This is a genomic window from Pseudomonas retamae (assembly GCF_043496865.1).
Taxonomy (GTDB): domain Bacteria; phylum Pseudomonadota; class Gammaproteobacteria; order Pseudomonadales; family Pseudomonadaceae; genus Aquipseudomonas; species Aquipseudomonas retamae.
The window spans coordinates 57,672-106,470 of sequence record NZ_JBIEIL010000017.1 but is presented as its reverse complement, the minus strand read 5'-3'; the positions used below and the strand labels follow the sequence as shown (position 1 = coordinate 106,470).

General features: G+C 61.2%; 45 protein-coding genes (1 of these 45 running past the window's edge). 23 read left to right on the top strand and 22 right to left on the bottom strand.

Translation table 11 applies throughout. The annotated features are described in order from the left end of the window. Positions 1 to 5,719, top strand: a 5,719-nt coding sequence (locus tag ACGSLL_RS26160; protein ID WP_394508445.1) for an Ig-like domain-containing protein, incomplete at its 5' end; no start/stop codon positions are given. A gap of 497 nt (positions 5,720 to 6,216) precedes the next feature. On the opposite strand, the gene ACGSLL_RS26155 is transcribed toward ACGSLL_RS26160, so the two are convergent. After that, on the bottom strand, positions 6,217 to 6,612 hold the full coding sequence (locus tag ACGSLL_RS26155) for a YbaN family protein (protein WP_394508444.1): 396 nt from the start codon (positions 6,610 to 6,612) through the stop codon (positions 6,217 to 6,219). A gap of 10 nt (positions 6,613 to 6,622) precedes the next feature. After that, entirely contained in the window at positions 6,623 to 7,210 is a 588-nt protein-coding gene (locus ACGSLL_RS26150; RefSeq protein ID WP_039761053.1) for a UPF0149 family protein, read from the bottom strand. A 396-nt stretch (positions 7,211 to 7,606) separates the two neighbouring features. On the opposite strand from ACGSLL_RS26150, the gene recQ reads away from it, so the two are divergent. The 3 genes from recQ to ACGSLL_RS26135 all read left to right on the top strand — a co-directional run bounded on the left by recQ (position 7,607) and on the right by ACGSLL_RS26135 (position 12,182). Next, positions 7,607 to 9,736, top strand: coding sequence for a DNA helicase RecQ (gene recQ / locus ACGSLL_RS26145; RefSeq protein WP_394508443.1), 2,130 nt, complete (start codon positions 7,607 to 7,609; stop codon positions 9,734 to 9,736). A 144-nt stretch (positions 9,737 to 9,880) separates the two neighbouring features. Continuing rightward, on the top strand, positions 9,881 to 10,315 hold the full coding sequence (locus ACGSLL_RS26140; protein WP_208938288.1) for a MarR family transcriptional regulator: 435 nt from the start codon (positions 9,881 to 9,883) through the stop codon (positions 10,313 to 10,315). A 127-nt stretch (positions 10,316 to 10,442) separates the two neighbouring features. Next, complete coding sequence (locus ACGSLL_RS26135; RefSeq protein WP_394508442.1) at positions 10,443 to 12,182, top strand: FimV/HubP family polar landmark protein; 1,740 nt, start codon at positions 10,443 to 10,445, stop codon at positions 12,180 to 12,182. A 121-nt stretch (positions 12,183 to 12,303) separates the two neighbouring features. Here the strand turns inward: ACGSLL_RS26135 and ACGSLL_RS26130 are convergent, their stop codons facing one another. Beyond that, entirely contained in the window at positions 12,304 to 14,493 is a 2,190-nt protein-coding gene (locus ACGSLL_RS26130) for a patatin-like phospholipase family protein (RefSeq protein WP_394508441.1), read from the bottom strand. Positions 14,494 to 14,564: 71 nt separating this feature from the next. On the opposite strand from ACGSLL_RS26130, the gene ACGSLL_RS26125 reads away from it, so the two are divergent. After that, entirely contained in the window at positions 14,565 to 14,852 is a 288-nt protein-coding gene (locus tag ACGSLL_RS26125; protein ID WP_208938285.1) for an Rdx family protein, read from the top strand. Here the strand turns inward: ACGSLL_RS26125 and ACGSLL_RS26120 are convergent. Then, positions 14,846 to 15,739 (bottom strand): DMT family transporter, encoded by an 894-nt coding sequence (locus ACGSLL_RS26120; protein WP_394508440.1) that lies wholly within the window; start codon positions 15,737 to 15,739, stop codon positions 14,846 to 14,848. The genes ACGSLL_RS26125 and ACGSLL_RS26120 overlap by 7 nt on opposite strands. Before the next feature lie 195 nt (positions 15,740 to 15,934). Next, the gene (locus tag ACGSLL_RS26115; protein ID WP_394508439.1) at positions 15,935 to 16,699 is read right to left on the bottom strand and encodes an AraC family transcriptional regulator; all 765 of its coding nucleotides are present in this window, start codon (positions 16,697 to 16,699) and stop codon (positions 15,935 to 15,937) included. A 135-nt stretch (positions 16,700 to 16,834) separates the two neighbouring features. On the opposite strand from ACGSLL_RS26115, the gene ACGSLL_RS26110 reads away from it, so the two are divergent. Continuing rightward, complete coding sequence (locus ACGSLL_RS26110) at positions 16,835 to 17,650, top strand: UDP-2,3-diacylglucosamine diphosphatase (protein ID WP_093103584.1); 816 nt, start codon at positions 16,835 to 16,837, stop codon at positions 17,648 to 17,650. A gap of 122 nt (positions 17,651 to 17,772) precedes the next feature. Here the strand turns inward: ACGSLL_RS26110 and ACGSLL_RS26105 are convergent, their stop codons facing one another. After that, positions 17,773 to 18,363 carry an HD domain-containing protein gene (locus tag ACGSLL_RS26105; RefSeq protein ID WP_394508438.1) on the bottom strand — a complete coding sequence of 197 codons (591 nt, stop codon included), beginning with the start codon at positions 18,361 to 18,363 and terminating at the stop codon, positions 17,773 to 17,775. Between the two features lie 14 nt (positions 18,364 to 18,377). Beyond that, positions 18,378 to 18,689, bottom strand: a complete 312-nt coding sequence (locus ACGSLL_RS26100; RefSeq protein ID WP_208938280.1) for an Mpo1-like protein — start codon at positions 18,687 to 18,689, stop codon at positions 18,378 to 18,380. Positions 18,690 to 18,853: 164 nt separating this feature from the next. Between ACGSLL_RS26100 and ACGSLL_RS26095 the strand changes: the two genes are divergently transcribed. Next, complete coding sequence (locus ACGSLL_RS26095) at positions 18,854 to 19,915, top strand: AraC family transcriptional regulator (protein ID WP_394508437.1); 1,062 nt, start codon at positions 18,854 to 18,856, stop codon at positions 19,913 to 19,915. Here ACGSLL_RS26095 and ACGSLL_RS26090 read toward each other — a convergent pair. Then, positions 19,872 to 21,326 carry a TrkH family potassium uptake protein gene (locus ACGSLL_RS26090; protein ID WP_394508436.1) on the bottom strand — a complete coding sequence of 485 codons (1,455 nt, stop codon included), beginning with the start codon at positions 21,324 to 21,326 and terminating at the stop codon, positions 19,872 to 19,874. The two genes, ACGSLL_RS26095 and ACGSLL_RS26090, sit on opposite strands and share 44 nt — an antisense overlap. A gap of 121 nt (positions 21,327 to 21,447) precedes the next feature. On the opposite strand from ACGSLL_RS26090, the gene ACGSLL_RS26085 reads away from it, so the two are divergent. Then, positions 21,448 to 22,014: a nitroreductase family protein gene (locus ACGSLL_RS26085; RefSeq protein WP_394508435.1), complete on the top strand. Its 567-nt coding sequence runs from the start codon at positions 21,448 to 21,450 to the stop codon at positions 22,012 to 22,014. 235 nt (positions 22,015 to 22,249) lie between these two features. Here ACGSLL_RS26085 and ACGSLL_RS26080 read toward each other — a convergent pair whose 3' ends face one another. From ACGSLL_RS26080 to ACGSLL_RS26055, 6 genes are all read right to left on the bottom strand, one after another. Then, positions 22,250 to 23,590, bottom strand: a complete 1,341-nt coding sequence (locus ACGSLL_RS26080; protein ID WP_394508434.1) for a sensor histidine kinase — start codon at positions 23,588 to 23,590, stop codon at positions 22,250 to 22,252. Positions 23,591 to 23,768: 178 nt separating this feature from the next. Further along, complete coding sequence (locus ACGSLL_RS26075) at positions 23,769 to 24,221, bottom strand: Spy/CpxP family protein refolding chaperone (protein ID WP_394508433.1); 453 nt, start codon at positions 24,219 to 24,221, stop codon at positions 23,769 to 23,771. A gap of 594 nt (positions 24,222 to 24,815) precedes the next feature. Further along, entirely contained in the window at positions 24,816 to 25,493 is a 678-nt protein-coding gene (locus tag ACGSLL_RS26070; protein WP_208938276.1) for a response regulator transcription factor, read from the bottom strand. A gap of 7 nt (positions 25,494 to 25,500) precedes the next feature. Then, positions 25,501 to 25,911, bottom strand: a complete 411-nt coding sequence (locus tag ACGSLL_RS26065) for a translation initiation factor 2 (RefSeq protein ID WP_394508432.1) — start codon at positions 25,909 to 25,911, stop codon at positions 25,501 to 25,503. A 109-nt stretch (positions 25,912 to 26,020) separates the two neighbouring features. After that, positions 26,021 to 26,320 carry a YciI family protein gene (locus tag ACGSLL_RS26060; RefSeq protein ID WP_258450105.1) on the bottom strand — a complete coding sequence of 100 codons (300 nt, stop codon included), beginning with the start codon at positions 26,318 to 26,320 and terminating at the stop codon, positions 26,021 to 26,023. Position 26,321: 1 nt separating this feature from the next. Beyond that, on the bottom strand, positions 26,322 to 26,918 hold the full coding sequence (locus tag ACGSLL_RS26055; protein WP_208938274.1) for a septation protein A: 597 nt from the start codon (positions 26,916 to 26,918) through the stop codon (positions 26,322 to 26,324). An 87-nt stretch (positions 26,919 to 27,005) separates the two neighbouring features. On the opposite strand from ACGSLL_RS26055, the gene ACGSLL_RS26050 reads away from it, so the two are divergent. From ACGSLL_RS26050 to rluB, 6 genes are all read left to right on the top strand, one after another. Then, positions 27,006 to 27,869, top strand: a complete 864-nt coding sequence (locus ACGSLL_RS26050) for a PHP domain-containing protein (RefSeq protein ID WP_394508431.1) — start codon at positions 27,006 to 27,008, stop codon at positions 27,867 to 27,869. 13 nt (positions 27,870 to 27,882) lie between these two features. Beyond that, entirely contained in the window at positions 27,883 to 28,512 is a 630-nt protein-coding gene (locus tag ACGSLL_RS26045; protein WP_016771124.1) for an L-threonylcarbamoyladenylate synthase, read from the top strand. 123 nt (positions 28,513 to 28,635) lie between these two features. Further along, positions 28,636 to 29,334, top strand: coding sequence for a segregation and condensation protein A (locus tag ACGSLL_RS26040; protein WP_172828192.1), 699 nt, complete (start codon positions 28,636 to 28,638; stop codon positions 29,332 to 29,334). An 11-nt stretch (positions 29,335 to 29,345) separates the two neighbouring features. Beyond that, entirely contained in the window at positions 29,346 to 30,296 is a 951-nt protein-coding gene (scpB, locus tag ACGSLL_RS26035) for an SMC-Scp complex subunit ScpB (RefSeq protein WP_394508430.1), read from the top strand. A 143-nt stretch (positions 30,297 to 30,439) separates the two neighbouring features. Continuing rightward, positions 30,440 to 30,631, top strand: coding sequence for a DUF1289 domain-containing protein (locus tag ACGSLL_RS26030; protein WP_394508429.1), 192 nt, complete (start codon positions 30,440 to 30,442; stop codon positions 30,629 to 30,631). A 142-nt stretch (positions 30,632 to 30,773) separates the two neighbouring features. Beyond that, positions 30,774 to 31,985, top strand: coding sequence for a 23S rRNA pseudouridine(2605) synthase RluB (rluB, locus tag ACGSLL_RS26025; RefSeq protein WP_394508428.1), 1,212 nt, complete (start codon positions 30,774 to 30,776; stop codon positions 31,983 to 31,985). A 177-nt stretch (positions 31,986 to 32,162) separates the two neighbouring features. Here the strand turns inward: rluB and ACGSLL_RS26020 are convergent, their stop codons facing one another. Further along, complete coding sequence (locus ACGSLL_RS26020) at positions 32,163 to 33,128, bottom strand: M29 family metallopeptidase (RefSeq protein WP_394508427.1); 966 nt, start codon at positions 33,126 to 33,128, stop codon at positions 32,163 to 32,165. A 72-nt stretch (positions 33,129 to 33,200) separates the two neighbouring features. Beyond that, positions 33,201 to 33,338 carry a hypothetical protein gene (locus tag ACGSLL_RS26015; RefSeq protein WP_003222780.1) on the bottom strand — a complete coding sequence of 46 codons (138 nt, stop codon included), beginning with the start codon at positions 33,336 to 33,338 and terminating at the stop codon, positions 33,201 to 33,203. 894 nt (positions 33,339 to 34,232) lie between these two features. Between ACGSLL_RS26015 and ACGSLL_RS26010 the strand changes: the two genes are divergently transcribed. Next, a complete protein-coding gene (locus tag ACGSLL_RS26010; protein ID WP_394508426.1) occupies positions 34,233 to 35,645 on the top strand; it encodes an amino acid permease in 1,413 nt (470 codons plus the stop codon). Between the two features lie 293 nt (positions 35,646 to 35,938). After that, positions 35,939 to 36,352, top strand: a complete 414-nt coding sequence (gene arfB, locus ACGSLL_RS26005) for an alternative ribosome rescue aminoacyl-tRNA hydrolase ArfB (RefSeq protein WP_093103556.1) — start codon at positions 35,939 to 35,941, stop codon at positions 36,350 to 36,352. Here arfB and ACGSLL_RS26000 read toward each other — a convergent pair. From ACGSLL_RS26000 to phhA, 6 genes are all read right to left on the bottom strand, one after another. After that, on the bottom strand, positions 36,349 to 37,548 hold the full coding sequence (locus tag ACGSLL_RS26000) for an MFS transporter (protein WP_394508425.1): 1,200 nt from the start codon (positions 37,546 to 37,548) through the stop codon (positions 36,349 to 36,351). The two genes, arfB and ACGSLL_RS26000, sit on opposite strands and share 4 nt — an antisense overlap. A 103-nt stretch (positions 37,549 to 37,651) precedes the next feature. Further along, positions 37,652 to 37,834 (bottom strand): hypothetical protein, encoded by a 183-nt coding sequence (locus ACGSLL_RS25995; protein WP_038364048.1) that lies wholly within the window; start codon positions 37,832 to 37,834, stop codon positions 37,652 to 37,654. Positions 37,835 to 37,904: 70 nt separating this feature from the next. Continuing rightward, positions 37,905 to 38,036: a hypothetical protein gene (locus ACGSLL_RS25990; protein WP_258450101.1), complete on the bottom strand. Its 132-nt coding sequence runs from the start codon at positions 38,034 to 38,036 to the stop codon at positions 37,905 to 37,907. A gap of 370 nt (positions 38,037 to 38,406) precedes the next feature. Continuing rightward, positions 38,407 to 39,600 carry an amino acid aminotransferase gene (locus ACGSLL_RS25985; protein ID WP_394508424.1) on the bottom strand — a complete coding sequence of 398 codons (1,194 nt, stop codon included), beginning with the start codon at positions 39,598 to 39,600 and terminating at the stop codon, positions 38,407 to 38,409. Beyond that, a complete protein-coding gene (locus tag ACGSLL_RS25980; protein ID WP_016771115.1) occupies positions 39,600 to 39,956 on the bottom strand; it encodes a 4a-hydroxytetrahydrobiopterin dehydratase in 357 nt (118 codons plus the stop codon). Before ACGSLL_RS25980 ends, ACGSLL_RS25985 begins: the two co-directional genes overlap by 1 nt. Before the next feature lie 115 nt (positions 39,957 to 40,071). Then, positions 40,072 to 40,863, bottom strand: a complete 792-nt coding sequence (gene phhA, locus ACGSLL_RS25975) for a phenylalanine 4-monooxygenase (RefSeq protein ID WP_208938267.1) — start codon at positions 40,861 to 40,863, stop codon at positions 40,072 to 40,074. A gap of 391 nt (positions 40,864 to 41,254) precedes the next feature. On the opposite strand from phhA, the gene ACGSLL_RS25970 reads away from it, so the two are divergent. The 7 genes from ACGSLL_RS25970 to flgK form a co-directional block, all read left to right on the top strand. Next, positions 41,255 to 42,820, top strand: coding sequence for a sigma-54-dependent transcriptional regulator (locus ACGSLL_RS25970; protein ID WP_394508423.1), 1,566 nt, complete (start codon positions 41,255 to 41,257; stop codon positions 42,818 to 42,820). 426 nt (positions 42,821 to 43,246) lie between these two features. After that, entirely contained in the window at positions 43,247 to 43,987 is a 741-nt protein-coding gene (locus tag ACGSLL_RS25965; protein WP_203421190.1) for a flagellar basal body rod protein FlgF, read from the top strand. Between the two features lie 45 nt (positions 43,988 to 44,032). After that, on the top strand, positions 44,033 to 44,818 hold the full coding sequence (gene flgG, locus ACGSLL_RS25960; RefSeq protein WP_090282324.1) for a flagellar basal-body rod protein FlgG: 786 nt from the start codon (positions 44,033 to 44,035) through the stop codon (positions 44,816 to 44,818). A gap of 51 nt (positions 44,819 to 44,869) precedes the next feature. Next, positions 44,870 to 45,565, top strand: a complete 696-nt coding sequence (gene flgH, locus ACGSLL_RS25955; RefSeq protein ID WP_394508422.1) for a flagellar basal body L-ring protein FlgH — start codon at positions 44,870 to 44,872, stop codon at positions 45,563 to 45,565. Positions 45,566 to 45,592: 27 nt separating this feature from the next. Further along, the gene (locus ACGSLL_RS25950; RefSeq protein WP_011333019.1) at positions 45,593 to 46,681 is read left to right on the top strand and encodes a flagellar basal body P-ring protein FlgI; all 1,089 of its coding nucleotides are present in this window, start codon (positions 45,593 to 45,595) and stop codon (positions 46,679 to 46,681) included. A gap of 11 nt (positions 46,682 to 46,692) precedes the next feature. Continuing rightward, a complete protein-coding gene (gene flgJ, locus ACGSLL_RS25945) occupies positions 46,693 to 48,012 on the top strand; it encodes a flagellar assembly peptidoglycan hydrolase FlgJ (RefSeq protein WP_394508421.1) in 1,320 nt (439 codons plus the stop codon). 25 nt (positions 48,013 to 48,037) lie between these two features. After that, positions 48,038 to 48,799: the start of a flagellar hook-associated protein FlgK gene (gene flgK / locus ACGSLL_RS25940; protein WP_394508420.1), read on the top strand. The gene runs 1,284 nt beyond the window's last position; 762 of the gene's 2,046 nt are visible here — the first part of the coding sequence; the start codon lies at positions 48,038 to 48,040; its stop codon lies off the right edge, out of view.

Genomic DNA, 48,799 nt, shown 5'->3' with positions numbered 1-48,799 from the left:
CACCTTTACCATCACCGCACTCGACGGCGTCAGCACCCTGACCGTCGGCGGTATCGCCGTGGTCACCAACGGCGTGGCCGCAGGCTTCCCGCAATCGATCACCACACCGCTGGGCAGCACGCTGACCGTTACCGGTTTCAACCCGGCCACCGGCGTGGTCAGCTACAGCTACACCCCGGTCGATAACGAAGCGCACCCGAACGGCAACGGCACGAATAATCTGCCAGAGCAGTTCGCTGTCACCGTGGTCGATGACAACGGCACCACCGCCACCGGTACCCTCGACGTCAACATCACCGACGACGTGCCCAAGGCGTTCGACGACAACAATGGCACCGCGTCCGAGACTCAACTGACCCTGACCGGCAACGTGCTGACCAACGACGTGCAAGGTGCCGACCGCGTGCCGACCGGCCCGGTTACGCCAGGCACTTTCACCGGCACTTACGGCACTCTTGTGCTCAATGCCGACGGCACCTACACCTACACGCTGAACACCAGCGACGCGGATTTCAAAGCGCTGACCGGTGGCGGCAATGGCACCGAAACCTTTGCCTACACCATCACTGATGCCGACGGCGATACCAGCACCGCCAACCTGGTTCTGCAAATCCACAACAATGACGATCCGGTGATCATCGACGGCCTCGATGTGAATGGCGGCGAGCTGACGGTCAACGAAAGCAATCTCAGCGACGGCAGCGCCCCGAATGCCGGCGCGCTGACCCAAAGCGGCACCTTCACCATCACCGCGCTCGACGGCGTCACCACCTTGACCGTCGGCGGCATCGCCGTGGTCACCAACGGCGTGGCCGCAGGCTTTCCACAGTCGATCGTCACGCCGCTCGGCAGTACGCTGACCATCACCGGTTACAACCCGGCCACCGGCGTGGTCAGCTACAGCTACACCCTGGTCGACAACGAAGCCCATCCGAACGCCAACGGCGCAAACAGCATTACCGAGAACTTCAATGTTGTGGCCACGGACACCGACGGCAGCACGGCCAGCGGCCAGATCAACGTCAACATCGTCGACGACTTGCCGAGTGCGTACGCCGACGCTGCGTCAGTGAAGGAGGGCGGCACGGTCAGCGGCAATGTGTTGGATAACGACGTCGGCGGCGCGGATGGCCCGGCCATCACCGGCGCGGTCGTCGGCGTGCGCGCCGGTGCCGACACGTCCACATCAGCCATCGGCGGCCTCAATTCGCAGATCAACGGCACCTACGGTTACCTGACCCTTGATGCCAACGGTAACGCGGTCTACCACAGCAATCCCAACACGGTGAACGGCCCGGGCGCGGTAGACGTGTTCACCTACACCGTGCGTGATGCCGACGGTGATGAGAGCACCACCACCATCACCATTGATGTCTATAACAGCTGCCTGAAAGCGGTCAGTGACAGCGATGTCACTGTCTATGAAAAAGCCCTCGATCTGAACAAGGACGGCCAGGATCTGGCGGCGGGCAGCGTGGTCGGCAGTGATCCGGGCAACAGCGGCGAAACCGCATCCGGCACGCTGGTCGGTTCGGTCACCGGCGCGGTCGGCGCGATCAGCTATGCGCTGGTCGGCAGCGCCAGCGGCAACTATGGGCAGATTCAGCTCAACCCTAACGGCACCTACACCTACACCCTGACTTCGCCGGCGACCACCACGCCGCAGGCCGACGACGGTGCCAACACCCTGACGGAAACCTTCACTTATCAGGCCACTGATTCACTGGGTAACATCGTCACCAGTACGATTGTGATCAGCGTCGTCGACGACGTGCCGAAAGCACTGAATGACAGCAACGCCAACTCCGCGTCGGAAAACCAACTGACCCTCACCGGCAATGTATTGACCAATGACGTGCAAGGCGCCGACGTGGTGGCCACCGGACCGAATGCCGGACCGATCACCCCCGGCACCTTCACCGGTACTTACGGCACGCTGGTGCTCAACGCCAACGGCACCTACACCTATACGCTCAACACCAACGATGCGGACTTCAAAAACCTCGGCGGCGGTGGCAACGGCAGTGAGACCTTCACCTACACATTGACCGATGCCGACGGCGATACCAGCACGGCCAATCTGGTGCTGAACATCCATAACAACGACGACCCGATCTGCCTTGACGGCCTCGATGTGAAAGGCGGTGAACTCACCGTCTACGAAAAAAATCTCAGTGACGGCACCAGCCCCGATACACCGGCACTGACCCAGAGCGGCACCTTCACGGTAACGGCCCTCGATGGCCTGCAAACCCTGACCGTCGGTGGCATCGCCGTGGTGACTAACGGTGTCGCCTCCGGCTTCCCGCAATCGGTGGTTTCGCCGCTGGGCAGCACGTTTACTGTCACCGGTTACAACCCGGCCAGCGGCGTCGTAAGTTACAGCTACACCTTGGTCGATAACGAAACGCATCCGAATGCCAACGGCGCCAACAGCCTCACCGAGAACTTCGCCGTCGTCGCGACTGACACCGACGGCAGCAGCGCCAGTGGCCAGATCAACGTCAACATCGTCGACGATCTGCCGACCGCCACGCCCGACGCCGGCGCGGTGGCGGAGGGCAGCACGCTCAACCTCAGCGTGCTCGGCAATGACATCAGTGGTGCCGACGGCGCGGCGACGGTGGTCGGCGTGCGCGCCGGCAGCAATACCGGCAGCTCGGCCATCGGCGGGCTCAACAGCAATATCAACGGCGCGTACGGCTACCTGACCCTCGATGCCGCTGGTAACGCCGTTTATCACAGCAACCCGAACTCGGTGAGCCCACCGGGCGCCACCGACACGTTTACCTATACCGTGCGCGACAGCGACGGCGATGAAAGCACCACGACCATCACCATCAACGTCGCCGACAGCAAACTGGTGGCGTCGGTCGATCAGGACGTCACGGTTTATGAAAAAGCCCTCGACCTGACCAAGGATGGCCAGGATTTGGCGCCCGGCATGGTGACCGGTAGCGATCCTGCCAACAGCGGCGAAACCGCGACCGGCACGCTGGTGGGGGCAGTTTCCGGCGGAACAGGCGCGATCACGTATACCCTGGTCGGCAGTGCAACCGGCAGCTACGGGCAGCTGCTGCTCAACGCCGACGGCACCTACACCTACACGCTGACCTCGGCGCCGAAAACCACGCCGAACGCCAACGACGGGCCGAACACCCTGAGCGAAAGCTTTACCTACAAAGCCACCGATGCGCTGGGCAACAGCACCACCAGCACACTGGTGGTGAACATCGTCGACGACGTGCCGAAAGCCGTCGCGTCGGATCGCTCGGTGACGGCAGTGGAAATCGATTCCAACATCCTCATCGTCCTCGACATTTCCGGGAGCATGGCCGACGCTTCTGGCGTTCCAGGCCTGTCACGGCTGGACCTGGCCAAGCAGGCCATCAGCGCCTTGCTCGAAAAATACGATGACCTTGGCGATGTGAAAGTGCAGCTCGTCACCTTCAGCAGCGGCGCCACCGATCGCACCTCGGTGTGGGTCGATGTCGCCACGGCGAAAACCCTGCTCGCCGGGCTCAGCGCCGGCGGCGGCACCAATTACGACGCCGCGGTGGCGGTGATGCAGAGCGCGTTCAACACTTCGGGCAAACTCACCGGGGCGCAGAACGTCGGTTACTTCTTTTCCGATGGCAAACCCAACGAGGGCGACATCGGCACGGCCGACGAAGCCGCGCTGAAAAACTTCCTTGATGCCAACAACATCAAGAATTACGCCATTGGCCTGGGCAGCGGCGTGAGCAACGCCAACCTCGACCCGCTGGCGTATGACGGCATCAGCCACACCAACACCAACGCGGTGGTGGTCACCGACCTCAATCAGCTCAACTCGGTATTGTCCGGCACAGTGCAGGGGGCGCCGGTCACCGGCTCGCTGCTCGGTGAGGGCGGTTCGTTCGGTGCCGATGGCGGCTTCATCAAGTCCATCGTGATCGATGGCACCACCTACAGCTACGATCCGAAAGCCCTCAGCGGCCAGGGCTCGTTGACCGCGAGCGGCGGGGCCAATCACGGCACCTTCAACACCGCCAACAACACGCTGAGCATCGCCACCAACAATAGTGGCACCTTGCTGATCAACCTCGACACCGGCGAGTATACCTACACCTCGCAGAAAACCACCGCCGTGGTCATCACCGAGAACATCGGCTTCACCGTCAGCGACAACGACGGCGACCTCGCCAGCTCGACGCTGACCGTCAAAGTGATCCCCAACGCGCCACCGGTGGCGATGGACGATCACGTCATCACCAATGTGCTCTCAAGCAACATTGTGGTGCCAGGCGAACTGTTGCTGGCCAATGACACCGACCCCAACGGCGATACCCTCAACGCCACACCGACCAGTTTCAACACCGGCTGGATTTCAAAAGCGGCGGACTTCACCGGCACGGGGGCGATCACCTTCAACAACCAGAGCAACAACACGGCCAACCAGAACCTCGCCAACGTGCGCAACGCGTTTAATGCCACTGCCGCGACCATGACTGCCGTGCTCGTTGTCACGGGTTATCTCGGCACGGTGAGCAACAGCAACGCCAACGACGAGGACCGCATCACCGTCAACCTGCGCCAAGGCGAAACCCTCAACCTGGATCACAACCTCGATCCCGGTCGGATCAGCATGGAGTACTCGATCAACGGCGGCGCCTATGTAACCCTGGCGGACGGGCAAACCTTGACTGCATCGGCCGATGGCGTCTATCAGATCCACATCACCAACATCGCCAACGCCACGGGCAACGGCAACCCGAACGTGGCGGAAAACTATCAGCTGACCATGACGTTGAACTACGCCGGTGCCCACGACGTGACCGCGGATTATCACGGGGCCTACACCGCCAACGACAACCACGGCGGCAGCGACACGGCCAACGTCAGCATCAGCTATCAGGACGGCCACATCCTCACCGGCACCTCAGGCGATGACGTACTGGTGGCTGGCAACGGCGACAACATCATCAATGCCGGCGACGGCAACGATGTACTCACCGCCGGCAGCGGCAACAACGAGCTGCACGGCGGCGCCGGCAATGATTTGCTCTACAGCGGCGCGGGCAACGATCTGCTCGACGGCGGCACTGGCATCGATACCGCCAGCTACGCTCACGCCACCGCCGGCGTCACCGTCAACCTCGGCCTGCTCGGGGCGCAAAACACCCTGGGCGCCGGCAGCGATACCCTGACCGGCATCGAAAACCTGCTCGGCTCGAACTTCAACGACAGCCTCACCGGCGACAACAACAGCAACGTGATCAACGGCGGCCTCGGCAACGACACCCTCAACGGTGGCGGTGGCGACGACCTGCTGATCGGCGGCCTGGGCAACAACACCCTGACCGGCGGCGCCGGCGCAGACACCTTCCAGTGGCTCAAGGGCAACAGCGGCCACGACCTGATCACCGACTTCACCCCCGGCACCGACAAGCTCGACCTGTCGCAACTGCTGCAAGGCGAAAACGGCAGCACCGCCTCGCTGGACGATTACCTGCACTTCACCGTCAGCGGCAGCGGCGCGTCGGTGATGACCAGCATCGACGTCAGCGCCATGGCCGGCGCCACGCCGAACCAGACGATTGATCTGGCCGGCGTCAACCTTGCCAGTCACTACGGCGTCACGCCGGGGGCGGGCGGCATGGTGGCTGGCGGGCATGACACGGCGACGATCATCAGCGGAATGCTGAATGATCATTCGTTGAAGGTGGATACGGTGTAAGCGCCGTCTGAAACGAAAAAACCGCCGTCCGTGTTATCGGGACGGCGGTTTTTTTCTGCCAGAGGGTGCTGCATTGCTCACACGTCAGTCTTCGCGAGCAGGCTCGCTCCCACAGTAGACCGCATTTCAATGTGGGAGCCTGCTCGCGAAGGGGCCAGAATTGGCACCGATCATTCGGCAAGTGTGGCAATTGATCGTTCCCATGCTCTGCGTGGGAATGCAGCCCGGGACGCTCCGCGTCCCCTCCACAGCTGGAACGCGGAGCGTCACTTGAGGCATTCCTTTGCTGCGCGTGGGAACGATCATGGGGGGCGCCAGTTCAGCACACTTGTCGGTGTCGGAATGAATATTCATGGCCTGTTCCTGACCCTCATAGACCGGCAGATAAATGTCCGCCAATCACATGCCGGCCAACGCCTCTTGCCTACGGTCACTTCTTACTAGTGCGAGCGGTAATCCGACGAGCGGTCAATTGCCTGCAATGCAGGAGTGGGGCTTCACGGCCTGCGCAACGTCTTCTGCCGCAAAATATAAACCGTCACCAGCACCGCACAGGTCAACATGAACCCGCGTGCCCACACCAGCGGCACCAGATAACACGAGAACAGAATGCTCACCCACATCAGCCCGATCGCGTAGACCTTGGCCTTGAGCGGAATACCGTTGCCGTCAAGGTAATCGCGAATCCATGGCCCGAGCCGTGGGTGCTCGACCAGCCATTGATAGAAACGCGGGGAGCTGCGCGCGAAGCAGGCTGCTGCGAGCAGGAGGAAAGGGGTGGTGGGCAGGACCGGCAGGAAGATGCCGATCACCCCCAATGTCACGCTGAGCCAGCCGACGGCCAACAGGATGTAGCGCAACATCAGGGAGCGGTTGCCTATGGGGTTGTCCATAGGCCGGGTCTTAGTGGTGACGTGGCTTGAGGATCGCCGGTTTTTCGTCAGGCGCCTGGCACAGCAGGTACAGCGCGGTCAGGGCTTCCGGGATCTGCACGATCATGTCGTCCATCAGGTTGGCGTCCTTGGCGATGTCTTCGAACTCGGGCTGCTCGTCGAACAGGCCGGAACCGACCATGATCGGCAGGAGCATTTCGCTGACTTCTTCCTCGGCGGTTTCGAACCAGGCGGCTTCACGCAGGAACACGCCTTCCATGAAGCCGATGCACCAGCCGCGCAGTTCGGAATCGTCCGGCTCTTCGCCCAGATCCAGTTCGCAAGGCAATTCGAATTCTTCATCCGAGGCCAGTTGGCGAGCAATGTGCGCCTTGAGGCCGATCAATGTGGCTTCGATTTCGGCACGCTGGGCTTCGTCGCTGTAATGCGGCTCTTCAGCGAACAGCGCGTCGATCCACTCACGCTCCGGCACGTCTTCGGAGCAGATCGACAGCGCGGTCAGGTAACCGTGGGCGGCGACGTAATCCAGCGCCTCGTCGTGCAGCTCGTCGGCGTCGAGAAAGACTTGCAGGCGGGTCAGTTGCTCAGCGAAGGACATTACGGGGCTACCTTGGGGAATAAACAATGCGGGAATTCTAGGCCTTCTTGCGCGCTCAAGCCAGCCGCCTGGCAGATTTGCCGCAATTGCTGGACGGTATACAAGTCCATGTGGGAGCGAGCCTGCTCGCGAAGGCGTCGGTCCAGTCAATGCAATCGAACCTGACACACCGCCTTCGCGAGCAGGCTCGCTCCCACACGGTTTATGTGTGGCAGGTTTCTCGGTGTCTTATCAGCGGCACCCTGCGCACGAGAGGCCTCGGGTATACTGCCGCGTTTTGCGCTCCCTGCCCGCATCGCGCTGGTCATGCAACGGCTTCTTACCTTTTGTTTAAGCGGTCGCGGCTGTTCTGAACCAGCCTGAGCAGGGATGTACCGGTAGATTTTTGGAGTTTTTATGCTCGAACAGGCTCAACGCGTCCTCAAGGACATCTTCGGCTACGACAGTTTCCGTGGCCGTCAGGGTGCAATCATTGAGCGTGTGGCCAGCGGCGGTGATGCGCTGGTGCTGATGCCTACCGGTGGCGGCAAGTCGCTGTGCTTCCAGGTGCCGGCGCTGTTGCGCGAGGGGCTGGCGGTAGTGGTGTCGCCGCTGATCGCGCTGATGGACGATCAGGTCGCCACCCTCGAAGAGCTGGGTGTCGCTGCCGCTGCGTTGAACTCCACGTTGAGCGCCGAACAGCAGCGCGATCTCGCCACGCGGATCAAGCGCGGTGAAGTGAAGATGCTCTATCTGGCGCCCGAGCGCCTGGTCCAGCCGCGCATGCTGGCGTTCCTGCAAAGTCTGGAAATTGCCCTTTTCGCCATCGACGAAGCGCATTGCGTGTCGCAATGGGGCCACGATTTCCGCCGCGAATACCTGCAACTCGGCCAGTTGGCGGAGCTGTTCCCCAATGTTCCGCGCATCGCCCTCACCGCAACCGCCGACAAGCGCACCCGCGAAGAAATCGTTGATCGCCTGCACCTGCAGAATGCCGAGCGCTTCCTGTCGAGCTTCGACCGGCCGAACATCTTCTACCGCATCGTGCCCAAGGAGCAGCCGCGCAAGCAATTGCTGGCGTTCCTTGCCGAGCGACGCAGCGATGCCGGCATCGTCTATTGCCTGTCGCGCAAAAAGGTCGAAGAGGTTGCAGCGTTCCTCAGCGAACAGGGCTTCCCGGCGCTGCCGTATCACGCCGGTCTGCCCAATGATCTGCGCGCCTATCACCAGAAGCGCTTCCTCAACGAGGAGGGCCTGATAATGGTCGCTACGGTGGCGTTCGGCATGGGCATCGACAAGCCCAACGTGCGTTTCGTTGCGCACCTCGACCTGCCGAAATCCCTTGAGGCCTATTACCAGGAAACCGGTCGCGGCGGCCGGGACGGTTTGCCGGCGGATGCTTGGATGGCCTACGGTCTGCAAGACGTGGTGATGCTCAAGCAACTGCTGCAGAACTCTGAAGGCGACGAGCGCCACAAGCGTCTGGAGCAACACAAGCTCGACGCCATGCTCTCGCTGTGCGAAGAAACCCGCTGCCGACGTCAGACCCTGCTCGCGTATTTCGACGAAGACATGCCCGAGCCGTGCGGCCATTGCGACAACTGCGTCGATGGTGTGCAGACCTGGGACGCCACCGAGCCTGCGCGTCAGGCATTGTCGGCAATTTTTCGCACCGGTCAGCGTTATGGCGTCGGGCATCTGGTCGATGTGCTGTTGGGCAAGGACAACGAGAAAGTCCGCAGCTTCGGGCATCAGCATCTGTCGGTGTACGGCGTCGGCAAGGCCCTCAGCGAGAGCGAGTGGCGCTCGCTGTACCGCCAGTTGGTGGCGCGCGGTCTGGCGGATGTTGATCATGAAGGGTATGGCGGTCTGCGCTTGAACGACAGTTGCCGGCCGTTGCTCAAGGGCGAAGTGACTCTGGAGCTGCGTCGCGATCTCAAACCGCAAGCCACCGCCAAAACTGCCAGCAAGAGCCCGGCCAGCCAACTGGTGCGTGGCGAAGAGCGCGAACAGTGGGAAGCACTGCGCGCACTGCGGCGCAAACTGGCCGAAGAACACGGCGTGCCGCCGTACGTCATCTTCCCCGATTCGACCCTGCTGGAAATGCTCCGCAGCCAGCCGACCTCGCTGGCGGAAATGGCCCGGGTCAGCGGTGTCGGCGCGCGCAAGCTGGAACGCTACGGCGATGCCTTCCTTGAAGTGCTCGGCGGCGAGGCCGAGGCGCCGAAACCGGTCGCCGATGTGCGCCACGAACTGATCACTCTGGCCCGCGCCGGCATGACGCCGCTGCAGATTGCCGGGCAGTTGCAGTGCTCGGAAAAGAACGTCTACACGATGCTGGCCGAAGCGATCGGCAAGCAGCAGCTGTCACTCGAGCAGGCGCTGGATCTGCCGGAAGAGCTGATGGGCGAAGTGCAGGACGCGTTCCTTGACGGGGAGGGCGAGTTGCCGTCGGTCGCCGAAGTGGCTGAGCTGTTTGCCGGGCGGGTCCCGGAAGGTGTGTTGTATTGCGTGCGGGCGGCGTTGCAGTCTGAATTTGAGATGTGATCGGGCCGTTCCGATGAGGGTGCTTTTGATCTATGAGCAGTTGTAACGATTCAGTACAGACCGCCACTTGCCTATAACTGCCACCCATGCTTAGCTGACTAATAATTAGATTTTCCGTATTTTCAGTCTATCCGTGAGTGTTTTATGCCGTTAACCGATCAACACCGCTTTGGCATGCAACTGGCCCAGATGTCCCGTGGCTGGCGTGCCGAACTTGACCGTCGACTGGCCGGGCTGGGGCTTTCCCAGGCGCGCTGGCTGGTGCTGCTGCACCTGGCACGGTTCGAAGACGCGCCGACCCAGCGTGAGCTGGCGCAAAGCGTTGGCGTCGAAGGGCCGACCCTGGCCCGCTTGCTCGATAGTCTGGAAACCCAAGGCCTGGTGCAACGGCAATCGGTGATGGAAGACCGCCGGGCGAAAAAAATTGTCCTGTGCGCACCGGCTCTGCCGTTGATCGAACAAATCGAAACCATTGCCACGCAACTGCGTCTCGAGCTGTTCGATGGCGTCGACGAGGCGGATCTGAAGGTGTGCATGCGTGTTCACGGGCACATTCTCGGCAACCTGGAAAAATCCTGAGGCATATCCACGTGCCGATTCTTGGAGAGATCGCGCAGAGCCGACTATAAGAACTACTGGGCAATATCGTGTTCGTACCGGATGTGCGAACGCATAGAAGTCGGTTTTGCTTATTTAAGGGATGCTCATGCTCGCAAGTCGGCACGTGGTACTGCGCAGTGGCGCCAAATGGCTGCTGGCCGCTGGCGTAATCAGTTATTCGGCTTGGTCGATGGCCTTGGGGCTGGGTGACATCACCGTTCATTCAGCCCTCAATCAGCCGCTCAAGGCCGACATTGCCCTGGTGGACGTCGGCGGGCTGACGCAAAACGATCTGGCGGTGAGCCTGGCCACGGCAGACGAATTCGCTCAGGCCGGGGTCGAGCGGGTGTTTTTTCTCAATGACCTCAAGTTCATTCCGATCCTGCGTGGCCAGCGCCAGATGATCCGGGTGACGTCAAGCAAACCGGTCAACGAACCCTTTCTGAATTTCCTCGTACAGCTCAATCAGCCCAATGGGCGTTTGCTGCGTGAATACACGGTGTTGATCGATCCTCCGGGTACACCGGGTATCGTGCCGGCGACCGATGAGCCTGATCCACGCGCACAATCTTCGGCGTTTCCCACCGTGGAGCCCGTCACCCCGGCGCAGGCCGCTCAGGGCAAACGCGAGACGGCGCCTGCGGCAACGCCTGCAGCGGTCGATGACAGCAGAGAGCAATTGGCCGCCAGCGAGTTGCTGAACCAGCAGTTGCAGAAAACCGTCGACGAATTGAACGCGAAGGTGCAGGCGCAGGATGTACAGATTGCTGACGGCAAGAAGCAGATCACTGACCTGCAGACGCGCTTGGCCGAGCTGCAGAAAGCCCCGCCACCCACCGTTGTCGCGCCCACGCCCACGCCCGCACCAGCGGTCGCGCCGGTCGAGCCTGCCGAAGACGGTTTGAACTGGCCTTTGCTTGGCGCGCTGATGCTCCTGCTCGGTGCTTTGGCGGCGCTGTTCGTGCGCAAGCATCGTCAACGGAACCAACAGCCTCTGGCGCAGATGGCACCCCTTGCCGAGCCGCCAACCGACGCGATGGACACTGCCGAGCCTGGCGCCACTCAAGTCAGTGCCGACCATCGCGAAGAGCCGACAGCCGGGGATGTGCTGGAGGCGGTGGGAATCTATCTCGCTTATGGCCGGCTGAACGAAGCGGCGGGGCTCTTGCGTGACGCGTTGCACAAGGAGCCTGAGCGCCTTGACCTCGGCCTGCAATTGCTTGAGGTGCTCGGGCGTCAGGGCGACAGCGCCGCGTATGAGCAGGAGGAAAATCACCTGCGCGAACTTGGCGTCGACGAACAGCCGTTACGGGAAACGCGCGCGCGCCATCCGAAACTGGCCGGCAGCGCGGCGCTGGCGTCTGCAGTGCCGATTGTCGCGGCCGCGCCTGCGGTAGTTGCTCAACCACCGGCCGAGGACGACTTCGAACTGAAGCTGGGCGAATTGTCGATGGAGTCCAGCTGGGACCTCGAAGATACCCGTCAAGCCCCTTCAGCCGAAAACTCCGTCCTCGGCGCAGGGCTGGAAGTACTGCCTCAGGATTTCGAGCTGCCCGAACCGACGACCGGGGAAGAAGCGGAGCTTGAGTGGATTCCCGAACCGGATGCACAGCCGCTGGACGATGACTTTCTCAATGAGTTCGCTGATCCCAAGCCTTCGATAGTGCTTGAGCCGTTGGACCTGCAGGCACCTGAATCTGGCGGCTCACAGAAGCTTGAACAGGCGCAAACCTGCATCGACGACGGCAACATCGACAGTGCAATCGCACTGCTCAATGAATTGCTCCAAGAGGGCGATGAACCGCTGAAGCAAACGGCGCGCACGTTGTTGGCGGGGATTCGCTGATTTCGGCAGTTTTGTAGCGCATCCGATAACGCTTTCGCGAGCAGGCTCGCTCCCACAGGGAAACGCAATTCAATGTGGGAGCGAGCCTGCTCGCGAAGACTGACTGCCGGGCAACACCGGCCTAGAACGTCTGCCCCAGATTCAGATACACCGCCTGCTCATCCGCATCATTCAAGCCATAACTGAAATTCAGCGGCCCCAGCGGTGTGTCGAAACCGATGAACACGCTGGCGGCGTTGATGTAGCCGCTGTCGAATTCATTGTCGTTGTTCCATGCCCGGCCGCGTTCCAGCGAGGCGCCGGCATACAGCGGGAAGTCCAGCGGCAGATAGGCGCGTGGCGTCAGGCGGCGGTAGTACACCGCGCGCATCAGGCTGATGTTCTGCCCGGAAATCGCGTCTTCACGGAAGCCCGATAACTGCCGCGCACCGCCGAGAAGGAAGCTCGACGTCACCACATTCGCGTCGTTGAGCGTGCGCCCATAGCGCCCGCCGAGGATCAGCGTGTCCGGGCCATGACTCATGGCTTTGTCGATCTTGAAATCCCACTGCCGATAACGCGTATCCGAACCGAGCCCCGGCTCGTACTGCACCAGGGTCAGGCTGATGTCCTTGCCCTCGTGCGGGAAGTAAACGTTATCCAGCGAATCGTAGGAATACTTCAGTGCATAGAACCCTTCGTTGAAGTTTTCACTCGGCAGATCCTGATCGCCAATGCGCACGTCAGCCTTGCCCCAGGCTTCGCCGACGCCAAACCGCACTTCGCCGTTGTTGCCGATCTGGCGACCGAAGTTAAGGCCGAAACCGTAGCGCTCGACGCGATATTGCGCGATCGGGTCGTTATCCAGCACCGAATCGACGTTCTGCGCTTCGAACGACGCGTACGGCGCGACGAAGTAGCGCGAGCCAACGTCCAGCGGTTGATAGAACTCGCTGTACAGCTCCTGTTTATCGCCGATCTGCGCGCGGGTCAGCCATTCCGCGCCGAGGCGATTGATGCCATTGACGCGGTAGCTGGCGCCGAGGTTGAAGGCGCTGTCACCGCGCATGTCGTCCGACAGGTTGAGGCCGACGCGCAAGTAATCGGTGCCGCTGCGTTTGCCGCGAGCACTGATGACCAAGGTGTGATCGTTGCCCTTGTGCACCACGCGGTATTGCACCTGTTCAAAATAATCGAGGCCGTACAGCGTGCCCATGTCCGAGTGCAGACGGGCCAGATCGAGCGGCTCGCCGACGGGTTGGCGGATGTAATAGCGGATCACATCGTCGTCGACTTTCGAGTCGTTCTCGACACGGATCGCCGTGATGATTGGCGTGCGCTGCCCGGGTGAGCGCGCGGCGTTGAGTTCGGCGTCGTGGGATTGCGTGGGTTTGAGCACGGCGAGGCGCTTATCTAGGATGCGCGTCGCGCGATAACCGGCGTCGATCATCTCCTGGGTCTTGCCGAAATCGGTCACGCCGTACGCGGCCAGTGCCGGCTGGATCAGCACGTCGGTGGATTTCAGCGCAGCCAGTTGTTCTTCGGAGTTGCTGCGGGTCATCAGGGTGATCGACTGATTCAACACGTCGACCACCGTGGCCAGTTGCTTGCGATTGCGCAACGGCGTACCGATGTCGACCACGATGGCTACATCGACACCCATTTGCCGCGCCACATCGAGCGGAATGTTGTCGGTCATGCCACCATCCACCAGCAGCCGGCCGTCGAGTTCGACCGGGGCGAACACCGCCGGGATCGACATGCTGGCACGGATCACCTGGGGCAAGTGACCTTTGCGAAACACCACTTTTTCACCGTTGGCAATGTCGGTGGCGACGGCGCGGAAGGGGATTGGCAGCTTGTCGAAGTCGCGGGTATCGCTGGTATGCGCCAACAGGCTTTCCAGCAGCAGCGCCAGGTTCTGGCCCTGGATCACCCCCAGCGGCAAGCCGAGGCTGCCGTCGTCACGGAAGCTGAGTTTCTGTTTCACCAGAAAGTCGCGGTCGTCCTGTTTGCGCCGGAACGGCACGTCTTCGCGTGGTGGCGCGTCGGACAACGCCGCTTGCCAATCGATGCTCAGGGCGAGTTTTTCCAGCTCATCGACCTTGTAGCCTGACGCGTACAACCCGCCCACAACGGCGCCCATGCTGGTGCCGGCAATCGCGTCGATCTTGATGCCTTGTTCCTCCAACGCCTTGAGCACGCCGATGTGCGCCAGCCCGCGCGCTGCGCCGCCGGACAGCACCAGACCGATTTTCGGTCGCGGCGCTTCGCTGGCATCAACGAAAAATGGCAGGAAACCAAGCAGCAGGCAGAACAGCAGACGGCGCATTGTGAGTCTCGGGGCAAGCGATAAAGCCGGCTATTATAGCGGCGCCCTCTGTCTCAGGAGTTTCAGCGAACATGACTGTCGCAAAAGCAGAAGTTGTCATCACTTATTGCACGCAGTGCCAATGGCTGCTGCGCGCCGCGTGGCTGGCGCAGGAGCTGCTCAGCACCTTCGGCGACGACCTCGGCAAAGTGTCACTGGTGCCGGGCACCGGCGGAGTCTTCCACATCAGTTGCGATGGCGTGCAGATCTGGGAGCGCAAGGCTGACGGCGGTTTTCCCGAGGCCAAGGTGCTGAAACAAAGGGTTCGTGACCGAATCGACCCGGAGCGCGACCTCGGCCACAACGACCGCACTCAGTGAGACGCGGCCTCGGCGGCGACGGCTTTCTTCTCGGCATGCCCGGACATCCGCGCTGAGACGACGATGGCGACGATGATCAGCGCACCGCCCAGCAACATTCTCGGCGTCGGGTTTTCATCGAACAGCAGCCAGGCGATGGTGATGCCGTAGACCGGCTCCATGGCGAACACCACCGCCGCCGTGCGCGCCTTGATCACCGCCAGACTGGCGACGAACAGACTGTGCGCAACCCCGGTGCACAACACCCCGAGCAGGGCGATCCACAACCAGTCCAGCGCGCGCACTGCGCTCAGTTGCGGTGCCGCGACCGGCAGCAGACACAGGGCCACCACGACGTTTTGGCACAACGCCGCCTGCACCGCCGGAATTCGCCCGGAGCTGGCGCGGTTGGTCAGTGACAACAGCGAAAAGAGCAGACCCGACAGTACCGACCAGAGCAAGCCAATGGTCGCGCCACTGCCCAGATCGAACGCCGGAGTCACCAGAATCAGACCAACACTGACCAGCAGCACCAGCAGCATCTCGTTGGCGCGGATGCGTTCGCGAAAGATCAGCCCTTCGAGAATCACCGTGAAAGCCGGGAAACTGGCAAAACCCAAAGTCGCAATGGCCACGCCGGCGACTTTCACCGAGAGGAAAAAACTCACCCAGTGCCCGGCCAGCAATACGCCGCTGAGTGCAAGGCGACGCCAGTCCACGGCCTGGATTTTTTGCCAGCCGTGCTGACTGGCGAAGCGGGCAAAGAAGGTCAGGGCGAGCACGGCGAACGCGGCGCGCCCGAAGACGATCACCGCAGGCGAGGCGGCAGCGAGTTTGCCGAACACACCGGTCAGGCCAAACATCAGAGCGCCGATGTGCAGGGCGCCAAGGGCGGTACGCGGAGTCATTGCGATCCTTTTATTTCAAATAGATGGGGCTTTGATCGTTCCCACGCTCCGCGTGGGAATGCCTCCAGGGACGCTCTGCGTCCAGTGACGCGGAGCGTCACGGGCTGCGTTCCCACGCAGGAGCGTGGGAACGATCAATCATCTGCGGCAGCTACTGCATTGAACCGCGGATCGCCCGGCAAGTCTGTCGCCAGGCTAGCGACTTTTGTCGCAGGAATCGCGGCGCAACTGACGCGGAGACGCGCCGAACTCACGCAGCACCGCAGCAGAAAAGGCACTTTGCGAGGCATAGCCGACCCGGCTGGCAACTTCGCCAATCGGCAACGCCGTGTCGCGCAACAGTTGCACTGCCAGATGCAGGCGCCGACTGCGCATGTAGTCCATCGGCGTCTGCCCGCACTCAGCCATGAAGCGTGCATGCAGTCGTGCGCTGGACAAGCCCGCAACCCGGGCCAGATCGGCGACCTGCAGCGGATAAGCGGCGTATTGCTCGATGTGCGCATCCAGCGCGGCATAGGGCAGGCGGCGGGCAGCGAGTTCGGCAGGCCGCGCGTGGTTCAGGCTGGCCAGCAGCAACACCGCGCCTTGTTGCGCAATCAACGGATCGGCGACCGGGCTGTTTGCCAGCCAACTGACCAACTGGCTTTGCCCCGCATCCAGCGACAACCGCCCTGGCTGATCAAGCAAACGGCGACTGGCGTCGGCATGCTCACCGAGCGAATCCGTCAGCCACCCTCCGTCGGGGACGTCGAGCACCAGACAGCGGCTGCCGCCGGGGCTGCCACAGGCATGATGGGCGCCGGTCGGGATCACCACAAAACTTTGCTGGCGCACCTGGCTGCCGCAACCTTCAACCTCGAAATCCAGCGCACCGGACAGCCCGAATACCAATTGCGCATGGTCGTGGCTGTGCACGATCAGGTCGTGGGTGTAGTGACGCAGGGTGAGGATCGGTCGCATGGCAGGCAGTCTCCGCAGTGGTCGCCAGTCTACACCGGCGCCGCAAGGATGCGTTGTCACACGACTGACTTGCGCTTGTCATGGTCGGTTCACCGGGCCGGTGCACGATGGCGAAAACATCGCAGAGGGTTGTCCATGACCAGCGCCGAGCTCGCCAGACCCAGCCGCAAGCAACGGGTGCGAACCCTGTGGATTTCCGACGTGCATCTGGGCACGCGCGATTGCCAGGCGGAACACTTGTCGAAGTTCCTTAAGGGTTATCACGCCGACAAGATCTATCTGGTCGGCGACATCATCGACGGCTGGAAACTGCGCGGCGGCATGTACTGGCCGCAGGCGCATACCAACGTAATCCGCCGCTTGCTGACGATGAGCAAGCGCGGCACTGAAGTCATCTACGTCACGGGCAACCACGACGAATTCCTGCGCCGCTATTCGAAACTGATTCTGGGCAATATCCAGTTGGTCGACGAGGCGGTGCACGTCACCGCCGACGGTCGTCATCTGCTGGTGATTCATGGCGATCAGTTCGACGTGATCACCCGTTACCACCGCTGGCTGGCGTTCCTCGGCGACTCGGCCTACGAATTCACCCTGACCCTCAATCGCTGGCTCAACCACTGGCGGGCGCGTTATGGCTACGGTTACTGGTCGCTGTCGGCGTACCTGAAACACAAGGTCAAGACCGCGGTAAGTTTCATCAGCGACTTCGAAGAAGCGATCGCCCACGAATGCGTGAAGCGCGAGTTGCATGGCGTGGTCTGCGGGCACATCCACCATGCCGAGATTCGGAAGGTGGGCGAGGTGGATTACCTCAACTGCGGCGACTGGGTGGAATCGTGCACCGCGTTGATCGAGCATTGGGATGGCACGATCGAGTTGTACCGGCTGGCGGATGCGCAGGCGCGCGAGGCGCAGCTCAAGGCGGCAAAGGTCACCGAACTCGCCTGAGCAACAGAGAACCCTTGTGGGAGCGAGCCTGCTCGCGAACGCGCAGTGTCAGACGAAACTGATATATCTGATACACCGAATTCGCGAGCAGGCTCGCTCCCACATTTTGATCGGCGGTATGTTCAGGCTGGGCTGTGTTGCTCCATTGCGGCTTTGTAGATCGAGTTCTTCGGCTGCGCAAACAGCCGCTCCATCATCGGCTCGAAGAAGCTCAACGGCAGCGTGTCATACGCCGGATCAAATGCCGCCGCATCGTATTTGGCGCAAAACTCGGCGGTCGCCTGGAACTGCGGGTGCTCTCTGAACTGCTCACGCAGATGCCGATCCATGCCCAAGTGGTGAAAGAAGTAATACCCCTGAAACACCCCATGCTTCTCGACCATCCACAGATTTTCGGCGCTGACGAACGGCTTGAGAATCGCTGCAGCAATGTCCGGGTGATTGTACGAGCCGAGGGTGTCGCCGATGTCGTGCAGCAGCGCGCAAACCACATACTCCTCGTCGCGGCCATCACGAAACGCACGGGTCGCGGTTTGCAGCGAGTGGGTCAGACGATCTACCGGAAAACCGCCGAAATCGCCTTCAAGCAGCTTCAAGTGAGTGATGATCCGCGCCGGCAGTTGTTTGGCGTAAGCACTGAAATCAGCGGCGATGATCGCCCAGTCTTCCTCGGTGCCGTCCTTCATGTGGGTAAAGCGGGCATTGGCATTCATGGGCAGACCCTCCTTCAAAACGCTACGCGACCCAGAATCATGTCGCGGTACATGACGAAGTCACCGAGCAGGCTGTACAGCGGATGCTGGAAAGTCGCCGGTCGGTTCTTTTCAAAGAAGAAATGCCCGACCCAGGCGAAGCTGTAACCGGCCAGCGGCAGGGCCAGCAACAGCAGCCATGCGCCTTTGGCGATGCTCAGGGCGAGAATGAAGATCACCAGCGAAGTGCCGATGAAATGCAGGCGCCGGCAAGTGCTGTTGCTGTGTTCGGCGAGGTAATACGGGTAGAACTCGGCGAAACTGTTGAATTGCTTTACGTTTTCCACGACTGCGGTCTCTGTGGTTATTGTTCTGGCGACGAGTTGTGCGGCGGGTAGCGTATTTAAGTCTAGAGTGATCATGGGGGTGGGCCAGTGACAATCGGCGCCACTTTAGTATCCTTCGCAAATCGGGCCGTAACATGCGGCCCATCATGTATAAGAAAAACGCCATGAGCGAACGAACGACTTCTGCAAGCTGGGCGATGGGGATTGTCAAAGCGCTGGAGATGGACGGCCTGGATTGCCGGGTTCTGTTCAAGCAACTGGGGCTCGATTACGCAGCGCTGGATGACCCGGATGCGCGTTTTACGCAAGACTCCATGACCCGGCTCTGGCAACGCGCGGTCGATTTGTCCGGCAACCCGGCGATCGGCCTGAACATGGGCAAGGTGGTGCGACCGGCCTCGTTTCATGTTGCCGGTTATGCGCTGATGTCGAGCAATACCCTGGCCGAAGGTTTTCAACGGCTGGTGCGTTATCAGCGCATCATCGCCGAAAGTGCCGACCTGAGTTTTCGTCTGCTCGATGAAGGTTACGGACTGATTCTGACCGTGCACGGCGATCATCTGCCGCCGACCCGGCAAAGCGCCGAAGCTTCGCTGGCCTGTGCACTGGCCCTGTGCGGCTGGCTGAGCGGGCGCCCGCTGCATCCGGTCAAAGTGTTGGTGCAGGGCGACCAGCCCGCCGATCTTGAACCGTATAAACAAGCCTTCCACGCGCCGCTGGTGTTCAACGCGCCGTACGACGCGCTGATCTTCAAGCGCGCCGACATGGAGGCGCCGCTGCCCACCGCCAACGAAGCGATGGCGCTGTTGCATGATCGTTTTGCCGGAGAATATCTGGCGCGGTTTTCCGAGAGCCGCGTGACGCACAAGGCGCGTCAGGTGCTGTGCCGCTTGCTGCCGCAGGGCGAGCCCAAGCGCGACGCCGTGGCGCAGACCCTGCACTTGTCGCAACGCACCTTGCAGCGCCGCTTGCAGGAGGAGGGCACCAGTTTTCAGCAGTTGCTTGATGACACTCGCCGCGAACTCGCCGAACAGTATCTGGCGCAACCAAGCATGACCTTGCTGGAAATCGCCTACCTGTTGGGCTTCGCTGACCCGAGCAACTTTTTCCGCGCCTTTCGCCGCTGGTTCGACACCACGCCCGGCGACTACCGGGCGCGGTTGCTGCAGGCGCCGAACGCGGTCAGTGACGCCAGAACGCCGGAATACACAGTACAAACACCGTAATGATCTCCAGTCGGCCGAGCAGCATGCCGAACGACAGAATCCACTTGGCCGCATCCGGCAGGGTGGCGAAGTTGCCGGCCGGGCCGATGGTTTCGCCCAGGCCCGGGCCGACCCCGGACACGGTACTGGCGGCGCCGGTCAGCGCGGTCATCCAGTCGACGCCGAGCAGCGACAGCAACAGGGCGATCACGCAAATGGTGATGGCGAAGAAGAACGAAAAAGTCAGAATCGAGCGCACGATTTCTTCGTCGAGGCGGTGGCCGTTGTACTTCTGCTTGATCACCGCTCGTGGGTGGATCAGCTGATTGAGGTTGGCCTTGAGCAGGATATAGGCGACCTGAAAGCGGAAAATCTTGATCCCGCCCGCCGTCGAGCCGGAACAGCCGCCGATAAAACCCAGATAGAAAAACAGCATCAGCGAAAAGTTGCCCCACAGGCTGTAGTCGCCCAGGGCGAAACCAGTGGTCGTGACCACCGAGGTCACGTTCAGCGCCACATGCCGCAGGGCTTCGAGCCAGTGCAGTTTGGTCGTCCACCAGTACCAGGTGCCGAGCACCAGCCAGGTTATCAGCAACATCGCCAGCAATCCCTGCACCTGCTGATCGCGGATCAGCGCTTTGCGATTGCCGCGCAACGTCGCCACGTACAGAGTGAACGGCAGGCTGCCAAGAATCATCACGACGACCGCTACCCAATGCACCGCCGGTTGCGTCCATTTCGCCAGCGACTGGTCGGAGGTGGAAAATCCGCCAGTGGAAATCGCCGACATTGCGTGGTTGATCGCATCGAACGGGCTCATTCCCGCCCACCAGAACGCCAGGCTGCCGAGAATGGTGATGCCGACGTAAGCCGCCACGATCAGCCGTGCCACCATGTGCGAGCGCGGCATGACTTTCTCTGAGCGGTCCGAGGACTCGGTCTGGAACAGGCGCATGCCGCCGATACGCAGTAGCGGCAGAATCGCCACCGCCATGCCAATAAAGCCGATGCCGCCGATCCAGTGCAACAGCGAGCGCCACATCAGAATGCCCGGCGACATGGTGTCCAGGCCGTTGAGCACAGTAGAACCGGTGGCGGTGATGCCCGACATGCTCTCGAAAAACGAGTCGGTATAGCTGATGTGCTGGGTCAGCAGAAACGGCAGTGCAGCAAAAATACACACCACCAGCCAACTGCTGACGGTCAGCAGATACATGTCGCGTGGGCGCAAGTGGATGTGTTCCGGCCTTCCGGGAATCACCAGCGCGAGGCCGGCGACGAAGGTGATCATGCTCGCCCAGAGGAACGACGGCAGGTCGCTGGTGCGTTCGAAAATCACCAGTGTGGCCATCGGCACGACCATGGCGACAGCCAGGGTGATCAGAAAGATGCCGATGATGAAACCAATGATCCGTAAGGTCGGCAGCGCCATGAAGTCCGCTCGGGCTGATGGGGGAAGGGCGCCATTCTACCCGCGGGGCAGGGCATGTAAACCGGCAGGCGCTGCACAGTTAAAGCTAGAATAGCCGCACATTTTTCAAAGGAGGTGGCCGATGCAGGCTCTCGACGCGTTGCTCAACCGTGTTTCCGTTCCCCGACTGGTCGAACCGGCCCCCACTGCCGAGCAGCGCGAAGCCCTGTTTGGCGCCGCCTTGCGCGCGCCGGATCACGGACATCTGCAGCCGTATCGCTTTTTGACCGTCGAAGGCGCGGCGCGTGAGCAGATGGGCGAGTTGCTGGCCGAAGCTGCGCAAATGCAGGCCGGCGAAGTCACCGAAGCGATGATCGACAAGGCCCGCAACGGCCCGCTGCGTGCGCCGCTGGTGGTGGTGGTGATTGCGAAATTGCAGGAACACGTCAAATACCCGAAGGCCGAGCAATTGCTTGCGGCTGGCTGCGCTGCACACGGGATTTTGCTGGCGGCGTATGCGCAGGGGATTGGTGCGGTGTGGCGGACTGGGGATCTGGCGTATTCCAGTCATGTGGCAAAAGGCTTGGGGTTGGCAGAAGGCGAAGAAGTCATCGCATTCTTGTACCTTGGCACGCCGCAGAAAGAACCGCGTGTGGCGGAGAAGGTTGATCTGAGCGAGTTCGTCAGTGCCTGGCCTGGTAAAGCCTGAAGATCAAGAGCACCCTCACCCTAGCCCTCTCCCGGAGGGAGAGGGGACTGATTGGGGGATGCTGTAGAGGTTCGCCGGCCTGAGTGATTTTCGCTGAATCCTGAATCGATTCAGACGCAGGATGTGTTGTTTTTGCGAATCCAGAATCGACTCGGTCATTCAGGTCGACGTGGAGCCCGAGACACCTCGGTCGGCCCCCTCTCGCTCCGGGAGAGGGCTGGGGTGAGGGTGGCTCTTATGGCTGCACCACCGCACCCGGAACAAGCGGCAATTCCAGACTCGCCACAAACCCACCCTGCGGATGATTGGCCAGCGCCAGCGTGCCGCCATGCCGCTCCGCCGCCCGCTTGGCAATCGCCAGGCCCAGGCCATGCCCCGCCGCCGTCTGCCCCGGCGCCCGGTAAAACGGCTCGCCCAACTGACTCAGATGCTCAGCCTGCACCCCCGGCCCATGGTCGCGCACGCTGATGACAATCCGCTCGCCCTGACGCGAAGCCTGCAATTGAATCGGCTGCTCCGGCGGATTGAAGCGTTGAGCATTGCGCAGCAGGTTGTCGACCGCACGCTCGATCATCGTCGGCCAGCCTTTGAGGTTCAGTTGCGGCTCAGCCTCCAGGCGCACGGTCTGCTCGGGTGAACCTAGTTGTGCATCCTTCTGCAAGGCGCCGAGCAGCGCATTCAGGTCCACCTCTTCCGCACTGGCGTTGTCGGCATCGACCCGCGCCAGCACCAGAATTTCACTGATCAACGCTTCCAGCCGATCACATTCGCGGGTCAGCCTTGGCCAGAGCTTTTCCCTTTCTTCCGGGTTCGCCCGTTCGGCCAGCGCCAAGGCAATGCGCAGCCGCGCCAGCGGTGAACGCAGTTCGTGGGAGACGTCGCGCAGCAACTGCCGTTGACTGCCAATCAGGCTCTGCAAACGCGCGCCCATGCGGTTGAAGTCGGTAGCGAGGACGCCGAATTCATCGCGGCGGTTGGCCAGTTTGGCCAGGCTGTTTTGTTGATAGGTGGCTTGCCCCAGATCATGCACCGCACCGCGCAAACGGCTGAGCGGGCGGGTGATCGAGAAGGTCACCAGCAGACTGAACAGCGTCAGCACCACCAGTGCAATGCCCAGCGCACTCAGCGGCCAGAGCAGGCTTTCGCGATGCCAGGCGTCGAGTTCCGGGTGCGGGATGCGGTAGATGAACAGGTAGGTGTCACCGGTTTTTTCACTGGTGATCTCATCGGTCAGACGCCGCCACGGCAAGCGGCGGTCGTCGTTGTTCTGCCGCGCTTCGAACGCGGCGGCGCGGCGCGGGAAAGTGCCGCGTACTACCGGGTCTCCGGTTTCATTGAGCACTTGAACGTCGATGTGATACTGGCGCTTGCGCTGTTCGAGGATGTCCTGCGCGGCTTCCTCGCCCTGGGCTTCGTAGGTTTGCGTCCATTCACTGGCCAGGGTATTGAGGCCGGGATGGCGGCTGAGAATCCATGCGTCCTGGTTGAGCATGTGCCCGAGCAGAATCGACAGCCCCGCGACCAGAGCAATCGCCAGCCAGAAGCTCGCGAGAATACGCCAGAACAGTGAACGCACAGAAACTCCTCAAAACAAACACACCGATCAAATGTGGGAGCGAGCCTGCTCGCGAAGGCGCAGTGTCAGTCAATATATCTCTGGCTGATACAGCGCCTTCGCGAGCAGGCTCGCTCCCACATTCGATTTGAATGGAACAGGCCCGACGGGGTCAGCCGTCGGGCCCAGGGTCAAACCATTATTGCGCTTTTTGCGCCTGCTGCGCTTTCCACGCTTTGAACTCGGCCCACTCGGCACGGCGTTCAGCGCGCTTTTTCTGGATCTCATCGAACTGCTTCTGCTGCTCCGGTTTCAGCAGGGCGCGAACATCCGACTCGGCTTTCTTGTGGTTGGCCGCAATCTCGTCCTTCATGGCTTTCTGATCCGCCGGCGAGAGTTTTGCCAGGTACTTGTCGACCACTTGCTTACGCTCGTGCATCTGCTCGCCCATGATCTTGCGGATCTGCTCGCGCTGCTCGCGGGACAGATCGAGCTGGCTGTACGGGCCCTTGCCGTGCATGCCACCGTGCATCTGACCACCGTGGCGCGGACCGTCGAGCGGGCCACCCATCGGGCCGCCATCCTGCGGCATGGCCATGGCCACGGTTGGCAGAGCGGCAGCGAACATCAGAGCGATAAGAGTCTTGCGCATGGTGTATCTCCTTGTCTCGTTCCCGGTACGTTCCGGATGAGTGCAGATTACGCAGATCAAGGTCAGCGGCGGTCAGGGCAGCGTAAAGCTTGGGTAAAGACGCTTTGTCATCGAGCTGACATACCCCGGGCGCTTGAAGATCAAAAGCAACGTCAAAAGCGCCCTCACCCTAGCCCTCTCCCGGAGGGAGAGGGGACTGACCGCGGTGACTTGGAGAGATACGCCAACTTGGGATACCGAGTCGTACGCAAACTTCAAAGCCAACGCAGATGGGCTCCCTCTCCAGGGGGAGAGGGCTGGGGTGAGGGGAAAATCCACCACAAATCTCAAGCCAACCGCTCCGCTCTTCACCACTCAACAATGAGCGTTAGCTCGAGTGCCCTTGATCTTGATCTTGCCTAACCAGCGACATCGGAGCGAAGGAACCCGAGCCTGCGAGGGCCGTACGTAGGAGCAAAGCCTTTTGGTTCCTTTTTGGCGTTTGAAAAAGGGACTCGCTGTAAGAGCGAAACCATAAGGAGCCGTTACCGCAGCAACGGATATGCACTCAAAACGCACCATAGCCAGCTACCCGCACAGGCAAACTGCGCCGACTCAAAGGCTGTAGTAATAACCCCGACTACGCAGAGCAACGATCCGCGGCCGGCCGTCCGGGTGAGGGCCGATCTTCTTGCGCAAGTTGCTGACATGCATGTCGAGGCTACGGTCATACAGAGTCAGCTTGCGGCCAAGGGCGATCTGCGCCAGTTCCTGCTTGTCCAGCGGCTCGCCAGGCTGCTTGAGCAAGGCTTCGAGCAAACGGCTTTCAGAGACGGTGAGCGTCTGCTCTTTTTCATCGATGCTGACCACACCGCGCACCGGGCTGAAACTCAAATCACCCAGCTCAAGCTGCGTCGACACCGCCGCCGGGTGGCTACGGCGCAACACGGCGCGCAGGCGTGCAGTGAGTTCGCGCGGATCGCAAGGCTTAGCCAGATAATCGTCGGCGCCCAGTTCCAGACCGAGGATGCGGTCCAGCGGCTCGCCGCGGGCCGAGAGCATCAGCACCGGCAGATCGGCGTGATCGTTGCGCAATTGCTTGAGCAGTTCCAGACCGCTGCCGTCGGGCAGCATCACGTCCAGCACCACTGCCGCCGGGGCGGTTTCGGCCAGGGCCTTGCGGGCACTCTGGCCATCGTGGCAGGCGCGCACCTGGAAGCCTTCCTGGCTCAACCAGCTACTCAGGAGTTCGCACAACTCCTGGTCATCATCAATCAATAACAGCTCGCTCATGACTCACTCAATTTAGCCATTGCCGACGTTTTCGGCTTGCTCCACTGGCAAAGATACCGCAGAGCAGCGCCAATAGCGCTACCCCCGCGCCCGTGACGAACCACTGTTGCTGATCGGTCAGCAAACGCGGCAGCGGACTGGCCTGCGCTTCCTTGAGTTGCAGCTTCAGGCGCTGGTTCTCCTGGCGCAACCGGGCAAGCTGGGCGCTTTCACGGGTGTTGTCGGCATTTTGCAGTTGTTTGCTCAGTTCTTCTCGTTGTTGCTCGCTGGCCTTGAGGCGCTGCTGCAACTCGGTGATCTGGCTGCCGGCACTCAGCGACAATGGCGTGGAACTGCCGCCATCAGTGATTTCCTCACCATGGGCGGGCGCCATGATCGACAACGTGACCCACATCAGACACAACGGACCCTTGCGCATCGCGACACCTGTTTGCAATGGATATTGGGCAGGTTGTCGGCAGGCAAACGAGAATAATGAGCGATTGAGAACGCGATGAACCGACAAGGTTCATCGCGTGGGGGCAGGCTTAAGGCAGGACTTGCTTGAACGGCTTGACCACGACATTGGCATAAACGCCAGCGGCGATGTACGGATCGGCGTCCGCCCAGGCCTGTGCGGCGCTCAGCGAATCGAATTCGGCGACGATCAGGCTGCCGGTGAAACCCGCAGCGCCAGGATCATTGCTGTCGACCGCCGGGTGTGGGCCGGCGAGCACGATGCGGCCTTCGCCCTTGAGCGCTTGCAGGCGTTCCAGATGCGCCGGGCGCGCGGACAGGCGAGCTTCGAGCGAGTTGGCGACGTCGGTGGCAATGATGGCGTAGAGCATGTCAGTCCTCGGTTTTTGGTGTTGTGGTATCGGCGTCGTGCAGGTGACGTGACAGATAGATGCCTTGAGCGACCAGGAACAGCACGGTCATGCCCAGGCTGCCGAACACCTTGAAGTCGACCCAGATGCTCTGGAAGGTGAAGGCGACGAACAGGTTGGCGGCGCCGCAGAACAGGAAGAACCCGATCCAGGCGATGTTCAGGCGCGTCCACACCGGATCCGGCAGGGTCAGCGCGTGGCCCATGATGCGTTTGATCAGCAGGCGGTCACCGATGAAGTGGCTGCCGATGAAGGCCGCGGCGAACAGCCAGTTGACCACCGGCGCCTTCCATTTCAGGAAAGTTTCGCTGTGGAAGGCCAGGGTCAGGCTGCCGAACACCAGGCAGGCGATCAGGGTCAGCCATTGGCTCTTTTCCAGCTTGCGCTGCTTGATGAACAGCGCACCGTAGACCACCAGGGAGCTGATGATCAGCATCGCCGTGGCGCTGTAAATTCCGCCTACGGTCACTTGCTGGCCGGCGATATCGACGACCCGGGGATCAAGTTTGTAAACGATGAAAAACAGCAGAAGCGGGATGAAATCGATGAATTGTTTCACAGTGAGAGCCAGAAGCTGGATGTGGCGGCATAATAACAAACATATGGGCGCGCGATAGCGCCAGCTGATTTGAGGTTACAACTCCCCGTGAATGTTGATTTGCACTGCCACAGCACGGCCTCCGACGGCGCCCTGGCGCCTGCGGTTCTGGTTGCGCGTGCGTTTGAAAACGGCGTGCAAGTCCTGGCGTTGACTGACCATGACACCCTTGAGGGCCTCGCTGAAGCGCGCACGGCCGCTACTGAACTGGGTATGCAACTGATCAACGGCGTCGAGTTGTCCTGCACCTGGGGCGGGGCGACCATTCACGTGCTGGGCTACGGTTTCGACGTCAACGCCGCGCCGTTGGTCGAAGCGATCGCCAGATTGCACGATGGACGCTGGCTGCGGTCGGAAGAAATAAGCCGCAAACTTGCCCTCAAAGGCATGCCCGGTGCCCTCGACGGCGCCCGGCAGATCCAGCAGGAACTGGGCGACAGCGGCAACGCGCCGGCCCGTCCGCATTTCGCCGACTGGATGGTGCGTGAAGGTTTTGTAAAGGATCGCGCCGAGGCATTTCGCAAATGGCTTGGCGCCGGAAAGCTGGGTGACGTCAAGTTGCACTGGCCGACACTGGAAGATACCGTCGGCACGCTGCGCGCCGCCGGTGCCTGGGTCAGTCTGGCGCATCCGTGGCATTACGATTTCACCCGCAGCAAGCGCCGCAAGCTGATTGCCGACTATATTCAAGCGGGCGGGCATGCCATTGAAGTGGTCAATGGCTATCAGCCTGCGGAACAGGTGGGCAGCCTGGCGATCCTTGCCCGTGAGTTCGGTCTGCTGGTCAGCGCCGGCAGTGACTTCCATGGCCCTGGCGGCTGGTCCGAGATCGGCCAGTACCGGCCGGTTCCCGAGGACCTTCCACCCCTGTGGTGTCGGTTCAAACATGACCCAGTTATTGCCGCCGTCTGAACAGGTAGAGAATGTGAGTCAATTTTTCCAGATACATCCGGAAAACCCGCAAGCGCGCCTGATCAAACAGGCGGTCGAGATCATCCGCAAGGGCGGGGTGGTGATTTATCCCACGGACTCCTCCTACGCGATCGGTTGCCAGATCGGCGACAAGACCGCTATCGAGCGCGTGCGCCGTTTGCGTCAGCTCGACGAGAAGCACAACTTCGCGCTGATCTGCAGCGACCTCTCGCAACTGGGCAACTACGCCAAGATCGATACCGGCACCTTCCGTATTCTCAAGGCGCATCTGCCGGGCCCGTACACCTTTATTCTCAATGCCACCCGCGAAGTGCCGCGCCTGCTGCTGCATCCGAAGAAGCGCACCATCGGCCTGCGCGTGCCGAGCCATCCGATCGCGCTGGCGCTACTGGCCGAACTGGGCGAGCCGCTGATGAGCGTGACGCTGATCATGCCCGGCGATGAAGACCCGCTCAGTGATCCGTACGAAATGCGCCAGTTGCTCGAACATCAGGTCGATCTGATCATTGATGGTGGTTTTGGCGGCATCAAGGCGTCCACGGTGATTGACCTGACCGGCGACGACCCGGAAGTGGTCCGCGTCGGTTGCGGCGATCCGACGCCGTTCATGGTCGAGGCCTGAATGTCCGCAGTGGAAACCGTCGTCGATCCCCAGGCCGGCGCCCAGCAGGAACTGCCGTTTGCCATGGTCTATGGCCAGGCGGTCATGGAAATGCCGCTGGATCTGTACATTCCACCGGATGCGCTGGAAGTCTTCCTCGAAGCCTTCGAAGGCCCGCTCGACCTGCTGCTGTACCTGATCCGCAAACAGAACATCAACATCCTCGACATTCCAGTGGCGGAAATCACCCGCCAGTACATGGGCTATGTCGAGTTGATGCAATCAGTGCGGCTGGAGCTGGCCGCCGAGTACCTGGTGATGGCGGCGATGCTCGCCGAGATCAAATCGCGCATGCTCCTGCCGCGCGCCGAAACCGTCGAAGACGAAGAGGACGACCCGCGCGCCGAACTGATCCGGCGCTTGCAGGAGTACGAACGTTTCAAGGCCGCTGCTGAAGGCATCGATGGCCTGAGCCGGGTCGGTCGCGACGTGATCGTGCCCAAGCTCGATGCCCCGGAAGCCCGTGCGCGCAAGCTGTTGCCGGACGTGGCGCTGGAAGAGATTTTGATGTGTATGGCCGAAGTGTTGCGCCGTGGCGACATGTTTGAAAGTCACCAGGTCAGCCGCGAAGCGCTGTCCACCCGCGAGCGCATGAGCGATGTGCTGGAGCGGCTCAAGGGCGGCGGTTTCGTGCCGTTTGTCGAGCTGTTTACCGCCGAAGAAGGTCGCCTCGGTGTGGTGGTGACCTTTATGGCGATCCTTGAACTGGTCAAGGAATCCTTGGTCGAGCTGGTGCAGAATGAGCCGTTCGCCGCGATCCACGTGCGAGCCCGAGCCGAATAACGAGTCTTTGTATGAACCTGACTGAACCCCGCGAGCTGGCGCCCCTGCTTGAAGCCTTTCTGTTGGCCTCGGGAAAACCGCAATCGCTTGAGCGCCTGTATGAACTGTTCGAGGAAGGCGAGCGGCCGGAGCCGGCAGTCTTCAAGAAAGCCCTGAGCCTGCTGGGCAAGTCCTGCGAGGGCCGCGCCTTCGAACTCAAGGAAGTCTCATCGGGTTACCGCTTGCAGATCCGCGAAAAATTCTCGCCGTGGGTGGGCCGACTCTGGGAAGAGCGCCCGCAACGTTATTCTCGCGCCTTGCTCGAAACCATCGCACTGATTGCCTATCGCCAGCCGATTACCCGTGGCGAGATCGAAGACGTGCGTGGCGTAGCGGTCAACAGCAACATCACCAAAACCCTGCTTGAGCGTGAGTGGATCCGCGTCGTCGGCTACCGCGACGTACCGGGCAAACCGGCGATGTTCGCCACCACCAAGGCGTTTCTCGATCACTTCAACCTGAAAAACCTCGAAGACCTGCCGCCGCTGGCCGAACTGCGCGAGATGGAAGCCGAACCGGTGCTTGATTTCGACGACGCGCCGGTGCCGCAGAGTCTGCAGGAACTGGCCGACGCCAGCGCCGAGCCGGAAGAAGAAAAAGAGGAAACCAGTTTCCACAGCCTGCTGCTGGAGCTGGACAGCATGGAGGAGGGGATCAAGACCGACTTCGATGATTTGCTGCGCGATGCCGTGGATGGCGAAGCATCGGTCAGCGAGCCAGCGCCGACCCCCGACGTTGAACTCGAAGCCGAGCCTGAAGCCGAAGCTGAAGACGACGTTCTGGGTGTCGCCGAGGCCCGTGAGAAACTCCTGGCCGCCGTTGCTGCCCTCGAACAGCCGGAACCGGAACTCAGCGAAGAAGAAGCCGAAGCCCGCGCGTTGGCCGAAGCCATCGAAGCCGAACGGCGCGAGTTCGAAGACTGACGCCTATTGAGAAACCAGTGAGACCCTGGTGGTCGCGAGCGTGCTCGCTATGGCGGTGTTTCACATAAACAATGAATGAATGACACTGCGCCTTCGCGAGCAGGCTCGCTCCCACAGGGTGAAATGTCGTTCTGGAGATTGCGATGAGTTCCACCAAAGACCCGTGCATCAGCCTGTGCAAATTCTCCGACGACATCTGCCAGGGCTGTGGCCGCAGCAAGCGCGAGATCAAGGCCTGGAAGAAACTCGACAAGAATGACAAGCGCACGGTGCTCGCCGAAGCTGCGCTGCGCCTGATCAAACTGCGCGGTGCCGGTCGGCGGAAAAACAAATAACCGGCGATCGATCAGCTAGTCTCTGATGCGCAATGCCGTACATCCGCGTATGATTCGCGACCCTTCGCCGATCCCTTCGGCCGGAGACCAGATTCCAATGCTTCAGGCGCCGCCTGAACAGACCACACCGGGAGGTGCCCAGATGAGTGACATCAATCAGAAAGACGACCAGGAAATCGGCCCAGCAGGCGAAAAGCTGCAGAAAGTCCTCGCCCGTATCGGCGTCGGCTCGCGCCGTGACGTCGAATCCTGGATCAGCCAGGGCCGCATCAAGGTCAATGGCAAAGACGCCACCCTCGGCCTGCGCGTCGACATGCACGACGCCATTACCATCGATGGCAAGGTGATCAAGCGCGAAGAAGCCGCCGAGTCGGTCCGCCGCGTGATCATGTACAACAAGCCCGACGGCGAAATCTGCACCCGTGACGACCCGGAAGGCCGTCCGACCGTGTTTGACAAGCTGCCGCGTCCGAAAGAAGGCCGCTGGATCAACATCGGCCGTCTCGACATCAACACCACCGGTCTGCTGATGTTCACCACCGACGGTGAACTGGCCAACCGCCTGATGCACCCGTCCTACGAAATGGACCGCGAATACGCCGTGCGTGTACGCGGTGAAGTCGACGACGAGATGATCGAGCGTCTGAAAGCCGGCGTGGTGCTGGAAGACGGCCCGGCGCGTTTCACCGACATTCAACAGGCACCGGGCGGCGAAGGTTTCAACCATTGGTACCACTGCGTGGTCATGGAAGGGCGTAACCGTGAAGTGCGTCGTCTGTGGGAATCGCAGGGTCTGGTGGTCAGCCGCCTGAAGCGCGTGCGTTTCGGTCCGGTGTTCCTCAACTCGGATCTGCCGATGGGCCGCTGGCGCGAAATGAGCCAGTACGAAGTCGACGTGCTCAGCGCTGAAGTCGGCCTGACCCCGGTGGCGATGCCGCAGTTGAACGCCAAGAGCAAGGACAAACTGGAACGCATGCAGCGTAAATCGTCGCGGCCGATGGCCAAGACCGAGCGCGTGCGCACCCTGCGTCCTGCCGCTGGCGCGCCCACCGCGCCGCGTCCGAGCCGTGAGCCGCAGATCGAAGGCGAGCGTCCAGGTCGCAAGCCAGTGGCCCGTGACGGCGAGCGCGCTCCGCGTCCGGCCAATGGTCGCACCGAGCGTGGCGCTCCTGCCGGTCGCGGTACGCCGGTAGCGGATCGTCCAGCCGACACCACCAATAAGCGCCCGGCCAAACCGGCGCCGAAGCGTCCGGGGATCAAACTGGTCGACGGCGACAAGCCTTCGGGCAAGCGCCGTGGCGCACCGGCCGGCTCGGGTCAGCGTCCGGGTTTTGGACGCAAGAAGCCGGAGTAATCGGGTTTAGTGCCGAATGAAAAAACGCCAACCGCAGGGTTGGCGTTTTTTTTCATCTGGCGAAACTCATGTAGCGTCTGATTGGGCCTCTTCGCGAGCAGGCTCGCTCCCACATTGGAGTTGCGTCGAACATAAATCCCCTGTGGGAGCGAGCCTGCTCGCGAAGGCGTCAGTCGCCTAAAACACAAATCGCCCATCGAACACCGGTTTGTCATCCAGCGCCAACACCCCGCCGGAGAAAATCAGGTCCAGGTGATGACTGCCCTTGGCCCCGCCACCCAGGCCCAGGTGCAACCCACAATGCCGCTCTTCAAACCCGGCATTGCGCGCGTACAGGTCTTTCACGCCTTCGTTGGTGCCGATCCCCAACTCCTCGATGCGGCGGTTCGACGGGTTGGCGTCGAGGTATTTGTTGAAATCATGCTCCAGCCCCGGCACATCGGTGGCGATGCGGCTGATGGTCGAATTCTCGATCCACAGTTCCAGCGGCGATTCCAGCACGCCGTACTTGCGCGCAAACGGAATGGTGCTGAGGAAGGTGCCCTTGAATTTCACATGGCCATTGATGGCTTCGCTGTGCGTGGCGATCTCGCCAGGGGCCAGGTCGAAGTTGCCGACGCCATTGATGTCGGTCCATTTCTTGATGCTGCTCATCGGCGTTTCGAACCATGAGCCCTCATCGTCCTTGAAACTCAGCGTCGTTGCCTGCGACATGCGCTGGATCAAATGGCTGTTGAGGCCGGCGATGCGCTGTGGCGTGACGCTGAAGGTGTCGTAGAAATAATCGCCGTAATCCTTGAACAGCAGGGACTTCTTCCAGTTTTCCGCCATCACCGCTTGCAGCGCGCGGACGAATTCCGGGCCGTCGGGGCGCGGGTTGGGCAGGGTCGAAGAGTCGTAGAAGAAAATGTACAGATCGCTGTCGGCAATTGCCTCGGCCAGCGCTGCGGTGCTTTCCAGGTCCAGGCGGCGGGCGCTGAAGCGAAAACGCGGATGCTCACCGGCCTGCTCGGCGATCGCGCCGGTCAAGGCTTCGTAATCGGCGGTGTGGCCGAGCAATACCTTCGCCGAATCGAGGCCGGCAAGGGCAGGGTGGTGTTCGAGGTAGTAAAGGAAATGCGAGATGGCGCGGGGCTTGTCCATGAGTCCTCCCTGACTGACCGGGAATTGAAGCAGCAGGCACGACCGGCCGGACCGTGCCTGCCCGGAGATGTCTTACAGAGGCCACATCGCCGTGCCGAACGGCACGACTGCATCGGCTTGCATCATTTCCACGGCGGCCTCATGGGTCGGTGCTTCAAACCATTCGTCGAGTTGCAGTTCGGTATCCAAGTCTTTTTCCAGTGCTTGCATGGTCGATCTCCTAGATGACTTTCACGGTTTATGACTGGCCGGTCGAGGTGGCCGGCGAGTCGTGAAAAACCTAGTTCAGCGGCTTTTGTAATGCAAAAAATTATTCATTTAATTTTTAAATAGACTTTTTTTTCTGTTTTTAACGGCGGTTTTTCTTGTTTGAAAACAAAAAACTGCAACGCCGCCTTCGTTAGCAAGCTAGCTACCGTCAATTTGCAGACGTCCTACGGATTGTTCTGAAATGGAAACTTTGCGTTACGCCCTGTCAGGGAATGTTTACGAAAATCAGCGCCAAACCGCCTGAATGTTCAACAGGCGAAGCGCTGTAAGGAAAAGCTGCCGAACGCCGTCCCGCCGGGGGCTGTACAAGGCTCTGGCGCGCTTGTTTCAGCGGCGCAGGCAAGGTGATATGCGGCCCATGCCTGTCGTGCAGGTGCATAACAAGAAGGAGGCGCAATGAACGCCGTGACTGATCTCCATTTCTCTCCGTGGGACGGTTTTTTCCTCGTCCACGCCGATGGTCTGCAAAGGCCTGACTCAACTTTTGCAGCCGCCCGAACCTCTCGGGGCGGACACACGCAATCCCGGCAACCGACACGCTGATCCAGCGGAGTCTGGCAGCAGGGGGTTAGCGGTGTACAATGCGCCGCGTTTTAACTGTGACCCTCTGCGTAATCGCGCAAATCTCAAGGCTATCCGCCTTGTTCACTCCGTGGCGCCACAAGCGTGCCGGGTTCGATTTCGTCACAGATAAAAACAAGCAGGTGACGCATGACCGTTGTAAACAAGCTGAACTCCTGGTGCCTGCGCTGGGGTTTGATCGGGGCTGCCTGAAATCGCAACCTTGCAGCAACGTCTACTGCACACCATCAAACCTTGCGTGAGACCTTTTTCATGAGTGGACAACCCTCGCAGTCAGGCGAGCTGAAACGCGGCCTGAAAAATCGCCACATTCAACTGATCGCCCTCGGTGGCGCGATCGGTACCGGATTGTTCCTCGGCTCGGCCGGAGTGCTGAAATCCGCCGGCCCGTCGATGATCCTCGGCTACGCCATCTGCGGCTTCATCGCCTTCATGATCATGCGCCAGTTGGGCGAGATGATCGTTGAAGAGCCGGTGGCCGGTTCCTTCAGCCATTTTGCGCACAAATACTGGGGCGGTTTCGCCGGTTTCCTGTCGGGCTGGAACTGCTGGATTCTGTACATTCTGGTGGGCATGTCTGAGCTGACCGCAGTCGGCAAGTACATTCACTACTGGGCCCCGGACATCCCGACCTGGGTTTCGGCGGCGGCGTTCTTCGTGCTGATCAATGCGATCAACCTGGCCAACGTCAAAGTCTTCGGTGAGGCCGAATTCTGGTTCGCGATCATCAAGGTCGTGGCGATTGTCGGCATGATTGCGCTGGGCAGTTACCTGCTGGTCAGTGGCCACGGCGGCCCGCAGGCCTCGGTCACTAACCTGTGGTCTCACGGCGGGTTCTTCCCCAACGGTGTCAGCGGACTGGTGATGGCCATGGCGATCATCATGTTCTCCTTCGGCGGTCTGGAAATGCTCGGTTTCACCGCAGCCGAAGCCGACAAGCCAAAAACCGTGATCCCGAAAGCGATCAATCAAGTGATCTACCGCATCCTGATTTTCTACATCGGCGCGCTGGTGATCCTGTTGTCGCTGACGCCATGGGACAGCCTGCTGGAAACCCTCAACGCGTCGGGCGATTCGTACAGCGGCAGCCCGTTCGTGCAGGTGTTCTCGATGCTCGGCAGCAACACCGCCGCGCACATCCTCAACTTCGTCGTGCTGACCGCGGCGCTGTCGGTGTACAACAGCGGCACCTACTGCAACAGCCGCATGCTGCTGGGCATGGCCGAGCAGGGCGATGCGCCGAAAGGCCTGGCGAAGATCGACAAGCGCGGCGTGCCGGTGCGTTCGATCCTCGCGTCGGCGGCGGTGACGCTGGTTGCCGTGCTGCTCAACTACCTGATCCCGCAACATGCGCTGGAACTGTTGATGTCGCTGGTGGTTGCGACGCTGGTGATCAACTGGGCGATGATCAGTTTCTCGCACTTCAAGTTCCGCCAGCACATGAACCAGACCCGGCAGACGCCGCTGTTCAAGGCGCTGTGGTACCCGTACGGCAACTTCGTCTGCTTGGCGTTCGTGGTGTTCATCCTCGGCGTGATGCTGCTTATCCCAGGCATCCAGATCTCGGTGTACGCGATTCCGGTGTGGGTGGTGTTCATGTGGGTTTGCTACCTGATCAAGAACAAGCGCAGTGCGCAGCAGGCGGTCCCGGTGATCGCCAAGTAACCGCTCAAGCAGAAACAGCAAACCCGGCCAAGTGCCGGGTTTGTTGTTTTGAAATGGCAATATGTGGCGCCACACCGAACCCTGTGGGAGCGAGCCTGCGCGCGAAAGCGGTCCATCAGAAAAATCTGCATCCATTGACACACCGCCTTCGCGAGCAGGCTCGCTCCCACAATTGTTTTGGTGGTGTTCCCGAGATTCGTTGCCTCACACAAACCCCTGTGGAAGTGAGCCTGCGTCAGGCTCTGAGGGCTGTTTCGGGTTATCCTGCACGCTCTGAATACGGACGCTTTTCCATGCTGGTGATTTCCAACAATGTGCATCTGCCCGATGCCGAGATCGAGCTGACGGCCATCCGCGCGCAAGGCGCCGGCGGGCAGAACGTCAATAAGGTGTCGAGCGCCATGCACCTGCGCTTCGACATTCCCAACTCATCGTTGCCCGAGTTCTACAAGGAACGTTTGCTGGCGCTGCGTGACAGTCGCATCACCAGCGACGGCGTGTTGATCATCAAGGCGCAGCAATACCGCACCCAGGAAGCCAACCGCGCCGATGCGCTGGAGCGGCTGGTCGAGCTGATCCTCAGCGCCACCAAAGTGGAAAAGAAACGCCGCCCGACCAAGCCAACCCTCGGCTCGAAGAAGCGCCGGCTCGAATCCAAGTCCAAGCGCGGCGACATCAAGGCCGGGCGCGGCAAGATCGACTTCTAGTCCTCGCGGTATTTCGCGGTGTGCTTGTATAGATAGACACTCAAGCCAAGCCCGCTCAACGCGGCGAGCGCAGCAAACAGAAAGATCGACGCAAAGCCGAACCCTGCCGCAATCGCCCCGGCCAACGGCCCGGTAATCCCCAGCGACAAATCGATGAACAGTGAGTAAGCGCCGACTGCCGCACCACGGCTTGAGGCGGGCACCAGATTCACCGCCTCGACGCCCAGCGCCGGGAACACCAGCGAGAAGCCAAACCCGCTCAACGCCGCACCGGCCAGCGCCCAGTGTGCATCCGGTGCGATCCACAGCAGCAACAATCCCAGTGTCTCCACCGACAGGCAGGCGATCGCTACGCGGAAGCCGCCGAGGCGGTTGATCAGGTTGCCGAACAGCAGCCGCGCGCCAATGAAGCTGGCGCCGAACAGGCTCAGGCACAGCACCGCGTTGTCCCAATGCTGCGTCGCGTAATACAGGGTAATGAACGTGGCGATGGTGCCGAAACCGATTGAGCCCAGCGCCAGGCCGCAGCCATGGGGGAAGACTTTGCCCAGCACATGCATGAACGGCAGGCGCTCACCGGCAACAATCGGCGCGGCGGTCTTCGGCCACGCCAGTGCCAGGCCGAGCACCGCCAGCAGGACAATGCTCACGCCCATGCTCCAAAGACCCAGCCGGCCCACCAGCCAGACGCCGAGCGGCGCACCGATCGCCAGCGCGCCGTAACTGGCGATGCCGTTCCAGGAAATCACTTTGGCGGTGTTGGCCGCACCGACGCGGCCGATCCCCCAACCAATCGAGCCGGAACCGACCAGACTCTCGGCGCTACCCAATACCAGGCGGCCGATCAACAGGCTGATCAGGCTGAACAACGGCAGGCTTTGCGTCCACGCCGAAAGCAGCATGAATGCACCGCTCAAGCCACACCCGGCCAGACCGATCATCACCGCACGCTTGCTGCCCTGGTTATCGATGATCTTGCCGGCATAGGGGCGGCTGAGCAGGGTGGCGAGGTATTGCACGCTGATCACCAGCCCGGCGATCACCGCGCCGAAACCGAGGTCGCTGTGCACGTAACCGGGCAACACCGCCAGCGGAATGCCGATGTTCAGGTAACCGATAAAGGTGAAAAGGACGATGGAAACGACTTGCAGCGTAACCGCCAGCGGGCGCTGGGGCGCGGGTATAGAGGACGACATGGGTAACGATCCACGGGAGCAGCAGATTAGATAGGCTGCTCATGATACCGGCGTGAACCGATCAGAGGCGGGGAAAAGTAAAACTATTTGCCGGGCGGCGCGTTCAGGACTTGGCCGGAGCGACCAGTTGCGTGGTGACCAACGCGGCGAGGGCGTTTTCTTCGCTGCCGAAACGCGCGAGCAGGGCAGCCTGTTTCTCCGGGGAGAGGCGGTTCCAGATGTCGATCATTTTCTCGGTCGCACCGATCAGGACGGCGGCTTGGCTTTCGGAGAATTCGTCGGTCATGGCGGGCTCGGGTTTCAGGCAGTGTGGAAAGCGCATGTTAGCGCTTTCCACACGGTCTGTACGGCGGGTCTTACGCTTCGCTGTCGGCTTTGCGGCTGTCAGCGGCTTCTTGCGGCTCGGGCTTTTCGGCGCCGGCGTGTTGCGGGGTCGTCTGCTCAGGTACGTGCAGGCTTGGGAAGGGGAGATTAGGAATCTCGTGCATGGTTGCGCTCCTCGCTAAGTCTGTTGATAGATCAGGTGCTCCGCGCTTTTACAAAGCCTGCGCAGGATACAGCAGGAAAAATGACAATCAGACTTTTAATTCAAATTAATGCGACAGATGGCCGCAGGGAGGAAGGCTCATCTTAGAACCAATGTGGGAGCGAGCCTGCTCGCGAAGGCAGTGTGTCAGGCAACATTTGCGTTAAATGACACACCGCCTTCGCGAGCAGGCTCGCTCCCACGGGGAATTGATCGTTCCCACGCTCTGCGTGGGAATGCAGCCCGGGACGCTCTGCGTTCCTTCAAAGCCGAACGCGGAGCGTCCGAAGAGGCGTTCCCACGCGGAGCGTGGGAACGATCCGTCAGCGAGGTTATTTGCAGGCGTCAGCGATGGCGTCGGCGAGCAAGGCGAGGCGGGTGGCGTCGATGCCGGCGACGTTGGCCCGGCCGGAGCTGACCATGTACACGCTGTGCCGCTCGCGCAGATGCTTGACCTGCTCCGGCGACAACCCGGTGTAGGAGAACATCCCACGCTGCGCGCCGATGTGCGCAAAGCGCTCGCGCAAACCGTGCGGTTCCAGCGCCTCGACCAGACCGCTGCGCAATTGCGCGATGCGCAGGCGCATGGCTTCCACTTCATCGGCCCAGCGCGCTTTCAGCTCTGGATCGGCAAGGATCGTCGCGACCACCGCAGCACCATGATCCGGCGGCGTCGACCACAGGTTGCGGGCGATGTTGGCCAGTTGGCTGCGAATGTCGATCAGCTTGTCAGCGCTTTTCGCGCAGACGATCAGCGCCCCGGTGCGGTCGCGGTACAGACCGAAGTTCTTCGAGCAGGAGCTGGTGATCAACAACTCGGGCACCTGTGCCGCGAACAACCGCGTCGACCAGGCGTCCTGCTCCAGACCGTCGCCAAAGCCTTGATAAGCGAAGTCGATCAGCGGCAGCAGATCACGGCTGCGCACGACCTCGAGCACGCGCTGCCAGTCGTCATGGCTGAGGTCGAAACCGGTCGGGTTGTGGCAGCAGGCATGCAACAGCACCACATCACCTTTTGGCGCTTCCTTGAGCACGGCGAGCATCGCTTCGACGTCGAGGCGGTTGTCGCTGCCCACGTACGGGTAGTGGCTGACCTTGACCCCGGCCGCAGCGAAAATGGTTTCGTGGATCGGCCAGGTCGGGTTGCTCAGCCACACGCCTTTGCCCGGCAGGCACTGGGCGATGAAGTCGGCTGCCAGGCGCAAGGCACCGGTGCCGCCCGGCGTCTGCGTGGCGCCGGCACGTTGTTCTGCAATCAGCTTCGAGTCGGCGCCAAGCACCAGCTCATTGATGACCTTGCCGAACAGCGGATTGCCGTGGCCACCGATGTAGGTCTTGGTGTCCTGGCTGTCGACCAGCCGCGCTTCAGCCATTTTCACCGCCTCGGGAATCGGCGTAAGGCCCTGGGCGTCCTTGTAGACGCCAACGCCGAGGTCGAACTTGCGCGGATTACTGTCCTGCGCGTAAGCCTCCATCAAGCCGAGGATCGGGTCGCCGGGCACCCGGCCGATGGCGTCGAAGTGCATTACTTGCGTCCTTCTGCGGTCTTGGCCACTTCGTCAGTGCGCGCGGCCATGATGAAGTCGTTGCGGTGCAGGCCTTTGATCGAATGGCTCCACCAGGTCACGGTGACTTTGCCCCATTCGGTCAGCAGGCCCGGGTGGTGACCTTCGGCCTCGGAGATTTCGCCGACGGCGTTGGTGAACGCCAGCGCGTGCTTGAAGTTCTTGAACAGGAAGACTTTCTCCAGCTGCATGATGCCGTCGCGGACTTCGATGTTCCAGTCAGGGATCTGCTTGATCAGGATCGGCAGTTCTTCGTCGCTGACTTGTGGCGCATCGGCGCGGCAGGCTTCGCAGTGGGCTTGGTTCAAAGTGGACATGGTCGGTTCCTGAAATCAGTGTGTTTTTTATTCAAGGGTGTGCGCCCGTCGGTACCGCCACGCTAAACCAAAGTGGCGGCGACGCACAGGCGCAATTGTCAGCAAAAGTCGCGGTTCAGGCGGCTTTGGGTTTCGGCGGAAATTTTGGCGCGTGCAAGCCCAACTGCATGCCCTGGCGCACCATGGCCATGATGTCTTCATGCGCGACGTCGAACAGGCGCTTGAGGTTGGGCAGAACAAAATACAGCGGCTGCAGGATGTCGATGCGATACGGCGTGCGCATCGCTTCGAGCGGATCGAAGGCTTGATGCTCAGGCTCGTCTGACAGGCAGTAAACGGTTTCTTTTGGCGACGACAGAATGCCGCCACCGTAAATGCGTTTGCCTTGCGGCGTATCGACCAGACCGAATTCGATGGTCATCCAGTACAGGCGCGCCAGATACACGCGTTCTTCCTTGGTCGCTTGCAGGCCGAGCTTGCCGTAGGTATGGGTGAATTCAGCGAAGTACGGGTTGGTCAGCAGCGGGCAGTGTCCGAAGATCTCGTGGAAAATATCCGGCTCTTGCAGGTAATCCAGTTCTTCGCGGGTGCGAATAAACGTCGCGACGGGAAACTGCTTGCTGGCGAGCAATTCAAAAAACGTCTGGAAGGGAATCAGCGCTGGCACGCGCGCGACTTGCCAGCCGGTGGTTTCGCCGAGCACCTTGTTGATCTCGCCGAGCTGCGGGATGCGGTCGTGGGGCAGACCGAGTTTTTCGATACCGTCCAGGTACTCCTGGCACGCACGACCTTCAATCACCTTCAACTGGCGAGTGATCAGCGTGTTCCACACCGCATGTTCTTCGGCGGGGTAGTCGATAAAACCTTGCGCATCGGGCTCGCGGGCCACGTATTGCGTCTGCTTCATGCTGCTCTCCTGCTAGGGGGAATTCGTTTTTGTTATATCCAGCGATGGACAGAGGATTACCCGAGAACGTGGGAGTTGCAGCAAGTTGAATGGTCTGCGCGTAGGAAATTTCTCATGAATTCGTAAAATTATCGTTACGCTTTGCCGGATAAGTCGCATTTGCGGCGATTGGCGGGTTTGAAAAGGGCGGTGGCTGTCACATAATCTTGACAACAATCTGTGTGCCTCGACAGAAAGTCGGTCTCAGCGCGCGGTAAAACCCTGTGGGAGCGAGCCTGCTCGCGAAAGCGGTCTGTCTGACACTTCATTTTTGGATGTGCTGACGCCTTCGCGAGCAGGCTCGCTCCCACAGGGGCTGTGTTTAACCTCCACTTTTGTCGGGCCTCTTTTTATGCGCATCAAAGTCCACTGCCAGAACCGCATCGGCATCCTGCGCGACATTCTCAACCTGCTCGTGGCTTACGGCATCAACGTCGCGCGCGGTGAGGTGGGTGGTGAGCACGGCAATGCGATCTATCTGCACTGCCCGAACCTGATCAACATCCAGTTCCAGGCCCTGCGGCCGAAGTTCGAGGCGATTGGCGGGGTGTTCGGCGTCAAACGGGTCGGGCTGATGCCCAGCGAGCGCCGGCACATGGAGTTGAACGCATTGCTCGGGGCGCTGGAGTTTCCGGTGTTGTCGATCGACATGGGCGGTTCGATCGTCGCCGCCAACCGCGCGGCGGCGCAGTTGCTCGGCGTGCGCGTCGACGAGGTGCCGGGCATCCCGCTGTCGCGTTACGCCGAAGATTTCGACTTGCCGGAACTGGTGCGCGCCAACAAATCGCGAATCAACGGCATGCGCGTCAAGGTCAAGGGCGACGTCTTTCTGGCCGACATCGCGCCGCTGCAATCGGAGCACGACGACAGCGAGGCCATGGCCGGTGCAGTGCTGACGCTGCATCGCGCTGACCGCGTCGGCGAGCGTATCTATAACGTACGCAAGCAGGAGCTGCGCGGCTTCGACAGCATCTTTCAGAGCTCGAAAGTCATGGCGGCCGTGGTCCGTGAAGCGCGGCGCATGGCACCTCTCGACGCACCGCTATTAATAGAAGGCGAAACCGGCACCGGCAAGGAATTGCTTGCGCGCGCCTGCCACCTCGCCAGTCCGCGCGGGCAGTCGCCGCTGATGGCGCTCAACTGTGCCGGGCTGCCTGAGTCGATGGCCGAGACCGAGCTGTTCGGCTATGGCCCCGGCGCGTTCGAAGGCGCGCGCGCCGAAGGCAAACTCGGTTTGCTGGAACTGACCGCCGGCGGCACGCTGTTTCTCGACGGCGTCGGCGAAATGAGCCCGCGCTTGCAGGTCAAACTGCTGCGCTTTTTGCAGGATGGCTGCTTTCGTCGCGTCGGCAGTGATGAAGAGGTTTATCTGGATGTGCGGGTGATCTGCGCGACCCAGGTGGACTTGTCCGAGCTGTGCGCGCGCGGCGAGTTTCGTCAGGATTTGTATCACCGCTTGAACGTGCTGTCGCTGCACATCCCGCCGCTGCGTGAATGCCTCGACGGTTTGACGCCACTGGTCGAACACTTCCTCGATCAGGCCAGCCGGCAGATCGGTTGCGCGCTGCCGAAACTGGCGCCGGCAGCGATGGACCGGCTCAGCCATTACCACTGGCCGGGCAACGTGCGGCAACTGGAGAATGTGCTGTTTCAGGCGGTGTCGCTGTGTGACGGCGGTAAGGTCAAGGCCGAACATATTCGCCTGCCGGATTACGGCGTGCGTCAGCCGCTTGGCGATTTTTCTCTCGATGGGAATCTTGACGAGATCGTCGGGCGCTTCGAGAAAGCCGTGCTGGAGCGCTTGTATTCCGAACATCCGAGCAGTCGGCAACTGGGCAAGCGGCTCGGCGTTTCCCACACGACGATTGCTAACAAACTGCGTGAATACGAAGTCGGCAAAGATGTGAGCAGCACCTGATCGTTCCCATGCTCCGCGTGGGAACGCCTCAATGGACGCTCTGCGTCCGCTGTTGGGACGCGGAGCGTCCCGGGCTGCATTCCCACGCAGAGCGTGGGAACGATCAGAGTCATAGCCCACAGATGCGTTGCCTGCACTGCCGTCTTCGCGAGCAGGCTCGCTCCCACAGTTGGAATGCATTTTCCTGTGGGAGCGAGCCTGCTCGCGAAAGCGGTAGAGCAGGCAACCTCATCGCCAGGCTTTGCCACCCACCGGCAGGAAGCCGCCGGTTTTTCGTCTTCGATACATTTCAAATTTCCCCTCTGAATCCTTGAAACCCTTTGTTTACCGGGTCTCGGGCCGCCAATAAAAAGTTGGTCTGCTAATTGCTTATGGCTCAGCAGTACAGCGGTGGGCGGCAAACGTCCGGCATGCAGAGGAAAGAGTGTGGACAAGTACCTTTATGTGGCAATGACCGGCGCCAGCCAGAACGCACTGGCGCAGCGGGCGCATGCCAACAACCTGGCGAACATCTCCACCAACGGTTTTCAGCGCGACCTGGAACAGGCGCGTTCGATGCCGGTGTTCGGTGACAGCTTTCCGGCGCGTGCGTTTGCCATGAGCGAACGGCCCGCCACCGACTTCACTCCGGGCTCGCTGGTGCAGACCGGCCGTGACCTCGACGTCGCCGTGAGCGGCAATGGCTGGATCGCCGTGCAGAACCCCAATGGCGGCGAAAGCTACGTGCGCACCGGCAGCCTCAACGTCGATGCGCTCGGCGTGCTGCGTGCCGGCAACGGGATGCCGGTGATGGGCAATGGCGGTCCGATCGCCGTGCCACCCGAGCAGCAGATCGAAGTCGGCGAAGACGGCACCATCAGCATTCGGGCGATGGGCGAGGGCCCACGGGTCATGGCCGAAGTCGACCGGATCAAACTGGTCAACCCCGACATCAAGAACATGAACAAAGGCCTCGACGGCTCGATTTACACCAAGGACGGCCAACCGGCGCCGGCCGATGCCAACGTCAAACTGGTCTCGGGTTTCCTTGAGTCGAGCAACGTCAACGCCGTGGAAGAGATGACCTCGGTGCTGGCCCTGGCCAAGCAGTTCGAGTTGCACGTCAAGATGATGAACACCGCCAAAGACGACGACCAGGCCATGGCTCGGGTCTTGCAGATCAGCTAATTATCAGAACGTCGCGCCGTAAAACAGGCGCACGAGGAGAATCGAATGCTTCCGGCTCTATGGGTTGCCAAAACCGGTCTGTCCGCCCAGGACACCAACCTGACCACCATTTCCAACAACCTGGCGAACGTTTCGACCACGGGTTTCAAACGTGATCGCGCCGAGTTCCAGGACCTGCTCTATCAGATCAAGCGTCAGCCTGGCGCCCAGTCGACCCAGGACAGCGAACTGCCGTCGGGTCTGCAAGTGGGTACCGGTGTGCGCATTGTCGGCACCCAGAAAAACTTCACCGCCGGCAGCCTGCAAACCACCGAGCAGCCGCTGGACATGGCCATCGACGGTCGCGGTTTCTTCCAGATCCTGCAGCCGGACGGCACGACCTCGTACACCCGCGACGGTACCTTCCACCTCGACTCCAATGGCCAGATCGTCAACGCCAGCGGCTTCGCGCTGGAACCGGCGATTGTCATTCCGAACGATGCGCAGACCTTCACCGTTGGCCGCGACGGCACCGTCTCGGTGACCATCGCCGGCAACCCGGCTGCCCAGGTGATCGGCAACCTGCAAACCGCCGACTTCATCAACCCGGCCGGTCTGCAAGCGGTAGGCAACAACCTGTTCCTGGAAACCGCCGCTTCCGGCGCGCCGCAAGTCGGTACTCCGGGCCTGAACGGTTTCGGTACCACGCTGCAGAACACCCTGGAAACCTCCAACGTCAGCACCGTTGAGGAGATGGTCAACATGATCACCACTCAGCGCGCCTACGAGATGAACTCCAAGGTGATCTCCACCGCCGACCAGATGCTCTCGTTCGTAACGCAGAATCTGTAATCAAGTCTATGGGGCGGCCTGAGGTCGCCAGCAACACCGTGAGGTAGGGTCATGAATCGCTTTGTATCTGTTCTGGCATTGAGTGGGGTCGTCTCGCTCGCGGGCTGCGTCGCTCCGACGCCCAAGCCCAATGACCCGTATTACGCCCCGGTGTTGCCGCGCACACCGTTGCCGGCTGCCGCCAACAACGGCTCGATCTATCAGGCCGGCTTCGAGCAGAACCTGTACAGCGACCGCAAGGCGTTCCGGGTCGGTGACATCATCACCATCACCCTGAACGAGCGCACCCAGGCGAGCAAGAACGCCAACTCGCAGATGGACAAGAACAGCGACAACAGCATCGGTCTGACCTCGTTGTTCGGCTCCAGCCTGACCACCAACAACCCGGTCGGTGGCGGCGACCTAAGCCTGAATGCCGGCTACAGCGCTGACCGTTCGACCAAGGGTGACGCCAAGTCCGGGCAGAGCAACAGCCTGACCGGTTCGATCACCGTGACCGTGGCCGATGTGTTGCCCAACGGCATCATCGCCGTGCGGGGCGAGAAGTGGCTGACCCTGAACACCGGTGACGAACTGGTGCGCATCGCCGGCATGGTCCGCGCCGATGACATCGCCACCGACAACACCGTGTCGTCGACCCGCGTTGCCGATGCACGCATCACCTACTCGGGTACCGGTGCGTTTGCCGATACGAGTCAGCCAGGCTGGTTCGACCGTTTCTTCCTCAGCCCGCTGTTCCCTTTCTAGGTGGCGACTTTGAAATTCAAACACCTGATGCTGGCTGCCGCGTTGATGTCGGCAGCCTTCGGTGCCCACGCCGAGCGGCTGAAAGACATCGCCAGCATTTCCGGCGTGCGTTCCAACCAGTTGATCGGTTACGGCCTGGTGGTCGGGCTTAACGGCACCGGTGACCAGACGACGCAAACCCCGTTCACCCTGCAGACCTTCAACAACATGCTCTCGCAGTTCGGCATCAAGGTGCCGCCGGGATCGGGCAACGTGCAGTTGAAAAACGTCGCGGCGGTGTCGGTGAGTGCCGATCTGCCGGCGTTCGCCAAACCGGGTCAGCAGGTCGATATCACCGTGTCCTCGATCGGTAACTCCAAGAGCCTGCGTGGCGGCACCTTGCTGCTGACACCGCTCAAGGGTATCGACGGCAACGTCTATGCGATCGCCCAGGGCAACCTGGTGGTCGGTGGTTTCGATGCCGAAGGTCGCGACGGTTCGAAGATCACCGTCAACGTTCCGTCGGCCGGTCGTATCCCTGGCGGTGCGTCGGTGGAGCGTTCGGTGCCGAGCGGTTTCAACCAGGGCAACAGCCTGACGCTGAACCTCAACCGTTCCGACTTCACCACCGCCAAGCGTATCGTCGACAAGATCAACGACATGCTCGGCCCTGGCGTTGCGCAAGCCATTGACGGCGGCTCAATCCGCGTCACCGCGCCGCTCGATCCGAGCCAGCGCGTCGACTACCTGTCGATCCTGGAAAACCTTGAAGTCGATCCGGGTCAGGCGGTGGCGAAAGTCATCATCAACTCGCGCACCGGCACCATCGTCATCGGCCAGAACGTGAAAGTCTCACCGGCCGCCGTGACCCACGGCAGCCTCACCGTGACCATCACCGAAGACCCGATCGTCAGCCAGCCGGGCCCGTTGTCCAACGGCCAGACCGCAGTGGTGCCGCGTTCGCGGGTGAATGCCGAGCAGGAAGCCAAGCCGATGTTCAAGTTCGGCCCGGGCACCACCCTCGACGAGATCGTGCGGGCGGTAAACCAGGTCGGCGCGGCGCCGGGTGACTTGATGGCCATTCTCGAAGCCCTGAAGCAGGCCGGCGCGTTGCAAGCCGACCTGATCGTGATCTGAGGCCGGCCACCATGGATATGCGCAAAAGCGGTCTGGTCAGCAGCAGCGATTCGGGTTCGTACTCCGACCTCAATCGCCTGAACCAGCTCAAGGTCGGCGACAAGAACAGCGACGAGAACATGCGCAAGGTTGCGCAGGAATTCGAGTCGCTGTTCCTTGGCGAGATGCTCAAGTCGATGCGTTCGGCCACCGACGCGCTCGGCCAGGACAACCCGCTGAATACGCCGGCCGCCAAGCAGTATCAGGAAATGTACGACCAGCAACTGGCGGTTTCCATGTCCCGCGAGGGCGGTGGCATTGGCCTGGCTGACGTGCTGATCCGGCAGATGTCGAAGAACAAACCGATGGCCCCGGGCGAAGCGGCGGCCGCGTCTGCCGCCAAGCAACAGGAAGCGCTGGCCAAGGCGGCCGCCGTGCCGACACCGATTGCCGCCGGTACCGTTGCTACCAACGGCCCGTTGTCGCGACTCAATGGTGAGCGGCCGTTGTGGGCGTCGCGTTCGGTGAATGCGCCGAACACCGATATCTCCCACCGCAACGATATGCAATTGATCAATCAGCGTCGTCTGGCTTTGCCACCGAAACTGGCTGATCGTTTGCTCGCCGGGCTGGTGCCGTCTGCGCCTGCTGCTTCAACCGCTGCAGCTGCAGCCACGGCAAGCAACGCCTTGCCGCAACGTGCCGCGACCCCGGCGATCGGTGGTTCCGGCCCGCTGTACAACGGCGACTGGCTGGCCCGCGCCGAAGAGCAGAAGGCTGCCGCTGGCGGGCAGATGCAGGTCTACGGTCGCGCCATGGCGCAGATTCCGCTGGCACCGCCGAAAAAAGCCTTCAGCTCTGCCGACGAATTCGTCAACACCATGCTGCCGATGGCCAAGGAAGCCGCCGACCGCATCGGCGTCGATCCGCGTTATCTGGTGGCCCAGGCGGCGCTGGAAACCGGCTGGGGCAAATCGGTCATGCGCGCCCAGGACGGCAGCAGCAGCCACAACCTGTTTGGCATCAAGGCGAGCAGCAACTGGAAGGGCGATTCGGCCCGGGCAATCACCAGCGAATTCCGCAACGGTGCGATGGTCAAGGAGACGGCCGAGTTCCGTTCCTACGCCTCGTACAAGGACAGCTTCCACGATCTGGTGACGTTGCTGCAGAGCAACAATCGCTATCAAGAAGTGCTGAAGTCGGCCGATAACCCAGAACAGTTTGTACGCGAGTTGCAGAAGGCCGGTTATGCCACCGACCCTAACTACGCCAACAAGATTTCGCAAATTGCCAAGCAGATGAACAGTTTCGAAAACTACGCTGCGGCGGGTGTCTCCACCACGCCTTTATAAGGCACCAGGTAATAAGGTCTGAACCATGAGTTTGCTCAATATCGGGATGTCGGGACTGTCGGCCAGCCAGTCCTCTCTGGCTACGACAGGCAACAACATTGCCAACGTCGACACCGCCGGTTATTCGCGTCAGCAAACCGTACAGGGCACCAAGTCGTCGCAGCAGTACGGCACCGTGTTCATCGGCACCGGCACGACCCTGGCCGACGTGCGCCGGGTGTATAACTCGTACCTGGAAAGCCAGCTGCACACGGCGACGTCGCTGGACAGCGAAGCCGCGTCGTTCCTGGCCCAGGCCACGCCGCTGGACGCGATGCTGTCCGACACCAACACCGGCCTGACCGGCGTACTGCAAAAGTTCTTCACCTCGCTGCAGGGCGTGTCGACCTCGGCCACCGACGACACCTCGCGCCAATCGGTGCTGACCGGTGCGCAGGCGCTGAGCAGTCGTTTCAATACCATCGCCAAGCAACTGAACGACCAGAACACCACGATCAACGGCAGCCTGGGCGACATGACCGCCCAGGTGAACAAGCTGGCGACCTCGATCGCCAACCTGAACCAGAAGATCGGCGAGATCTCCACCAGCGGCGGTGCGCCGAACGACCTGCTCGACAGCCGTAACGAAGCCGTGCGCCAACTGTCGGTGCTGACTGGCGCCCAGGTGGTTGAGCGCGGCACCAGTTTCGACATCTACGTCGGCAGCGGCCAGCCCTTGGTGATCGGTAACACCACCAACACCCTGAACATGGTTGCCAGCAAAGACGATCCGTCGCGCATGGCCATT

Bases quoted from the DNA above. Each gene is read 5' to 3' on its own strand.
- ACGSLL_RS26155 (WP_394508444.1), bottom strand. From the start codon at position 6,612: ATGGACAACCCCATAGGCAACCGCTCCCTGATGTTGCGCTACATCCTG.
- ACGSLL_RS26075 (WP_394508433.1), bottom strand. From the start codon at position 24,221: ATGCGCAAGACTCTTATCGCTCTGATGTTCGCTGCCGCTCTGCCAACC.
- arfB (WP_093103556.1), top strand. From the start codon at position 35,939: ATGCTGGTGATTTCCAACAATGTGCATCTGCCCGATGCCGAGATCGAG.
- scpB (WP_394508430.1), top strand. From the start codon at position 29,346: ATGAACCTGACTGAACCCCGCGAGCTGGCGCCCCTGCTTGAAGCCTTT.
- ACGSLL_RS26010 (WP_394508426.1), top strand. From the start codon at position 34,233: ATGAGTGGACAACCCTCGCAGTCAGGCGAGCTGAAACGCGGCCTGAAA.
- ACGSLL_RS26000 (WP_394508425.1), bottom strand. From the start codon at position 37,548: ATGTCGTCCTCTATACCCGCGCCCCAGCGCCCGCTGGCGGTTACGCTG.
- ACGSLL_RS26115 (WP_394508439.1), bottom strand. From the start codon at position 16,699: ATGCGACCGATCCTCACCCTGCGTCACTACACCCACGACCTGATCGTG.
- ACGSLL_RS26135 (WP_394508442.1), top strand. From the start codon at position 10,443: ATGCTCGCAAGTCGGCACGTGGTACTGCGCAGTGGCGCCAAATGGCTG.
- ACGSLL_RS25980 (WP_016771115.1), bottom strand. From the start codon at position 39,956: ATGTCCACTTTGAACCAAGCCCACTGCGAAGCCTGCCGCGCCGATGCG.
- ACGSLL_RS26125 (WP_208938285.1), top strand. From the start codon at position 14,565: ATGACTGTCGCAAAAGCAGAAGTTGTCATCACTTATTGCACGCAGTGC.
- recQ (WP_394508443.1), top strand. From the start codon at position 7,607: ATGCTCGAACAGGCTCAACGCGTCCTCAAGGACATCTTCGGCTACGAC.
- ACGSLL_RS26095 (WP_394508437.1), top strand. From the start codon at position 18,854: ATGAGCGAACGAACGACTTCTGCAAGCTGGGCGATGGGGATTGTCAAA.
- ACGSLL_RS26105 (WP_394508438.1), bottom strand. From the start codon at position 18,363: ATGAATGCCAATGCCCGCTTTACCCACATGAAGGACGGCACCGAGGAA.
- ACGSLL_RS26030 (WP_394508429.1), top strand. From the start codon at position 30,440: ATGAGTTCCACCAAAGACCCGTGCATCAGCCTGTGCAAATTCTCCGAC.
- ACGSLL_RS26120 (WP_394508440.1), bottom strand. From the start codon at position 15,739: ATGACTCCGCGTACCGCCCTTGGCGCCCTGCACATCGGCGCTCTGATG.
- ACGSLL_RS26015 (WP_003222780.1), bottom strand. From the start codon at position 33,338: ATGCAAGCACTGGAAAAAGACTTGGATACCGAACTGCAACTCGACGAA.
- ACGSLL_RS26070 (WP_208938276.1), bottom strand. From the start codon at position 25,493: ATGAGCGAGCTGTTATTGATTGATGATGACCAGGAGTTGTGCGAACTC.
- ACGSLL_RS26020 (WP_394508427.1), bottom strand. From the start codon at position 33,128: ATGGACAAGCCCCGCGCCATCTCGCATTTCCTTTACTACCTCGAACAC.
- phhA (WP_208938267.1), bottom strand. From the start codon at position 40,863: ATGAAGCAGACGCAATACGTGGCCCGCGAGCCCGATGCGCAAGGTTTT.
- ACGSLL_RS26110 (WP_093103584.1), top strand. From the start codon at position 16,835: ATGACCAGCGCCGAGCTCGCCAGACCCAGCCGCAAGCAACGGGTGCGA.
- ACGSLL_RS25995 (WP_038364048.1), bottom strand. From the start codon at position 37,834: ATGACCGACGAATTCTCCGAAAGCCAAGCCGCCGTCCTGATCGGTGCG.
- ACGSLL_RS26060 (WP_258450105.1), bottom strand. From the start codon at position 26,320: ATGCTCTACGCCATCATTGCCACCGACGTCGCCAACTCGCTCGAAGCT.
- flgH (WP_394508422.1), top strand. From the start codon at position 44,870: ATGAATCGCTTTGTATCTGTTCTGGCATTGAGTGGGGTCGTCTCGCTC.
- ACGSLL_RS26150 (WP_039761053.1), bottom strand. From the start codon at position 7,210: ATGTCCTTCGCTGAGCAACTGACCCGCCTGCAAGTCTTTCTCGACGCC.
- ACGSLL_RS26065 (WP_394508432.1), bottom strand. From the start codon at position 25,911: ATGCGCAAGGGTCCGTTGTGTCTGATGTGGGTCACGTTGTCGATCATG.
- ACGSLL_RS26130 (WP_394508441.1), bottom strand. From the start codon at position 14,493: ATGCGCCGTCTGCTGTTCTGCCTGCTGCTTGGTTTCCTGCCATTTTTC.
- ACGSLL_RS26085 (WP_394508435.1), top strand. From the start codon at position 21,448: ATGCAGGCTCTCGACGCGTTGCTCAACCGTGTTTCCGTTCCCCGACTG.
- ACGSLL_RS25985 (WP_394508424.1), bottom strand. From the start codon at position 39,600: ATGCACTTCGACGCCATCGGCCGGGTGCCCGGCGACCCGATCCTCGGC.
- ACGSLL_RS25950 (WP_011333019.1), top strand. From the start codon at position 45,593: ATGCTGGCTGCCGCGTTGATGTCGGCAGCCTTCGGTGCCCACGCCGAG.
- flgJ (WP_394508421.1), top strand. From the start codon at position 46,693: ATGGATATGCGCAAAAGCGGTCTGGTCAGCAGCAGCGATTCGGGTTCG.
- ACGSLL_RS25990 (WP_258450101.1), bottom strand. From the start codon at position 38,036: ATGCACGAGATTCCTAATCTCCCCTTCCCAAGCCTGCACGTACCTGAG.
- flgG (WP_090282324.1), top strand. From the start codon at position 44,033: ATGCTTCCGGCTCTATGGGTTGCCAAAACCGGTCTGTCCGCCCAGGAC.
- rluB (WP_394508428.1), top strand. From the start codon at position 30,774: ATGAGTGACATCAATCAGAAAGACGACCAGGAAATCGGCCCAGCAGGC.
- ACGSLL_RS25970 (WP_394508423.1), top strand. From the start codon at position 41,255: ATGCGCATCAAAGTCCACTGCCAGAACCGCATCGGCATCCTGCGCGAC.
- ACGSLL_RS26140 (WP_208938288.1), top strand. From the start codon at position 9,881: ATGCCGTTAACCGATCAACACCGCTTTGGCATGCAACTGGCCCAGATG.
- ACGSLL_RS26090 (WP_394508436.1), bottom strand. From the start codon at position 21,326: ATGGCGCTGCCGACCTTACGGATCATTGGTTTCATCATCGGCATCTTT.